The organism is Paenibacillus sp. 79R4, assembly GCF_013393165.1.
Taxonomy (GTDB): domain Bacteria; phylum Bacillota; class Bacilli; order Paenibacillales; family Paenibacillaceae; genus Fontibacillus.
The window spans coordinates 57672-115342 of sequence record NZ_QJOT01000006.1 but is presented as its reverse complement, the minus strand read 5'-3'; the positions used below and the strand labels follow the sequence as shown (position 1 = coordinate 115342).

47 protein-coding genes (2 of these 47 cut by a window edge) are annotated in these 57671 nt (G+C 49.5%); 4 read left to right on the top strand and 43 right to left on the bottom strand.

The annotated features are described in order from the left end of the window. The 5 genes from DMN77_RS10210 to DMN77_RS10190 all read right to left on the bottom strand — a co-directional run. Nucleotides 1-233 carry the beginning of a glycosyltransferase family 2 protein gene (locus DMN77_RS10210; protein ID WP_179014773.1) on the bottom strand. Its footprint begins 1126 nt before the window's first position, so the window shows 233 of its 1359 coding nt (coding positions 1-233); its start codon is at nt 231-233; its stop codon lies off the left edge, out of view. A 384-nt stretch (nt 234-617) separates the two neighbouring features. After that, nucleotides 618-1928, bottom strand: coding sequence for an MBL fold metallo-hydrolase (locus DMN77_RS10205; RefSeq protein ID WP_179014771.1), 1311 nt, complete (start codon nt 1926-1928; stop codon nt 618-620). After that, nucleotides 1928-3607 (bottom strand): ABC transporter permease, encoded by a 1680-nt coding sequence (locus DMN77_RS10200; protein WP_179014769.1) that lies wholly within the window; start codon nt 3605-3607, stop codon nt 1928-1930. Before DMN77_RS10200 ends, DMN77_RS10205 begins: the two co-directional genes overlap by 1 nt. A gap of 1 nt (nt 3608) precedes the next feature. Continuing rightward, nucleotides 3609-4670, bottom strand: a complete 1062-nt coding sequence (locus DMN77_RS10195; RefSeq protein WP_372775722.1) for an ABC transporter substrate-binding protein — start codon at nt 4668-4670, stop codon at nt 3609-3611. A gap of 37 nt (nt 4671-4707) precedes the next feature. Continuing rightward, nucleotides 4708-5679 carry an ABC transporter ATP-binding protein gene (locus DMN77_RS10190; RefSeq protein WP_068781348.1) on the bottom strand — a complete coding sequence of 324 codons (972 nt, stop codon included), beginning with the start codon at nt 5677-5679 and terminating at the stop codon, nt 4708-4710. Between the two features lie 202 nt (nt 5680-5881). Between DMN77_RS10190 and DMN77_RS10185 the strand changes: the two genes are divergently transcribed. Both DMN77_RS10185 and DMN77_RS10180 read left to right on the top strand, forming a co-directional pair. Next, nucleotides 5882-6808, top strand: coding sequence for a LysR family transcriptional regulator (locus DMN77_RS10185; protein ID WP_179014981.1), 927 nt, complete (start codon nt 5882-5884; stop codon nt 6806-6808). A gap of 115 nt (nt 6809-6923) precedes the next feature. Next, on the top strand, nt 6924-7787 hold the full coding sequence (locus tag DMN77_RS10180) for a CYTH domain-containing protein (RefSeq protein WP_179014980.1): 864 nt from the start codon (nt 6924-6926) through the stop codon (nt 7785-7787). 137 nt (nt 7788-7924) lie between these two features. Here DMN77_RS10180 and DMN77_RS10175 read toward each other — a convergent pair whose 3' ends face one another. The 23 genes from DMN77_RS10175 to DMN77_RS10065 form a co-directional block, all read right to left on the bottom strand. Next, on the bottom strand, nt 7925-9901 hold the full coding sequence (locus tag DMN77_RS10175; protein WP_179014768.1) for a methyl-accepting chemotaxis protein: 1977 nt from the start codon (nt 9899-9901) through the stop codon (nt 7925-7927). A gap of 165 nt (nt 9902-10066) precedes the next feature. Continuing rightward, a complete protein-coding gene (locus tag DMN77_RS10170) occupies nt 10067-11011 on the bottom strand; it encodes a VanW family protein (RefSeq protein ID WP_179014766.1) in 945 nt (314 codons plus the stop codon). Nucleotides 11012-11217: 206 nt separating this feature from the next. After that, entirely contained in the window at nt 11218-11946 is a 729-nt protein-coding gene (locus DMN77_RS10165; protein WP_068781351.1) for an amino acid ABC transporter ATP-binding protein, read from the bottom strand. Next, the gene (locus DMN77_RS10160; protein ID WP_068781352.1) at nt 11939-13387 is read right to left on the bottom strand and encodes an amino acid ABC transporter substrate-binding protein/permease; all 1449 of its coding nucleotides are present in this window, start codon (nt 13385-13387) and stop codon (nt 11939-11941) included. Before DMN77_RS10160 ends, DMN77_RS10165 begins: the two co-directional genes overlap by 8 nt. Before the next feature lie 366 nt (nt 13388-13753). Further along, nucleotides 13754-15592: an ABC transporter ATP-binding protein gene (locus tag DMN77_RS10155; RefSeq protein WP_256872339.1), complete on the bottom strand. Its 1839-nt coding sequence runs from the start codon at nt 15590-15592 to the stop codon at nt 13754-13756. Further along, the gene (locus tag DMN77_RS10150) at nt 15573-17321 is read right to left on the bottom strand and encodes an ABC transporter ATP-binding protein (protein ID WP_068781353.1); all 1749 of its coding nucleotides are present in this window, start codon (nt 17319-17321) and stop codon (nt 15573-15575) included. The genes DMN77_RS10155 and DMN77_RS10150 overlap by 20 nt, the downstream gene beginning before the upstream one ends. Then, complete coding sequence (locus tag DMN77_RS10145; RefSeq protein ID WP_179014765.1) at nt 17308-17682, bottom strand: hypothetical protein; 375 nt, start codon at nt 17680-17682, stop codon at nt 17308-17310. Before DMN77_RS10145 ends, DMN77_RS10150 begins: the two co-directional genes overlap by 14 nt. Nucleotides 17683-17855: 173 nt before the next feature. After that, a complete protein-coding gene (locus DMN77_RS10140; protein ID WP_068781355.1) occupies nt 17856-18185 on the bottom strand; it encodes a hypothetical protein in 330 nt (109 codons plus the stop codon). Nucleotides 18186-18370: 185 nt separating this feature from the next. After that, nucleotides 18371-19378, bottom strand: a complete 1008-nt coding sequence (locus DMN77_RS10135) for an ABC transporter substrate-binding protein (protein WP_179014763.1) — start codon at nt 19376-19378, stop codon at nt 18371-18373. A 61-nt stretch (nt 19379-19439) separates the two neighbouring features. Then, nucleotides 19440-21155: an ABC transporter ATP-binding protein gene (locus DMN77_RS10130; RefSeq protein ID WP_068781511.1), complete on the bottom strand. Its 1716-nt coding sequence runs from the start codon at nt 21153-21155 to the stop codon at nt 19440-19442. Nucleotides 21156-21215: 60 nt separating this feature from the next. Beyond that, nucleotides 21216-22274 carry a FecCD family ABC transporter permease gene (locus DMN77_RS10125; RefSeq protein WP_256872338.1) on the bottom strand — a complete coding sequence of 353 codons (1059 nt, stop codon included), beginning with the start codon at nt 22272-22274 and terminating at the stop codon, nt 21216-21218. Then, nucleotides 22274-23338, bottom strand: coding sequence for a FecCD family ABC transporter permease (locus DMN77_RS10120; protein WP_068781357.1), 1065 nt, complete (start codon nt 23336-23338; stop codon nt 22274-22276). Before DMN77_RS10120 ends, DMN77_RS10125 begins: the two co-directional genes overlap by 1 nt. A gap of 92 nt (nt 23339-23430) precedes the next feature. Next, entirely contained in the window at nt 23431-24513 is a 1083-nt protein-coding gene (locus tag DMN77_RS10115) for an ABC transporter substrate-binding protein (protein ID WP_179014761.1), read from the bottom strand. Nucleotides 24514-24615: 102 nt separating this feature from the next. After that, nucleotides 24616-26211, bottom strand: a complete 1596-nt coding sequence (locus tag DMN77_RS10110) for an AraC family transcriptional regulator (RefSeq protein ID WP_179014760.1) — start codon at nt 26209-26211, stop codon at nt 24616-24618. A gap of 1 nt (nt 26212) precedes the next feature. Beyond that, nucleotides 26213-27220: an iron-hydroxamate ABC transporter substrate-binding protein gene (locus DMN77_RS10105; RefSeq protein WP_068781360.1), complete on the bottom strand. Its 1008-nt coding sequence runs from the start codon at nt 27218-27220 to the stop codon at nt 26213-26215. 98 nt (nt 27221-27318) lie between these two features. Continuing rightward, on the bottom strand, nt 27319-28941 hold the full coding sequence (locus DMN77_RS10100; protein ID WP_179014758.1) for a helix-turn-helix domain-containing protein: 1623 nt from the start codon (nt 28939-28941) through the stop codon (nt 27319-27321). Nucleotides 28942-29058: 117 nt separating this feature from the next. Next, nucleotides 29059-30063 carry an ABC transporter substrate-binding protein gene (locus DMN77_RS10095; RefSeq protein ID WP_068781361.1) on the bottom strand — a complete coding sequence of 335 codons (1005 nt, stop codon included), beginning with the start codon at nt 30061-30063 and terminating at the stop codon, nt 29059-29061. A gap of 203 nt (nt 30064-30266) precedes the next feature. Next, nucleotides 30267-30530, bottom strand: a complete 264-nt coding sequence (locus tag DMN77_RS10090; protein ID WP_179014757.1) for an HPr family phosphocarrier protein — start codon at nt 30528-30530, stop codon at nt 30267-30269. A 2-nt stretch (nt 30531-30532) separates the two neighbouring features. Further along, nucleotides 30533-32257, bottom strand: coding sequence for a phosphoenolpyruvate--protein phosphotransferase (gene ptsP / locus DMN77_RS10085; RefSeq protein ID WP_179014756.1), 1725 nt, complete (start codon nt 32255-32257; stop codon nt 30533-30535). 65 nt (nt 32258-32322) lie between these two features. Next, complete coding sequence (locus tag DMN77_RS10080) at nt 32323-33459, bottom strand: mannitol-1-phosphate 5-dehydrogenase (RefSeq protein WP_179014755.1); 1137 nt, start codon at nt 33457-33459, stop codon at nt 32323-32325. Continuing rightward, nucleotides 33456-33893 carry a PTS mannitol transporter subunit IIA gene (locus DMN77_RS10075; RefSeq protein ID WP_068781365.1) on the bottom strand — a complete coding sequence of 146 codons (438 nt, stop codon included), beginning with the start codon at nt 33891-33893 and terminating at the stop codon, nt 33456-33458. The genes DMN77_RS10080 and DMN77_RS10075 overlap by 4 nt, the downstream gene beginning before the upstream one ends. A 6-nt stretch (nt 33894-33899) precedes the next feature. Continuing rightward, nucleotides 33900-36047 carry a BglG family transcription antiterminator gene (locus DMN77_RS10070; protein WP_179014753.1) on the bottom strand — a complete coding sequence of 716 codons (2148 nt, stop codon included), beginning with the start codon at nt 36045-36047 and terminating at the stop codon, nt 33900-33902. Nucleotides 36048-36127: 80 nt separating this feature from the next. After that, nucleotides 36128-37591: a PTS mannitol transporter subunit IIBC gene (locus DMN77_RS10065; RefSeq protein WP_179014752.1), complete on the bottom strand. Its 1464-nt coding sequence runs from the start codon at nt 37589-37591 to the stop codon at nt 36128-36130. A gap of 317 nt (nt 37592-37908) precedes the next feature. Here DMN77_RS10065 and DMN77_RS10060 point away from each other — a divergent pair, with 317 nt between their 5' ends. Then, complete coding sequence (locus DMN77_RS10060) at nt 37909-39051, top strand: family 8 glycosyl hydrolase (RefSeq protein WP_179014750.1); 1143 nt, start codon at nt 37909-37911, stop codon at nt 39049-39051. A 198-nt stretch (nt 39052-39249) separates the two neighbouring features. Next, nucleotides 39250-39645, top strand: coding sequence for a hypothetical protein (locus tag DMN77_RS10055; RefSeq protein WP_068781368.1), 396 nt, complete (start codon nt 39250-39252; stop codon nt 39643-39645). A 202-nt stretch (nt 39646-39847) separates the two neighbouring features. Here DMN77_RS10055 and DMN77_RS10050 read toward each other — a convergent pair whose 3' ends face one another. The 15 genes from DMN77_RS10050 to DMN77_RS09980 form a co-directional block, all read right to left on the bottom strand. Beyond that, complete coding sequence (locus DMN77_RS10050; RefSeq protein WP_179014749.1) at nt 39848-41098, bottom strand: MFS transporter; 1251 nt, start codon at nt 41096-41098, stop codon at nt 39848-39850. 148 nt (nt 41099-41246) lie between these two features. After that, nucleotides 41247-41720: a MarR family transcriptional regulator gene (locus tag DMN77_RS10045; RefSeq protein WP_372775711.1), complete on the bottom strand. Its 474-nt coding sequence runs from the start codon at nt 41718-41720 to the stop codon at nt 41247-41249. A 188-nt stretch (nt 41721-41908) separates the two neighbouring features. Then, nucleotides 41909-43297: a Na+/H+ antiporter NhaC gene (nhaC, locus tag DMN77_RS10040; protein ID WP_068781371.1), complete on the bottom strand. Its 1389-nt coding sequence runs from the start codon at nt 43295-43297 to the stop codon at nt 41909-41911. Between the two features lie 184 nt (nt 43298-43481). After that, on the bottom strand, nt 43482-44342 hold the full coding sequence (locus tag DMN77_RS10035; protein WP_179014747.1) for an alpha/beta hydrolase: 861 nt from the start codon (nt 44340-44342) through the stop codon (nt 43482-43484). A 2-nt stretch (nt 44343-44344) separates the two neighbouring features. Further along, nucleotides 44345-45373: an ABC transporter substrate-binding protein gene (locus DMN77_RS10030; protein ID WP_179014746.1), complete on the bottom strand. Its 1029-nt coding sequence runs from the start codon at nt 45371-45373 to the stop codon at nt 44345-44347. Nucleotides 45374-45422: 49 nt separating this feature from the next. Continuing rightward, nucleotides 45423-46673 carry an AraC family transcriptional regulator gene (locus DMN77_RS10025; RefSeq protein ID WP_372775708.1) on the bottom strand — a complete coding sequence of 417 codons (1251 nt, stop codon included), beginning with the start codon at nt 46671-46673 and terminating at the stop codon, nt 45423-45425. A gap of 394 nt (nt 46674-47067) precedes the next feature. Next, entirely contained in the window at nt 47068-47976 is a 909-nt protein-coding gene (locus DMN77_RS10020) for an alpha/beta fold hydrolase (protein ID WP_179014744.1), read from the bottom strand. A 4-nt stretch (nt 47977-47980) separates the two neighbouring features. Beyond that, nucleotides 47981-48592 (bottom strand): TetR/AcrR family transcriptional regulator, encoded by a 612-nt coding sequence (locus DMN77_RS10015; RefSeq protein ID WP_068781375.1) that lies wholly within the window; start codon nt 48590-48592, stop codon nt 47981-47983. 131 nt (nt 48593-48723) lie between these two features. Then, a complete protein-coding gene (locus tag DMN77_RS10010) occupies nt 48724-50493 on the bottom strand; it encodes an oleate hydratase (protein WP_179014743.1) in 1770 nt (589 codons plus the stop codon). A gap of 179 nt (nt 50494-50672) precedes the next feature. Continuing rightward, complete coding sequence (locus DMN77_RS10005; RefSeq protein WP_068781377.1) at nt 50673-51233, bottom strand: TetR/AcrR family transcriptional regulator; 561 nt, start codon at nt 51231-51233, stop codon at nt 50673-50675. Nucleotides 51234-51382: 149 nt separating this feature from the next. Next, the gene (locus tag DMN77_RS10000; RefSeq protein WP_179014972.1) at nt 51383-53119 is read right to left on the bottom strand and encodes an ABC transporter ATP-binding protein; all 1737 of its coding nucleotides are present in this window, start codon (nt 53117-53119) and stop codon (nt 51383-51385) included. Next, nucleotides 53088-54920 carry an ABC transporter ATP-binding protein gene (locus DMN77_RS09995; RefSeq protein ID WP_179014741.1) on the bottom strand — a complete coding sequence of 611 codons (1833 nt, stop codon included), beginning with the start codon at nt 54918-54920 and terminating at the stop codon, nt 53088-53090. The genes DMN77_RS10000 and DMN77_RS09995 overlap by 32 nt, the downstream gene beginning before the upstream one ends. A gap of 24 nt (nt 54921-54944) precedes the next feature. Continuing rightward, nucleotides 54945-55940: an ABC transporter substrate-binding protein gene (locus tag DMN77_RS09990; protein WP_256872337.1), complete on the bottom strand. Its 996-nt coding sequence runs from the start codon at nt 55938-55940 to the stop codon at nt 54945-54947. Nucleotides 55941-56007: 67 nt separating this feature from the next. Beyond that, nucleotides 56008-57195, bottom strand: coding sequence for an MFS transporter (locus DMN77_RS09985; RefSeq protein WP_179014740.1), 1188 nt, complete (start codon nt 57193-57195; stop codon nt 56008-56010). A 205-nt stretch (nt 57196-57400) separates the two neighbouring features. Beyond that, nucleotides 57401-57671 carry the final stretch of an AraC family transcriptional regulator gene (locus DMN77_RS09980; RefSeq protein WP_068781381.1) on the bottom strand. It continues 707 nt past the right edge of the window, so 271 of the gene's 978 nt are visible here — the last part of the coding sequence; its start codon lies beyond the right edge, outside the window — the gene reads right to left on this strand; its stop codon occupies nt 57401-57403.

Below are 57671 nucleotides of genomic sequence, written 5' to 3'. Positions count from 1 at the left end.
GACCCATCGTTAATGATAATAATCTCATAGTTGCTATATTTCAGGTCGGCCATCGCATCCAGACAATTTTTGATCGTCAGTTCCTCGTTATAGGCCGGGACGAGCACCGCTATCGATTTCTCCGCCAGCTCGGGATCGAGCCTTTTTACCTTACTGCAGACAAGGGGGATGACCGTATACAGAGCTTGAAATATAAGAAATACCGCTGCTATTACATACAATAAAAATGACAAGTTGGGTTCTCCTCTCTTTCTCTTTCTAGTTCTCTCATGCTAAGACTAGCCCAATCCTCCTCCCATAGTAAAACCGCTTAATATCGCAAGAAAACGAATACATCGACGATTTTCATATCTATACAGCATTTTGGATTATATTTCCTATATAAGTTAAATATTATCTTTTTATGTATTATTAGGGATAAATTTGTCTTATTAAGGGGTAAATATCTATCCCTTCTATCTTTATTTAGTGGAACGATTATGTTTCTTTTTATGGCCTCGATCTCCCTGCCGAGTATCTATTTCTTCTTTGCAGGCCGACAAAAGCATCACAGAAGATTCAGCGAGAACGCCAAAAACCCCCGTCAGGCTAACGTCTGACGAAGGATTATTGTATTTCTAAATTGGTAATCTATCTCCCGCCTGCAAGGAGTGCAAACCGGGGTAGCCTTTCCCAGCCAGGCGAGCAACGACCCGGTCGGTCTCCGGCTTAGGAGCATGAACCAACACGGTGTGACGGCTGGGAACCTCCTGCAGCATATAGCGAACATCTTCCAGGCCCTGATGGATTTTGTAACCCATCTGTACTGTCTCGCAGTAGGTCTCCTCCGTCCCGCCCCGGAGCAGCCGCCTAGCAAAGGTGCCGTCACTGGCATGGCCCGTAATGACGATCGCATGAGCGGATGATAAGGAGAGGCGTTCCGCATACCAGCGGGCACGGGGCGATTCCATCATGCCATCCGTCGTGAAGATGATAAGCGGCTCCTCTCTCTCCAGCAGCCGCAGCCTTTCCTCCTGAGTGTCCGGAACATACACATGAGGTGCAAGTATCGCTTCCTCTATCGTATGAAGGCTCCCCGGTTTTAGCCAAGCTTCCCATTCCGCCATCTGTCGCAGCCCTTCATAGATCGCTCGTTCCAGCAGGACCGGCTGATCCGGAAAGGTGCCGAGCGCCCATACCAGCAGCTCCTGTCCTCGTCCAAACGCAGGGACCGGCAGCAGCACATGTCCTCCACGCCCCAATACTTCAAGCGTAAACTGCCGGAGTGCATTCAGTTTCTGCTCCTGGGATTCATCATCCATTCCGTATGCATTATCCATAATGGATAAGAGGGTCTCTGACATGGACGACGCAGAAGCAGTAGGGCTCTCAGGAAGTGGTGCACGTGGCGAATCAGCGGCCAGCAGAGCAGATTCCCAGCTGAAGTCTCCTGAGAAGAACAGCAGCTGCCCTTCCATTTGAATCCGGAACCAGACCGAGCCGAGCATATGACCGCTCCTCCCCCACTGCAACTGCAGCCCGTCATTTAGCTGCAACCATTGTCCTGCCGGGACCTCATCCTCCAAGATACGGAATTTGAGCGCCGCGATATGTGCGGGTTCATAGGGAAGCTCCCCATTACGGCTCGCCACATATTTACCCCAATTTGCAAAATACAGCTCCAACTGAGATACCGTTGGCCCGGTCGTCCAGATCTCTCCTTGATAACCGTGTTTATATAGAAGCGGCAGAGCCATAGAATGATCCTCATGCGCATGCGACAGAAATACGGCCGTCAGCTCAGGAATCAGATGGACATCAAGCAGGGGATATTGCCCCGTTCCCTCCTTCTTGACACCGCAATCGAGCATAATCCGATGCTGTTCTCCTGTTAGCACATAACAAGAACGGCCATGCTCCCCGGCTCCACCCCATATTTTCAGTTCCATTAGGCCGTGTTCCACTTCTTCCGGGAGCCGAGGACTTCCAGCAGCATAAGCAGGATCGTCGTGATTCCCACGGAGATCACAGCCATTGCCATGCCGAGCGATACTTGCCCCTGCTCGAACTGGGCGTAAATATACGTCGCCGAGGTCTGCACGGACGGAGGCAAGATCAGCAAAGAGCCAACAAGCTCACGCGAAGCAATGGTGAAGGTCATCATCCATCCGGCCAGCATCCCCGGAATGATGAGCGGCAGCAGCACTCTGCGGAATATATATCCTGGCTTTCCACCAAACACCTGACCGGCCTGGAATAGCGAAGGGTCAATTTGAGTGAAGGCGCTCTTGACGTACTGCACTGTATAAGGGACAAATAATACAACATAGGTGAGGATAACCATACCGTAGGTGTTATACAGCGGAATCGGCATCCACGGGGCATTCCAAAGCAAAATCAATCCTACGACCAGGACAATTCCCGGCACTGTATTAGGCAGCAGGCTGAACAGATCAATTGACTGCTGCAGACGAAATTTGGAGCGCCCGATTGCTACAGCAAACCAGGTGCCCAGCACCACGGCAATCGTAGAAGCAACCAAAGACAACCATAAGCTATTTAACAAAGCTCTCATGCTGGGTGAATTCCAGCGCAGAAGCTCCTTGTAGAAATCGATCGTAAAGTTGTTCCAGGCGAGCCCTACTCCGCGCAGCTTCATCGTAGAAGCCGCGATGATGGAGAAATACGGGATGCCCACAGATATAAGCAGAAGCAGAACCGCATAGATTCCCCCTGCCCATTGCAGCCAGCGGCCGCTGTTCATCGAGGAGTGGCGAACACCTTTTCCCCCAACCAGACCATAAGTATATTTGCGGTTCAACAAAGATTGCGCATACCAGATCAGCAAACAAGTCGTTAGCAGTACAGATGCCAAAGAGGTCGCCTTGCCGAAATCGATGGGCCAGCTGGAAATATACTTATGAATCTCCGAGGTCATCACTTGGTAGCCTATGCGTTTGCCAAACGTAACCGGCGTACCGAATTCAGCAATCGTCTTCACGAAGACAAGCATGGCTCCCATCCCAAATGCCGACAGCAGCAACGGAGCAATCACGCGGCGGAAGCGATACAGGAAGGACGCACCCATAACCGCTGCCGCTTCCTCCATATTCCCACCGATCCGCTCCAGCGCCCCGCGCAGCAGCAGGTACAAGAAGGGATACAGATGAAGACTCATAATCGCAACCATACCTCCGAAGGAGAAGAAAGACTGGCCTAATCCTGCGAGACCAGGAGCAAGCTGCTCCAGATAGCCGTTCTTCTGCATGAATAGAATCCAGCCCATCGAACCGATGTAAGGCGGTGTCATGAAGGGAACCAAGAATACGATCTCCAGCCAGCGCAGCCGTCCCAGCCTGGTGTTAACCATGACCCAGGCGAGAGGCAAAGCGAGCACGGTCGTTCCTAGAATGACGCATACACCCAGCCAGATCGAGGATAACAGCACGGCCGCCATCTCGGAATTTGCCAGCGTGCGGAATGGGGCTGACCATGTCAGCTGCCCATCCCGGTATACGCTTTGTATGAAGATTTCGGCCAAAGGCACGACGATGAGGAGACCAAGAACCAGAAGCGCAAGCACCATCGACCAGATTTTAAATTGACGCTGCAGTACCGTATTATTCATATTATTTGAACAGCTTCGTGAACTGATCGGTTACTTCCGGACCATGCTCGCCCATCCATGCCCAATCAGTCGTAAGCAGCGGAATTTCATCTAAGTTAGCGCGGTTCTCGGCCTTCACATCTGTGCGTCCTGGCAGAAGTGCTGCATCGGAGACCAGCCTCTGCGCTGAATCGGAGAGCAGATAATCAATAAATGCCTTTGCATTCTCTTCATGCTTGGTGGACTTAAGAATAGCTGCCGGACGCGGACTGATCACCGTTCCTTCTTGCGGATAGACAATATCGATCGGCTCACCCTTGGCCTTCGCTTTATAAGTCATGTAATCCACCGCGCTTACCACAACGCTCTTCGCGCCGGTAATAACCGGATCAAGCGCTTCTTGATTGGCGCCAGCCATCGCTGCGCCATTCGCTTTGTACTGCTCGAACAGAGACCATCCGCCCTCTCTCTTATCGCTAAGATAACCTGTAATGAAATCCAGCGCAGATCCGGACAGCGACGGGTCGGGAATGTTCACCTGGTTCTTGAACTCCGGCTTAGCCAGGTCGCTCCAGGAAGTCGGCGGGGTCGTTACCAGCTTCGTATTATAAGTGATGCCAAGCGCCGATGCGCTTGTGCTGAAGTAATGGCCTTCTGAATCGGACCAATCCTTATTCAGCTTATCGGCATTTTTGGCTTCCGGGTAAGCAAGCGTCAATCCTTCGTTCTTCAGACCTTGCGCTGACGGCAGCGAAGCAAGGATAACGACATCGGCTACCGGATTGGCTTTCTCTGCTTCCATACGGGCCAGGATTTTACCGGTGGTGCCTTGGAACATCTCCACCTTTACCCCCGACTGCGTCTGGAATTCCTCAATCAGCTTATTCGCTAGTCCCTCCGGGCCTGCGGTATATACCGTAAGAACCTTGTCCGCAGCTTGGGCCGGCTTATTCTCTGCGCTTGCCGGAGCTGCTGTATTCTGGCTGGCATCGCCGCTTCCGCAGCCGGCTAATGCGGCGCCAAGCGCTAAGGATAGAACGAGCGCGCTTCCTTTTTTCCAGGCGTTACGTGTTAAATTGAACATGATCATTTCCCCTTTAATCATTTTTAGTAACTTTTGATTAGCCTTCATTCAAGCGGTGAATGCATCGCTGTGGTACATGGATGGTCAGCTCTGTCCCTTCGCTCAGCCGCTCCGGATAGTAGGCCAGCCAGAGCTCGGTCGCGTCATTCGTCTTCAATCGGACCTCATAACGATCCCCAACATAACTTACCTGAGTTACGACAGTTTGATAGGACTGAACCTCCTGTTCGCTGCCTGGTTCAAAGCGGATATGCTCCGGCCTGAACATGGACTGCCCGTCAGCCAGCCAGTTTGACTTCCCAATGAACCGGGCTACAAAAGGGTGCTTGGGCAAATTGTAGATTTCCTCAGGCGAACCCTGCTGTAATACTCGCCCGCCTTGCATGACAATCACTTGATCGGACATGGACATGGCCTCCATCTGGTCATGAGTCACATAGAGAGCGGTAAGCCCCATTTCGCGGACCAAGTACATCATTTCCAGGCGCATCTCATCCCGCAGCACAGCATCAAGCGCACTCAGCGGCTCGTCAAACAGCACCAGCTTCGGCCGGGTTGCCACAGCTCTTGCGAAGGCCACCCGCTGCTGCTGACCGCCTGACAGCTGATGAGGATATCGCTGCTCCATTCCGGCGAGCTTGACCTTGTCCAGCGCCTCCATGACCCTGTCCTGAATCCCGTCCTTGCGCCCGGTCGCCCGGAGCCCAAAGGCTACATTCTCAAACACGGTCATATGGGGCCACAGAGCGAAGTCCTGGAACACCATCCCGAAGCCGCGCCGATGAGGCGGCACTTCCTTGCCGGCGCTGTACAGCACCTCTTCGCCGAAGCGGATACTGCCTGTATCCGGCTGTTCCAGCCCGGCGATCAAGCGCAGCAGTGTAGTCTTGCCGCAGCCCGATGGGCCAAGCAGCGTAGTGAACTTCCCCTGACGGATGCTTAGTTCGGTTGGATGCAGCGCGACAGTGCCGCCAAAGCTCTTGCCAAGACCGCTTATGTTCAAATCCATCTGATGATTTCCCTTCCTTGTTCGCATTTGGTACGTTTTCTTGCTATTTACGTTCCTACATAAGTTAGTCTACCTGCGGGAATCAAAGGGAGTATTAGAGTTATGTAAAATGAAAATTAATTATTTCAATGAACTGCGTTTATATTCATAGATTAAATCTATAGGGAGAGAATCTAAGACTATAAAGGCGGGAATATAGATGATGAACCTTAATTTATTGAAGCTGGAGATTATAGAACTGCTGGAGAAGCACCATAAGATCACCACCGTCGCTGACCTGCTTGGACTTAAACAGCCTACGGTCACCTTTCATATGAAAAATCTGGAGCGCGACTTCGGCGTAAAATTATTCGATACTCGCATGGGGCGAATTATACTAACGGATGCCGGCTATGCCCTGCTTCATTACGCAGCCAAAATCAATGCACTCGCCGCAGAAGCCCAACGGGTCGTCAAAGACTTTGATACCCTGCGGCAAGGAACGCTCTCAATTGGGGCCAGCTATGTACCTGCAACATATATCCTGCCGAAGCTGCTTGATGAATTCGCCAAGTCCTATCCCGGCATCCATCTCTCTCTATCCGTCAAAACGGCTCCGGCCATCACTCAAATGCTGCACTCGCATCAAATCGATATCGGCATCATTTCTACCGGCTCCTTCCATGAAAATCCGTTAAAGGCTTATGCGCTATGCAAGGACGAGCTTGTATTGGCCTGCTCCCCTGCCCACCGCTTCGCCGTCTCAGAGGAATGGACGCCGGAACTGATCGCCGCCTCTTCGTTCGTCCTGCATGGCAGGGCATCAAGTACTCGGCGAATAACGGATCAATGGCTGGAACAGCATGGGATTAGCCCCTTCTCCCGACTGGAACTCGATTCTCTGGAAGCGATCAAACAGGCGGTTATGCTCGGCGAGCACATCTCTTTCATTTCCAGAATGGCTGTTCAATCGGAGGCTGACCGCGGCTTGCTGCAGATATGGCCAATCCCCGGCCTCCCCGCCGAACGCCAGGTATATGCCATCACTAATCAGGACCGCTATATGTCTGCTACAAGCCTCCGGTTCATCGAGCTTCTTCAAGAATGGAGCCGTTCTGTCCAAGAGCCGCTCTTGGGCGACCAAGAATAAATCTTGTAATTTTTGATCGGAATCCGCCGTTCATTTCATCTGAAATTGACACTTCAGCCTTAGGGTAGATATAGAACCATAGATTTCAATATTGCAATTTAAAGGAGCTGAAATGATGAAGTTGAACAAGATCAAGTTGGGCAAAACCTTCATGATTGCCGCATTAAGCGCGGTAATGTTGGCTACAGGCTGGCAATCCCCGGCTAAGGTTGAGGCCGCAGCCAATGCCGTGCCAAGCTATGAAGTCAAATTTCTGCTAAGCAATGATGCTGTGTTGAAGCCGGATTTTACGCTAAAAAATGAGGTCAAAGATGCTTTTCAGATGAATGAGCCTGCCGCGAGAATGCTGGTAGAATATTTCGATACAACGGATCTGTCACTTAATGATTCAGGCTGGAACGTGCGTTTCCGCAAAAAAGAAGATAAAAAGAAATATGAATTGACGTATAAGAAACGCTATGCCGTGGTGAATGGAGATATCAACGCTGCTTTGACCCAGGCTAACCTTGATGGCTTCAGCGCGGCCGACACGAATTACGAAGCTGAGGTCGATTGGGGCTACAGCAAACAGACGCTGAGCTTCTCGAACGATAAAGAAGAATCGACCTCCAAAGGGCTGAATTTGCCTAATGAAGCCGAGGCGCTCAATTTGCTGGTAAGCAAAATCCCTGGCAAGCTTGATAAGACGAATGCGCCAGGCTGGGGAACGGCCCAATTGCTGCAAGCCTATGCGCATGGTCCGATTTTGGCCAGCAGATACAGCGGTACCTTTGAAGGACTGGAGACAGATATTGAAGTGTGGCCGATTATCGGCGCAAACGGCAGCGGAACGGAATATGTGGTGGAAATTTCTTTCAAGACCGACGATTACCAGACGGCAGCCTCCAAGCGTACTAACCTGATGAATCTGCTCAATAACAAAGGATGGCTCGTGCCTGCCGATTCCTTAAAGACAAATCTGGTGCTGGATCGTTATTGACGCGCCTATTCCAACGGTTACTCATCTGCCACGGCTTGCGCCATGATCTCTGGCGTCCACCCCGATTGTGCAAAAAAACAGCGGCAGTTCCAAGCTATCAAGCCTGGGACTGCCGCCGTTTTTCCTATAGATTGATCCTATATCGTAAATCGCTTGACTAATTGCTCTAATTCGCTGCTGGACTGACTTAAGTCTTCCGCGGCTTGCGAGACCGTATCGATCGCCTTCAGCTGATCCTGCGTTGAAGCGCTGACTTCCTCAGCAGCGGCTGCCGATTCCTCTGAAATCGCGGATAGACTTTCGATCGAATGTACTACATCATCCTTTAATGTCACGGTTTTCTTCATTTCATCAGACATCTGATTAATAGACAGAATGACTTGATTCATCAATTCCTGAATCGTCATAAAAGCCGTCTCTGTATCTTTAACCGCTGCATTTTGTTCTAGTGTAATCTCCTTCGTCTTGGTCATCGCTTCTGTTGCATTTTCTGCCTCTTCGACAATGCCAACGATCGTGTTGCGAATATGATCGGCATGTTCGGCTGATTTCTCAGCCAGCTTGCGAATCTCCGATGCTACCACCGAGAAGCCCTTGCCGGCTTCCCCGGCTCTCGCCGCCTCGATAGAAGCGTTCAGGGCCAGCAGATTTGTCTGTCCGGAAATGCCGTTCATCGTTGCCGCTACTTCTTTGATATCATTAATTTTCTCAACAAGGATGCTTAATACCTGCTCAATAGATTGGATCTCACGGAAGGATTCATCGGAACGCGTCTGGAGAACAACCAGTTTATCCCTGCCGTCCACGCTTGCCTCCTGCGTCTTGTTGGAATTATCCTGCATTTCATCCATCGTATCTTGAATTAACGTGAACTGCGAATCGAGGTCCATGGTCACGCGCTGCATATTTTCTATATTGGTCGCGCCTTCCATCGAACCCTTGGCCACATCGTTCATCGCATGAGCAATCTCTTCACTGGTTGCTTTTGTCTCCTCAGATACCGCACTGAGACTAACCGCCGAATCCGATAGCTTCTCCGAGGAATCAATAACCCGAGATATCACCTCGCGCATTTTTTGCGCCATTAAATTGAAGTGAGCGGTTAATTGCCCGATCTCATCTTTGGATTTAACCTCGCCTTGAACCGTCAGATCGCCTTCGGCCATTAATTGCACGCTTTTCGTTAATTGAGTGATGGGCTTCGTAAAGAATCTGGCTACAAAATAAACGATAATGCTGGCTAGGATAATAGCGATCAGCGTAATGATTAAATTCGCCTGCTGGATCTGATTGACTAGCGTCAGCAGTTCTTTTTCCTTATATATAGCACCGATCTTCCAGCCCGCCAGATCTGAGGTTGTATAATATGTAATCTTTTTCGTTCCCTCATCGGTGTACTGAATTTTACCTTTATCCTTTGTATACATTTCTGCAACATAAGGCTTGTCCATTTGATTCTTGCCGTCTGAGTTCGGCAATACCACCGGATCTCCCGCTGAATCCAGAATGAATCCGTAGCCATTGTATCCAACATTGGTCTCATTAATTTGATTCGTAATATGCTCAAGATCCAAATCAAGCGCGATGACGCCGAGAACCTGATTATTCTCTACAATCGCTTTAGAGATCGCAACTTTCATTTTGTTGGTTATCAAATCCACATAAGGCTGACTGATCTGCACATGCTCTTTATTGTCATTAGCCAGCTTGTACCACGGTCTGGACTGTGGATCATAGGTTGACTCATATATATTCCCCTCAGGATCATACATATTCTTTTTGGAGTCCGCCATATAAATCGCAGATACCTCCGGGTTATTCTTCGTATAGGATTTCATTTCATTTGTCATGGATGAAGTAAGCGTGCTTTTATTCAATAGAATATCTCTTATCTCATCCTGTTCACTGAATTGCAAAATATCCTTGGCGAAATTATCAATACGCAAATCCGTTATCTGCTTGAGCGCCACCGCTTCTTCAGTGCCAATTGAATCCAGTTCCTTTTTAAAGCTGCTGCTCATTTTATAGCCGGTCATAAATTGCGAGGCAACCATAGCTACAATAAGCAATAACGCAAAAATAAGAATAAGCTTGGTCTGTAACTTTTTAAACATGATGAATCCCCCCTATGAATGTCAGCGTTACAAAACCATTACTGATTATGTAGAAATATGTCAGCAATGACGTAATAACGTTCCACAAAATATTAGCATAATTTGACTATGTATAACATGTCTTTTTCTTTAAGTTGATCCACAAATTTTTGAGCATTTTGTTGTTTATCTTCCCGAAACTGGTTCAGGTTGTATACGGATATCTTTCATTTCTTCCGGAAGCCGATCGGACATGCTAGGAATCTTTTTGGGGGAATATTCAATGACATCGGATGAGAAAATATTCACAACCATGCTTCCACCCCCGGCGAATGCACGAATCAGAATGGGCTGGTTGTATTCATTGTCAAAGACAAAGTCAGGACCTCCCCAGCTGACCGTAGCATCCCTGCCGGGAGGTACATATGACACATGGCGACTGTGGGAATAGCGCTGAACCACCTTCAATCCGGCCCGGTCAACAGCGTTAAATAACGTCGAGGATACCTGACAGATCCCGCCTCCCACGCCCTCTGACATTTCTCCTCTTACGATAACCCCCGCCCGTTTATACCCTTTGTCGGTCGTACGAATTCCAACTACCTGATTGAAGGAAAAGGTCTCTCCGGGAAATACCACCGTGCCGTCAATTGCTTTGGCTGCCAAGGCGATATTATAAGAACGATCGGCATTACCGGAGTTGTAATAAGTTACATAGTAGCCAATCTGCTTGGAGCGCAGCGAAGCAAGCAGCTCCGTATCCACCCGCGGATAGACCGGATAGGTCGGCAACTCGATCGTAGTAGAACCGCTGCTATACATATATTCATAGTAGGCTTTCAAAAATTCTTTTCTGTTCAGCTTATAGCCATTTTGCCCCGGATCGATTTTTCCTGAACTGTTAATACGCGCATTAGTTGCTTCCCTATAAGTAATCCGATCTAACTCATCCATCCATCGTTCATATCGCCCCATATCGAGCAGGGGAAAAACCGGCAGACGATGCGCCTCCCGGGTCAGGCTTGAGATGGGCTTCCCTTCGTGAGTTATCGTCAATTCATCCTGCTCTGGAGCAGCTTCAGGGCTCTGCAGCAGCAAGAGAAGCAAATAGGATACGGACGTCCATTTCAAAGGAATCACTCTTTCTGATTATTCTTAGGGGAATTCAGATTCTTCCTGATAGTATGATTGGATTTCCAGCGATTCATGCAATAGGGTTGTACGCACCAGCTTTATCGTCAAACCTATCCGACGGTTTATAAAAACTATACAAAAATCCCCTCATGGTGAATAAATGCCTGGCTCAAGCACTTATTCACTATTAGGGGATTCAGTTATTACAGCACCTTCTCCAGGAAGCTGATGGTACGTTCGTTCTTCGTATTACCGAACACTTCGTCCGGCGGACCTTCTTCAACGATATACCCGCCGTCCATGAATACAACCCGATCGGCCACTTCACGGGCAAAGCCCATCTCATGCGTAACGATCACCATCGTCATCCCTTCGCGGGCCAGATCCTTCATAACGCCAAGCACTTCACCAACCATTTCCGGGTCAAGTGCCGAGGTTGGCTCATCAAACAGCATAACATCCGGGTTCATCGCCAACGCGCGAGCGATCGCAACACGCTGCTTTTGCCCGCCCGACAGCTGGTTGGGAAAGACATCGGCTTTATCCGACAGCCCGACTCTTTCCAACAAGCGCAGCGCGGTATCACGTGCTTGCGCCGCATTCAGCTTCCCTAGCTCAATCGGCGCGAACATAATGTTCTTCAGCACGTTGAAATGTGGAAACAGGTTGAAGTGCTGAAATACCATGCCGATATTTTCGCGGGCTTTATTGATATCTGTCTTCGGATCATTAATGTCCTGATCATCCACGATAACCCGTCCTGCCGTAATCTCCTCCAAACGATTAATGCAACGAAGAAAGGTACTCTTCCCCGAACCGGAAGGCCCGATCAAGCAGACGACTTCCCCTTCCCGGACCTGCATATCGATTCCTTTCAGCACCTGATTGGTGCCATAGCTTTTCTTCAAGCCTTCGACACGAATCTTACCCACGGCGCACTCTCCCTTCCAGATTACCAGAAATTTTCGTTAGAATGGTGATAACCACTAAATACATCATTGCGACCACCAACCAAATATCAAACGAAGCAAATGTTCTGGCAATAATAATCTTGCCGGATTGCGTCAGCTCGACAAGACCGATCGCAGACAAGATCGAAGTGTCTTTAAGTGTAATCACTAGCTGGTTAATAAATGCCGGAATCATTACACGAATCGCTTGCGGAATAATGATCTTCATCATTGCCTTGCGATAAGGCAGACCCAGCGAACGAGCCGCTTCCATCTGTCCCCGGTCAACGGATTGGATACCCCCGCGGATAATCTCTGTCACATAAGCGCCTGCATTCAGACTGAGCGTCAGAATTGCCGCCAGGAACAACGGCATTGTGAAGCCAAGCGCTTGCGGAATTCCGAAATAAATGAAGAAAGCGAGCACGATGAGCGGAATACCGCGGAACAAATCGACGAATACAGTAGCTGCGCCGCGCAAGAAGCGATTTCGACTCACCTTCATAAATCCGAAAATAAGTCCCAAAATGAAAGCGAAAAATAACGAGACGATCGTATACAGCAACGTCTTGCCCAGACCTTTAAGCAGCGCCGGCAGGGATTCCTGTACCAGTCCCCAGCGGCTTTGACTTACCGGTGCAGAGCCATCCTCGCCGAGATATTTGCCTAATATCGTCTGATACTCCCCGCTTGTCTTGAGATTTGCGAGACCGGTATTGAACTTATCCATAAGCTCCTGATTCTTGCCCTTGTTCACAGCAAAACCGTAGGAACCGCCCTTTTCCATATCGGTTACGATTTTCAGACCATTTTTCTGCTCCACTCCGTATTTTAAGACCGGATAATCGTCGAAGCAGGCCACGGAATTCCCCGTCTTCACATCGTCATACATCTGTGAGGATTCATCAAATGGCACGATCCTGAAGCCGTATTCCGCCGCGATGGATTCCGCGAACCGATAGCCTTCGGTCCCCGTCTTGACTGCGACCTTCTTTCCTTTTAAATCTTCATAGCTTTTGATGCTTTCATTATTTTCTTTAATCCCCATCACTACGCCGGAATTATAATACGGTTCAGATAGATTGAACTTCTGCTTTCGCTCATCGGTAATACTCATCCCCGCGATGACACCATCAACCTGCCCTGACTCCAGCGCTTGAACCGCTGCATTGAAGCCGAGCGGCTTCACTTCATACTTGAAATTCTGATCCCGGGCAATGGCCTCCAACAGATCCATGTCAATCCCCACAAATTGCCCGCTCACGTCCTGAAATTCAAACGGTGCAAACGTAATATCTGTACCGATCACATAAGTTTTGCCGGAATCCGGCTCTGCCGCGGCAGCTCCTCCCCAACCAGACAAGCCGGTCAGCATGAAGAGCAGCAATGTTATAGTAAACCATGCGAGCTTTTTAGCCTTCATATGTTCTCCCCTTTTCAGTCCCACGCCCGAAATTTCTTCGCTTCATCCTCATGGCAGGTTTCCTACCATCAGATAAGTTATTTTAACAAATAATATGTTAATCCTGAAAATACAATTTCAACCAGCAGGGTAAACCATACGATGTGCCTAAGCTTGGAAGGCCGCGTCACTACGCTGTTATTAGTAATTTTTGCACTTGTAAAAAGGCTGGTGATCAAAGTTTTTTATAACACTTATAACCGCTTCACTCCGTTCACTATTTCACAAATTTGTGCGATCCTCCCAGGGTGAAATTAACAAAAAGACCAGACTCAGGAGCATGAAAATATGCTCTGAACCGGTCTTTTATCAATTCCCTAAAGTTAATTACAACTCCGCCCTTTTAAATTGGCTATTGTACAGTTCGTTATAAACCCCTTGAAGCGCAAGCAGCTGCTCATGATCGCCCTGCTCAACAATACGCCCCTCCTGGATGACCAGTATCCGGTCCGCATCCCGGATCGTTTTAAGCCGATGGGCAATCACGAAGCTGGTGCGTCCTTTCATCAGCAAGCTCATCGCCTTCTGGATATGCATCTCGGTTCGCGTATCAACACTGCTGGTTGCTTCATCGAGAATGAGAATGGCCGGATCGGCGAGAATCGCCCGGGCAATGGTCAGCAATTGTCGCTGCCCATGGCTTAAATTGCTGCCTTCCGCACTTAATTGCGTCTCATACCCGTGCGGCAGTCTTGCAATAAATCCATCCGCATTGGCCAGCTTGGCTGCATCCTCCACCTCCTGATTACTTGCATCAAGGCGCCCAAAGCGGATATTGTCGCGAATCGTTCCCGAGAAAATATGCGCATCCTGCAGGACAATCCCAAGCTGTCTGCGCAGTGCATTTTTATCCAACTCCCGAATGTCCCGGCCATCGAGAAGCAGCGAACCCTCCTGGACCTCATAGAAGCGCGTGAGCAGATTGATGATTGTTGTCTTGCCCGCACCTGTCGGTCCAACTAACGCGATCTTCTCCCCGGGCTTCGCCGTGAAGGTAACTCCCGTCAGGATGGGGCGATCCGAAAGATAGCTGAAGGACACATCCCGGAATGCTACTTCTCCGCCCAGCCTCGGCAGTTCCTCCTTAACCTCATGACTGTATTCAGATATCATATCCATCACTTCAAATACACGTTCCGCCCCGGCAATCGCCGACTGAATCAGGTTGTATTGATTGGCAAGCTCGGAGATCGGCCGTCCAAACTGCTTGGAATAATTCAGAAAGCTGACGATGACTCCGACCGTACCCAGACTGTGATATGCCATCCATCCTCCGACACCGGCAATCAACGCAAAATCAAGATTGTTGATCATATTCATAGCAGGACCGACAAGGCCGGACACGATCTGTGCCCGAATCCCGGCCCGATTCAGTTCCCCGCTGATCTTACGGAACCGTTGCACCTCGGCTTCTTCTCTGCGATACTGCTTGACTACCTTCAGTCCGCTTACCGTCTCCTCGACAAGCCCGTTAAGCTCGCCTAAATGCTGCTGCTGCTTTTTGAAATAGTTTCGGCTTAACCCGGCGATTTTCCGGCTTGATATTAGGGCGAGCGGGATGATTAGCATAGCTACCAGGGTGAGCGGAATGTTGAGTACCATCATAATAACGAGCGAACCGCTGATCATAATAATGCTATTCAATAGCTGAGTTACGCTCTGATTCAACGTATTCGCTACATTATCGATATCATTGGTTGCCCGGCTCATAAGCTCTCCATTGCTGTGTGTATCAAAAAACTGAATCGGGAGCTGATGATATTTGGCGAACAGATCGCACCGCAGCTCGTTTACGGTATTTTGCGAGACAGCGGTCATGACATACGCCTGAATCCAGGCAACTGCACTGCCTAACAAATAAATACCGAGAATAAGCAGACAGAAACGGATAAGCAGGCTGTAGTCACCCGGTATGATCGCGGTATCGATTGCCTTGCCTAGCATATACGGCCCGATTAGGGACACAAGAGCGTTCAGTATCGTGAACACATACACTGTTACGAGCCCTGCACGCTGGCGGTTCAGGTACCCCCAGATACGTCTGATCGTAGCCCCCCGATGTTTGGCGCGAATGATCGGTACAGCGCCGCGCCCTGGGCCACCTCCGCCAAAGCCGCCGGGACGTCCGGGAGTTGGCATAGCTATTCTATGATTGAGGTTGGACATAAGTCTCCTCCTCTCCCTTTAGCTGCGACTGCAGTATATCCTGATATATTTCACTGCTCTGCATAAGCTCAAGATGCGTTCCTTGCGCCACGATTCGACCGTTCTCCAGGATAAGAATGCGATCAGCATCTATCACTGACGAGACCCGCTGGGCAATTATAATGTTGGTACTGCTGCGCATTTGCTCTTTAAGCTGCTGCCTGATTCTTAATTCTGTGGTCGCATCCAAGGCGCTGGTGCTGTCATCCAGAATAAGAATCATTGGCTGTATTAGCAGCGCCCTGGCGATCGACAGCCGCTGCTTCTGCCCCCCGGACAAGTTAATGCCGCGCTGTCCAAGTAAAGTATCATACCCATCCGGGAACCCTCTGATAAAGCTGTCAGCTTCCGCTCTAACTGCGGCTTGCTGTACATCCTCATCCCCCGCCTCAGGACGGCCATAGCGGATATTGTCACGAATCGTACCGCTGAACAGAATCGTCTGCTGCATGACGAATCCGATCCGGGTTCGCAGATGATCCAGGCTAATCCCCCGAACATCCGTGCCATCGATCTTGATCGAACCGGACGTAGCCTCATAGAGCCTTGGTATTAGACTGACAAGCGTAGATTTGCCGGCACCCGTAGCACCAAGAATCGCCACTGTCTCGCCAGGCTTGGCAACGAAACTGATATCCTCAAGAACCAGGTTTTCATCGGCATCATCATAAGCGAACGACACATGATTGAACTCAATCCGTCCAAAATGTATAACATCCTGCCCTGCATCTGGCAAGTCAACAATGTCATCGGCAGTCTCCAGCACTTCGTTCACCCGATCCGCCGACACCTTGGCCCTGGACACAAAGGTCAGTGTATTGCTCAGCATTACCATCGACATTAGCAGCTGTGTGACATAGTTGATAAAAGCAATCAGCTCGCCGACAGCCAGCTCGCCATTCCAGTGCTGGAGGCCTCCGAACCATAACACAGCGACAATACTCGCATTTAAGATCAATGTCATGATCGGCATATTCAGCGCCATTAGGCGAATCGCCTTAATTGCCGTGCGGGTATATTCCCTATTCGCCGCATTGAAGCGGCGCTGCTCTTGCTCCGAACGAACAAATGCCTTGATCACACGGATCCCGGACAAATTCTCCTGGAGCACTGTGTTGACACCGTCAAGCTTTACCTGCATTTTCGCAAACAATGGAAAAGAAAGCTTAATCAGCACATATAAAAGGATAAATAGCAGCGGAACAGATACTAACAGGATAAGAGTAAGCTTGGGACTGATCCGAATCGCCATCACCAGACTGCCAACCAGCAGCAGCGGTGATCGCACAAAAGACCGCAAAATCATCTGTACAAACGTCTGCAGCTGCACAACATCATTCGTTATTCTTGTGATCAACGATCCTGTCTTTATCCGGTCCAGATTGCGATTCGAGAACGACTGAATATGCTCGAACAGGCGGATTCGCAAGTCATTGCCGAAATTCTGTGAAGCGATGCTTGAGAACAAGGTACAGCCTGCGCCCCCAAGCAAGCCGATCAATGCCACTCCAAGCATCGATAGACCGGTTGTAATGATATGCGCCTGATCATTCTTCATTAACCCCTGATCTACAATGCTCGCCATCAGTGTTGGCTGGAGCAGATCCATAAACACTTCGACTACCATTAGCAGAGGGGCCAGTGCACACCATAGTAAATAAGGCTTTAAATAACCTTTAAGCTTCCTCATGCTGTTCACCGGGTGGATTATCGTCATTTGGCAGATCGTTCCCGCCAGTTTCCTGTTCATTTCTGGTAAGAGATTCGCGCAGCTCAAAGGTATGAATAAACTCCTGGATAATCGCATCCGTCGCCTTCAATTCCCCGCTAATGATCGTCTTGATCGATTCAAATTCCGGCTGCTCCATTTGCCGCTGCAAGCTTGCCCGCCGCAAGTTCAGCTTATCCAGGAAAGCGAGTGCTCTTCCTCGGCGGAAGGTCTGTGCTCTTGAAGGCTGCCTCTTGTCGGCCTCTTCATTGCGCTTCCCCCTCCTCTCCCTATGTTCTTTGTAATTGTAATGCTCCCGGCGCTCCTGTCTTCCTTCTCGCATTTCAATTCCCTCCTTCGGTTGTATACAAACGTATACATCGCTTATTTGTATACAAATGTATACGAAATACAGACGGATTGTCAACATTTTTTCTTTTTAGGCACCAAAAAAAGCAAATGATTTCTCATTTGCTCTCTTTCTGTTCTCTTGTAGTAAATGAAGGCGCTGCTTATTTATTCCTTCTTACAAGAATGCTGCTCGTTCTCCAGGTATGCCTCGCGAAGCTCAAATGTATGGATAAACTCCTCAATAATCGCATCCGTCGCTTTCAATTCTCCGCTAATGACCGACTTGATCGATTCGAATTCCGGCTGCTCCAGCTGCTGTACTAATGTCGAACGCTTTATATTTAGCCTTTCCAGAAAAGCGAGCGCTCTTCCTCGGCGAAAAGTCTGCGCATTTTTAGAATGCTTCTTGTTCAAGCCTTCGTGCTCATGGTCCCGGTTATCCCTGTGCTCTTGACGCTCATGAGGCTCACGATATCCAAGATTGTCCTTGCGCATACTGCTCTCCCTCTTCTCTTGTATGTAGTACGGACTATATTCCAAAGTCAAAGAATCCGCCCTGGCGATATATTTTACTACAATTATACACTACATCGCTAATCCACGGCTTTCTGCGTCAAAAAAAGCCCCTCAACCACAGGTTGAAGGGCTTTGCACATCCGAATCTATCGTATTATTCCGGATTATTTGCTGAGCAGTCTGATGGCATCTTCCAATTGGGCCTTCAAAGACATGACGTCATATGAAAACCAGAGACCATCATCAACAACGTATACCTTACCATTCTTCACAGCAGGAAGATTCCTCCAGAGCGAACTGTCGTCCACTTCTTTCACAAAATCAGGATCATTGTCAAACTTGACGACGAACAGGCGATCTGCAGAAGCATATTCCGGCAGCTTCTCCATTGAAATACTAACCCCGGCCTCATGATTCCCCTTCTCCCATTCCTGCTTGACCATATCAGTCATCGGAAATTTCAGGGCGTCGAACAAGGTGTATCCGACATTACCGCTTCCATAGACTCTCAGTTGCCCTTTCTCATATCCACCGATTACAACGACACCAAAGGTTTCTTTATCGTCTACATAAGCTGACAGCTCAGCTCGCACATCTTCTGCCCTTTTATCGAAGTTCTGAATCCATTCGTCCGCTTTATCTGATTGGCCCAGTACATCAGCAACCGCTTTGAAATGCTCGAAGGCATCCTGTCCTTCCCATTGAACCACAACGGTAGGGGCGATCTTATTCAGCTGATCCAGTTGATCCTTATTGTACTCATTAGCAATAATCAGATCAGGCTCAAGCGCCAGTGCCTTCTCAAGATCCAGCGCATTTGCGGCCCCGATATCTTCGATCCCGCCGATCTGGTCCTTAATGGACGCAAAGCCGGTTAGCAAATGCGTAGCCGCGCCTGCCGGCTTCATCCCGATTGCCAGCATCTCCGGCAAATATTGGGTTGTCAGTACCCGTTCAGGGTGAGCTGGAATGGTGACCTCTCGGCCAAGCGCATCTGTATACACTCTGGTCCCCGCCTTCTCACCAACATTTGCTGCCGCAGACTCATTCCCTGTGTCAGCCTCCTGCTGCTGCGCACTCCCCGGTGCCGATTGGCCACAAGCGGACAGCATCACAACAAATAAAATAGCAATACAGGATTGCCATAAATAACGCCTGGTGCGATAAACCATGAAGCGTCCCCCTTTTTTTCAGTCTGAATTCTCTATTAAAACGATCTTGTTCAATAACCCTTTATGACCCAAATTGAGCCTCATGCAGCTTGCTGTACACTCCACCGGCTGCCACCAGGTCCTTATGTCTGCCCTGCTCGGCGATTCCCTGTTCCGTAACTACAATAATCCGGTCCGCATTCTTGATCGTAGCCAGGCGGTGCGCGATAACCAGTGTCGTCCGGCCATCCGACAGCTCGCTAAGGGATTGCTGAATCGCTTTTTCGGTCTCTGTATCCAGGGCTGATGTCGCTTCATCCAGGATGAGGATCGGTGGGTTTTTCAGGAACATGCGAGCAATCGCCAGCCGCTGTTTCTGTCCGCCGGACAGCTTCACGCCGCGTTCCCCGATCACCGTCTCCAGGCCATCAGGCAATGAGGCGATAAATTCATCCAGCCGGGCTCGCTTGACGGCTTCCCAAATTTCCGCATCCGCTGCGGTCAGATCGCCATAGGCTATATTTTCACGAATGGTGCCCGAGAATAAGAAAACGTCCTGCTGAACAATCCCGATCTGCTTCCGTAGAGAAGCTAACTTCATCCGGGTAATGTCGATGCCATCGACGGTAATCATGCCTGATTCCACCTCATAAAAGCGCGGCAGCAAGCTGCACAGCGTCGTCTTGCCGGCACCGGACGGACCAACAAAAGCGATCGTCTCCCCGGCTCTGATCCTTAGATCGACATTTTCCAGCACTTTGGCTTCATTCTCATAGCCGAACGTAACTTGATGATACTCAATATCGCCGCGCAATTGATCAACCTCAATCGCATCCGGGCTGTCGTCGATATCCGGCTCGGTCTCAAGCAGTTCTATGTAGCTCTTGAAGCCAGCCATCCCCTTCGGATAACTCTCGATTACGGCATTGATCTTGTTGATCGGTCCGAGGAACACATTGGATAACAGCAGGAATCCGACGAATTCGCCGCTCGTCATCTCCCCTTTAATGACAAACCAGGTACCACAGACGAGGACGAATAAAATGACGATCCTCATCAGGAAATAGCTAATCGAGAGGTTCTGAGCTTGAATCTTATAAGAGAAAAACTTCGTCTGCCGGTACTGCTCATTATTTTCAGCGAAACGCTCGGCTTCGAATTTCTCATTAGTAAATGCTTGCACCACGCGAATCCCGCCAATGCTGTCCTCCACCCGGGCGTTAAACTCGCCAATGTCTCGGAACATGCGCTGGAACGCGTGAATCATCTTCCGGTTGAAATAGAGCGCCAGATAGACCAGTCCGGGAATGACGACGACGGCAAGCAGCGCCAGCTTCCAGTTGATCGTCAACATCAGTGCAAATGCGCCGATCAGCGTCATGGCCGCGATGAATAAATCCTCCGGACCGTGATGGGCCATCTCTCCGATTTCCATCAGATTGCTGGTCATTCGGGCCATCAGATGTCCGGTCTTGTTATTATCGAAGAAGCGGAAGGATAGCTTCTGCACATGGTTGAACAACTTGCTGCGCATATCGGACTCAATATTGATGCCCAGCCGATGCCCCCAATAGGTGACAATATATTGCAGCAGGCTATTCAGCGCATACACTGCGAGCAGTCCGAGACAAGCCCAGAAGATCAGCATCCAATCTCCGCCTGGCAGCAAATCATCGACGAACTGGTTCACGACAATCGGGAAGAACAATTCGAGTAACCCTGCGACAACGGCACAGCAGAAATCAACCAGGAACAAGGTTTTATACGGTTTATAATAGGAGAAAAACTTACTTAGCACAGAGTATACGCTCCCTTCCTGCAAATTTAGGATAAAACCCCCATCGCAAATTCGGCTCTATTATCGTGAATGAGCTAGCAGGTATAAAAAATATGGCGCCCCGACAATGGCGACGATAATCCCTGCCGGTATCTCGGACGGTTGCAGAATCAAACGGCCCAACATGTCCGCTACGATAACCATGAACGATCCGGTCAAAGCGGAGGCCGGCAATAACGCTTGATGCTTCGGCCCTACGAGCCTTCTCGCCAAATGCGGTCCGATCAAGCCAACAAAACCGATGCCGCCGCTGACGGCTACACAGGAGCCCGCCAGTCCTACAGCAGCTGCAAGCAGAACAATCTGCTCTCTGGACACCTTCGCACCCAGACCGGTTGCGGTCATCTCCCCCAGATTGAGCACGTTCATCGTCCGCGCTTTGGAGAATACAAACGGCAGCAGAATCACGATGAATGGAAGCAGCGCCAGCACAAACTTCCAGTTCGTTCCCCAGATACTTCCGGCCATCCAGGTCGCCACGAACTGATACTTCTCCGGGTTAATTCGTAGTGTAATAACAATCGTCGCCGCGCTGATGCCAGCGGCAACGGCTACACCGGTCAGCAGCAGACGCGTTGGCAGCAAACCTTTATGCCGCTTATAGGATAAGGAGAAAATAATCGCTGCCGTCACCCCCGCGCCAATCCATGCCAGCACAGGCAGCAGAAATATCGAAGCGGTGCCCATATTCGGATAGTAGGCAACGAAGATCAATACAACCAATCCGGCTCCGGCATTAATGCCCAGGATTCCCGGATCAGCAAGCGCATTGCGGGATATGCCCTGCATAATACAGCCAGACACGGCCAATCCGGCGCCAATCAGCACGGAGATTACGATGCGGGGCAAGCGAAAATCAAATAGAATCAGTTGTTCCTTCTCGGTTCCTCCCCCGAACAAGGTACGGATCGTATCCAGTGGCGAGAGGCGGATAAAGCCGGTGTTCATGCTTAGTACAAAGGCAATGATAATAAGCAGCCCAAGCGTTAGCAGAACGATAACGCTTCTTCTATGCTGACGTCTGTCTGCAGATGAAATATTCGATTTTTGATTGTCCATCTCTAATGTTGGCTGCGTCATTACAGCTCCCTCCCTTCCTTACGTGAAATATAGAGGAAGAAGGGTACCCCAATCAGTGCGATCAGAGCACCAAGTGGAGTCTCATACGGCGGGTTGACCATTCTTGCCGCCAGATCCGCAAACACAACGAGCAAAGCCCCAAGAACGGCGGAGCACGGGATAATCAAGCGGTAATCCACTCCAACCAGCTTCCGGGTCAGATGAGGGATTACCAGGCCTACAAAGCCGACAGCGCCTACTACCGAGACCGCAGCTCCGGCCAGAATCAGCACAATAACAGCGCCGAACAACTTCACCGTGCCACTGCGAAGTCCCAGGCCCCTGGCAACATCATCGCCCAGACTAAGCATCGTGATCGAGCGGGACAAAATAATCGCTCCAATGACAGCCACAAGCACCCAAGGGAACATGATTTTAAGCTGCATCCAGCTCGTACCGGCAACACCGCCTGCATACCAAAAAGCGAGGTCCTGCCCGATACGGAAATAAAGAGCAATTCCTTCGCTAAGCGCGGACAGCAATGCGGATACGGCCGCTCCGGCCAGTACAAGACGCAATGGTGTTAGTCCGCCTTTGACCATAGAGCCGATGCCGTAGACAATCCCTGCCCCGACTCCGGCTCCCAGGAAGGAGTACAGAATCAGGTACATAAATGGCAGGCCCGGGAAAAAGGCAAAGCAGAGCGCCAAGGCAAACCCAGCGCCGGCGTTCAAGCCAAGCAGACCTGAGTCGGCCAGCGGATTGCGCGTCATTCCCTGCATGATAGCGCCGGCCACGGCGAAGCAAGTGCCAACCATCGCTCCGCCGAGAACGCGCGGCAGCCGGAGTTCCTGAATTATCTGATGTTGTGTCAGGTCGGAATTGTAGCGAAATATCGCCTCCCAGACGGTTGTAAACTTGATATCCGCCGCCCCAAAGGATACGGACAGACCGATGCTTAGAATCAGCGCCACTACGCCTCCAATCAGAATGATGGCTGCCGCCCACGGGTGTGAACGGAACGTCACTTTCTTAACCTCTTCATTCTGTTGGGTGAGATTTATATCTATCTTGCTAAGACTCATTTTAAGCCACCTTTACCTATCAGAATTGCAGTTCAGCATAAATGACCGCTTAATGAAGCGGCCATTTATACTTGCATTGCTGCGGGCAATCGCTAGAATTTGCCGGTCACTGCATTCACGACATCGTCCGCTTCCATGCTCTCCGCAATCGGCCCTGAAGACATCCAGTGTCTGGATGACACTTTAAAGACCTGATTCTTCTTCACAGCAGGAAGCGACTTCCATATCTGCAGTTGTTCAATCTGCTTTGCAGTTCCTATCGCCTCTTGATGCGCGTCTTCTGTGTCGATCGAACCGCCGTAGCTCGCGAACACGTAATCAGCAGTAATCAAAGGCAATTCTTCTAGTGATAGATTAACTCCCCAATCATCCTCAGACTTCTTTTGAAGCTCTGCGATGCTGGAATCTGGCTTCAATCCGAAGTCGGTATAGACCAGATTGAAACTTGGGAAGAACACTTGCAAATTCTTGTCCGATGGACGGACAAAGGCTACTGTCTTATCTGAACCCACCGCCTGAATAATGGTATCCTGTGCCTGTTTGAGCTTCTCCTCATAGGCCTGAATCACAGCTTGCGCTTTATCCTCCAGCCCTAATGCCTTGCCGATCTCAACGATCGAGGACTTCCAATCATCCGGTGCGAATGCGATCGTTGGTGCAATTTTGCTCAGCTCAGCGTATCCCTTCTCATCGGTGGAATACTGCTGAACAATGATCAGATCGGGATCGGCTTCAAGAATAGCTTCCGGGTTCGGCTTGAAGTCAGCGCTGCCCGACAGGGAAATATTCAGCTTCTGCAATTGATCATCCAGATAGTAGCCTTTGAAATCATAAGCGTACACCATCGGCGCTTCCAGAGACAGCATAATATCCTCCAGCCCGAACACCGCAACTCGCTGTGGATGTACAGGAACCTCTGTTTCTCCAAACCCATGTTTGATCTTAATGGTGTTCCCTTTTTCATTCTCTTTGGACGACTCAGACTGGACCGCAGCTTGTGTATTGGCTTCCGTCTTGGCGGCGCCCGGATTTTCTTCCGGCTTCTCTTTACCGCCACAAGCCGATAACATCGTAATGACTAGAATCACTATCAGCAGTAGTGCAATCCCCCGAAATTTTCTGTATTCAGTGGTCGCAGTCCTTCTTGCAACCGCTTGTCTTTCTATTGATAACATCCTGTCCCCTCCATTACTGATATTGATTATCATTATCGATAGGGACATTATATATCATGTTCGACACGCATAGGAATACGAGATAATGCTATATATTTCTGCTTACAGCGCACTAAATAACTGATCCAGTTCCTGCAATAAAAGCTCTTGGCGATTCGCTGTATATTCGAGAATCGGTTCAGCCATCCATGCAGCATTTGATGTCTGCAGCACCTGACCATGGCACACCGGCTTGAGCCTTCCCCAGTCCTCGGACAACCGGGTCTTCTGCCACAGGCTTTGCGATTGCGCATCCTTAAGCACATGAACCAGCATTACATCCGCATCAAATCGCCCCAGCTGCCCGACCTCCTCAAATGTTGTAAATTCGATCTGTTCAACGCCTTTAGCGCAAGGAAGCTGGAGATCGTCGTACAGAACTGTGCCCGCTCTTCTTCCCCATATTTTTATTCCTCGCGGGCAGAGAGTGAGAATAAGCCAGGCCCCTGCTTGAAAATCTGTCGGAACCTTCATGCGTATGGCTGCTGCCTGCTCATCATAACGGGCCAGCCATTTTTCCGCTTCTGCTTCGCGGTTCAAGAACTTTGCAGTCATCTGCAAATGAACTCTCCAGTCCGCACTATGCCAAGGCACGAATAAGGTCGGCGCAATCTGTTGCAGCCGGGCCTTCTCTTCATCCGGGATCATCTCTTCCAGGGCAATGATCTTGTCGGGACGAGCGCGCCACAGCGCCTGCCGATTGAAATCATAATCATGGCTTAAGGGAACCTTGACGTCAAAGCGATATTTTCTCCGGTATTCATCCGCCCAGGACTGATCGATCGGAGCTGCATAGGGTATGATCTGCAGCGACAGCAGGTGGCCGATATTAGGCCAGCTGTACGCAGCGATCCTCTCCTTGCGGTTGGCAACATAGACGCTTGGCGACATGCCGGAATATTTGCTGAATTGACTGCTGAAATATTGCGGGTCTTTATACCCTACCGCTTCTGTAATTTCACGCAGTACAAAACCTTCCTCCATCAGCTGCTTGGCCTTGTTCATCCTGATTTCCGTCAGATATTCCATGATGCTCTGCCCGTATCTTTCCTTGTAGGACCTCATGAAGTAATACCTGCTCATTCCAGCCATGCCTGCCAAATAGTCAACAGTAATAACCTCTGTATAATGGCGTTCCAAGAAAAGCCGCACCTGCTCCAGAACATCCCCGTACCAGCCTTGTCTCTTCAACAGCAAATGTAGCAGATCCTGAAACCCCGCTTCACTAGCCAGGCGGTCTGCCGCATCATCGGTATGCCAGTGTTCGACGATTTTCTGACAGAGGCCAAGCAGCTGTTCCTGGGAAGACACCGCAGCGACCTGCGGCAGCCGCCGAATTGCATCGGCACCTATATGGCTGCCTTCCCCTGCAGACATCTCATAATAAAACAAATACAAAATCTGCTGCCCTATAAAAGGATAGTCTATCTCAACCCGTTGTCCCGGCTGGATCACAAACACCTTATCCGGGGACAGAGGGTTGAGAATCCCGTCTATCACAATAGAGCCATGCCGATAATGGGAGGCGAGCAGTATCGGAGCCGGACAGGCCTTGAACAACAGCTGATAGCTATCACCGCGGCTTTCGATCATCACCACCTCAGTCAATCTGAACCGGACATAATACAGCCAATCCGCATCATTTGCTGGACTGTTCATCCTATTTTACTGATAACAGACTGTTCGAGATGAACTCTAACTGTGCTTCAAGCGTTACCGGATCATTGTACGTATCGCCGTGCGGATCCAGTTGGAATACGTGGCCTGCTTTTACGCCGGGGAGTCCTTTCCAAATCGCGCTGTCATAGACGATCTTCGGATCGCTTGTATCGCCAGCCCAAGGGCAAGTGAAGATGATATCGCCCGCATACTCCGGCAGCTTCTCAAGCGAGATGGAAGCCCAGCCTGTGCCGCTGTCGATCGCTTCCTTCTGCGCTTCAGGCGGCGCCTTAAGACCAAATTCGTCATAGATAATCTCTCCGCCACGACCATAGTTGTGGCCAAAGACATACAATCCCTTGGCGTATGGATTAAGAATAGATACGGTTTTATCCCCGACTGCCGCTTGTACCTTCGGCTTCAGTTCATCAACTTTTGCCTTCCACCCGGCTACCCAATCCTCAGCCTCTTTTTCTTTACCAGTCAGCTTGCCGAAATCGATGATCTGATCCTTGTAATTCTTCTTGCCGTAGTCGATAGCTACGACGGGGGCAATCTGCTCCAGCTTGTCGATTCCCTCGCTGCCGGTGAAAGTAATGATTAAGTCCGGATTAAGCTCAAGAATCTTCTCCGGCGAAGGATCCACTCCGAGATCCTCCGTCCCGTCCAGCTTCCCTGCAAAATACGGATTCTCCATCGCTCCGGAGAGTACGCCGACAGGTTTCACTCCCATCGCCAGGAAATAGCCAGTATAGAAATTCGTCAAATCGACGATACGCTGCGGATTTTTAGGAACTTCAACGTCTCCGTTCCCAGCCTGGAATATGAACGTCTCCGCTGAATCGGAGGCATTTGATGATGAAGCTGCCGGAACATTACCTGAAGTATTGTTCTTTTCCCCTTGGCCAGAGGAAGATGAATCCCCTGCAGACTGTCCGCATGCTGCCAATAACACAGCTAATCCTAGCAGACAGACTAATAAAACATACAACCTTGAAGATTTATGCAAGATATATCCTCTCCCTTTTATAGTTGATACTGATAATCATTATCAATTTACCATGAGATAGATATACAGACAATCCTTTTTTTCTGTAGAGAATAAATCTAGCCTGAAGTTAGCGCCGCCAGCACGTCATCTATTTTTTGGCGGTGTGATAGAATTCCATAGTTCATCCATGTGTAAAAATCCACTTCATATACGCAGCCGCCCTTCACCGCTCGAAGCGACTGCCAAAGTGGCGAGTTCAGAATCTCCCTCTCTTCCCTCTCTCTCGTAGAATGACGCTTATCGAACGTTATAAACAAATGATCCGCATCTAGCTCCACTAGCTCCTGTGGCTCCAGCAATACTTTTCTCGAATCCCGGGTCAATTTCTTCACAAGCAACGGAGGCGTCAGACCGAGATCACGGTACAGGATCGGGCCTGTATAGCCATGGTCTTCACCCCCGTATAGACTGATCCCCAGCGCTGAGATGCGCAGAAAAGCTACGCTTTGTCGATGCAGCAACGGTTTGAGCAGCTTACGCGCCTTATCGGATCTTCGCTCATAGTCTCCGATAATATCGACAACCTTTGATCTGCAATCTAGTAATTCTGCGACAGTCTCTAAAGTGGAACGCCAATCTTCTCCAGGATGAGAGAGACTGTACATCGGCGCGAGGCTTCCCAGCACATCTGAAGCGATCCAGCGACTGAACCCACCGTCCATGATAATGATGTCAGGCTTATGTGACGACAGCGCCTCCATATCTCCCGCTCCGATATCAAATACAGGCACATTAGCCAGTTTGAGATACTCTTGCTTCCCCCATTCGGCCTGAGTGCACTGTATGAGAGGGGTGACGCCAAGGGCCACCAGGAAATCCTCCAAAAATGGCGCAAATACCCGTTTCTTGCCCCTATAACTGCGTCGATACTGTCCAGGCGACACGCCCACCGACTTCTTGAAGCGGCGGTTGAAATAATATTCATTATTAAACCCGACGTTCTGCGCAATCTCGAATAGGCGGTCTTCCGATATTAGCAGTTGCTGCTTGGCCCGGTCCATTCGGAAATCATTAATATATTCCAGCGGCACCTTACCGGTCATTTCTTTAAAAAGGCGTGTATACTGCCAGCGTGTGATATTCGCCTGCGTGGCCAGGTAATCTACCGTCAACGAATCTTGATAGTTCTGTTTAATATGCTGAATCGATGCCTCCACAGCTTGTCGCATATCCCTCTCCGTGCCCGCAAGCCCATTTTGCCTGAAAATGAATCGCAGCCACTCCTGGAACCTGATCTGCTGCTCAAAGAGCTCAAGTTCATCGCGGCAATCCCTCATTTGATACAATACTTCAAGGCGATCTATGCATTGGGAGAACGGTTGACAGTTCAATTCACCTGGACGCAATATCCGCTCCGGAATGACTTCTTCCCCAGCGGTGCTGCCGTCTTCTCCCAACCTCAGCATCCCGAACAGTACCCGATAATAGCTAACCCCTTCCTTGCCCGGCCTGATGCGATAGGCCGAGCCGGGTGGGATTAAATAGCCTCTACTATGCTTTATATTTAGAGAGGCCTCATCGATAGTGAGGCTTCCTTCTCCGCGAACTGTAATGAGTATAATATGATGCTTCGCTGTCATCGCCGTATCGGCTGATTCAAAGGGCAAATAGCAATAATCCAGACCAAACATAGAAAATAACATGGAGTAGTGTAGGTTTATTAATCCTGCGTGGCTCATCGTATCCCTTTCCTATCAATAGATATATAAAAATAGATATAACAAACGCCAAGAAAGCTCAATCCAAATACGGATTCGCTCTCCTGACGGTATTTTCTTCAATTCTGATATCACGAATTATTTAATGAAGATATTCAGCAAATCATCGATTTTCTTCATATTCGCGTAGATCGCACCGGATTGCCAATGCGTCCGGTCGACCTGATATACATGTCCATTCTTCACGGCAGGCATAGACTTCCATAACGGGCTGTCGAACCATTTCTCGGCTTCTCTATTTTCTGCCGAATCCCAATAGCCGTTCGAAGGGAACACAATGATATGATCCGCATTTAATTCCGGAAGCGCCTCTTCTGAGATAACCGCATGGAAATCCTTCATCTCGCTCACCATGGTTGGAGGCGTCAGGCCGATTTCCTTATAGATATTGCCTGTGTACCGGTTTTCAAGGCCAAATAAGGCAAGTGTCTTATCCCCAATATTCAGACGGATAACGGCCACTGTCTCATCCCCGATTGCGCTCTTCAATTTCTGTTGGGCATCGGCGACTTTCTGGTCATATTGCTTAAGCACTTCTTCGCCCTTCTCTTTCTGATTCACCAGATCCGCGATTGTCCGAAGAATTTCCGGAGGATTTTGCAGTATATTCTCAGGCAAGCGATAGGTGGGAGCGATCTTGGAATATATTTCGTACTTGGCGGCATCGACAACTCCATCTACGATAATCAGATCCGGGGACGCGTCCAGCAAGGCTTCAATGCTGCCCGTAATATCAAATTGGGGAACATTCAGATCGAGATAGTCCTGCTTGCCCCAGGAGGGATGATACCATTGAACGACCGGTGTTATGCCAAGCGCAACCAAATAATCCTCCAAATAGATTCCAGCAATTCGCTGAGGATGGACAGGGATTTCAACCTCTCCGAATTCATCGCTTACGGTTCGGGTGCCGCTTGATGGTTGTTCCCCCACAGGATTGGTCTGCTGCTGAGCAATCCCTTCTTTGCCGGATTGTCCAGCCTGTTGATTTGACTCCCCTTGCTTGCCGCATCCGACAAGGGCCACAGACAGGCTAAGCAGAATAGCCAGGCAGACCGCTGCCCATCGGCGAGATTTTCCCATAACATGATCCTCCCCTATATAAATGATCAACGAAACAATCTATCGATCGATAATGATTCTCAATCTCATTTCGTTCATGGTTATTTTATACTCCTGTTTCGGTATCTGCAATGCACATTTTCGACGTCATTTTTATACATACACAAAAACAACCGTCCCGGCCTTCTGAAATCATAGGCCAGGACGGTTGCTTATCGTTAATTCTATTCCTCGTAAATTTGCGTTAACATACGGCCAAGCTCCTGGAAGGCCTGCACTTCTTGCTCGCCTTTGACCTCAAGTCTAATCTCATCCCCGGCTGAGATTCCAAGCGTCAGCAGCCCAAGCGGACTCTTCCCATTAGCTTGCTTATCACCTTTATATAAAGTCACCTGACAAGGAAATGAATGGGCCTTCTCGGCAAAGGATTTGGATGGTCGCGCATGAAATCCTTGCGGGTGTATGACGGTAAATACTTGCGATATCATCGTTATGCTTCACTCCTCAGCTGGTTATTTACGAAATCAAGCACCTCTTGTTGACTGCTCATGTTCAGCGCTTCTGCGGCAAGCCGTGACCATTCCTGCCTGGACAACCGTGACAGCAGCTCCCGTGCCGGAAGCACCGATGATGCACTCATGCTGAGCTCATGCAGGCCAAGACCAAGCAGCAGTGGAATCGCTGACGCATCCCCCGCCATTTCCCCACACATCCCCGCCCATTTCCCATGGCGATCCGCAGCTTGAACGACGAGCTGCACCATGCGAAGGATCACCGGATGATGCGGCTGGTATAAGTAGGAGACGGATTCGTTCATCCGATCCGCAGCCATCGTATATTGGATCAGATCATTAGTCCCGATGCTGAAGAAATCTACTTCCTCTGCTAATCGATCCGCAGCCAGGACAGCCGCCGGAGTCTCGATCATGATGCCAACCTCAAGCTCGCTTCCGACCATAACTCCTTTTTGCTCCAGACGAATCCGCTCTTCCTGCAAGATCCGCTTCGCTTCACGCAGCTCACTCAATAGGGAGATCATCGGGAACATTATAGCCAGCTTCCCATGCGTGCTTGCCCTGAGTAATGCTCTTAGCTGCGTACGGAACAGTTCCTCCCGATCCAGACAGAGACGGATAGCCCGAAGGCCAAGGAACGGATTCATCTCTTGCGGCAGCTGCATGTAACTCAGCTCCTTGTCTCCCCCGATGTCGAGAGTGCGGATGACGACCCGTTTGCCGCTCATTTTCTCCAGTACATGCTTGTAGACGGAATACTGCTCCTCCTCCGAAGGGAACGTTGAACGCCCCATATACAGAAACTCTGTGCGGAACAATCCAATCCCATCGGCACCATTGGCCAAAACCTTCTCCAGATCCTCGATCCCGCCGATATTCCCCGCTAATTCCACGTGCACTTTATCCGCAGTAAGCGAGGGGCGATCCACATAGCTTTTCATTCGCCATACATTATCTTCATATTTACGCTTGTGCTCGAAGTAATCTTCTATTTGGTTGCGCGAAGGATTTACAATAATCTCGCCTCGCGTTGCATCCAAAATAACGGTGTCGCCTGTTTTGATATATGATGCATCGCTCCCTGCGCCAACTACAGCTGCAAGCTCTAGGGAACGAGCCATGATGGCAGAATGTGAGGTACGGCTGCCGATTTCCGTAACAAAGCCGCGTATATAATCCATATTCAGTTGGGCCGTATCCGATGGAGTTAGGTCCTTGGCAAATAGAATGGCCTCGTCATTCAACTCGGAGAACGCATGATGCGCACGTCCCTCCAGCTTGTCGATGACTCGTCTTGTAATATCCCCGACATCCGCCGCCCGTTCGCGCAGCATTTCATTGTCCATGGAGCGCAGCGCGTCCATTATCGCTGCCGCCACTTCATACAAGGCATATTCCGCGCAGACGCCCTCGCGCTCGATCCGAGCCAATGCCGCATCGCTCAATTCCGGATCATCCAGTAGAAATAGATGCGCTTCGAATATTTCTGCCTTTTGCGGCCCCAACCGTTCCAGGGTCTGCTGCCTGATCCGGTCGATATCAGCCTTTGCTGACTCAATGGCCTCTTTTAGACGCTGCATTTCGGCAGCTCTGTCTTCAATCTCTTGACGCTGTGGTATGGATTCTTCCATTTCCAGCCGGTAAGCCTTCGCGATAGCAATCCCTGGTGAAGCAGGTACGCCAGTCAGTAAATGGCCCATTCCAATCCCTCCTATTGTAGAAGCCCAGCTGGAATACTCAGGAGCTCGGCTTCCTCTTTCTCTATTTATTTCTCATATGCCTCCATAACGGATTGGGTTAATTCATGCGTAAGAGCAAGCCCGCTTATGTCAGAAAAAGCCTGGCGAACGCCCTTTTCAGCAATCCATTCCTGCAGCTTCACGGCTTCATGATCCCCCGCGTAATCAAACTTGAGGGCCAGTGCCATGACCTTGGCCAAATGCTCGGTAACGCCCCCCTGTTCCCAGGCTTTAAGCGCCGGGCGAACCAGGCGATCCTCAGGTGACAGCTTACGAATCGGTGAACGCCCAACTCGAACAATCTCATCGCTTAGATAAGGGTTGCGGAAACGGTTCATAATTTTACGGATATATTCCTCATGCTCCTCTTCCTTGAAGCCGTAAGCTTCCACCAGCATGCTCCCTGTCTCCCGCAGCGCTCCATATACGAGGTTGATGACTTCTTCATCTCTCACCGCTTCCAGGATTGTTGCATACCCTTTGCGATAACCGGCGTAAGCCGTGCTGCAGTGACCCGTATTCACGGTGAAGAGCTTGCGCTCAATGTAAGGGATCAGATCGTCAACATAGCGAACCCCGTTAATCTCCTGAGCCTCGTTGAACATTTGCTGCCGATCAATAACCCACTCATAGAACGGTTCCACCGTGACTTCAAGCGGATCTTCATGGTGTTGCATAGGTACAATACGATCTACAGCCGAATCTGGAAAAGCAATCAGCGAGGCTGCCGTTTCCTGCTCCTGAACGGATAACAGCTCCATAACATGCTCTTTTAATTGCGTACTCGCTCCGATCGCATTTTCGCAAGCAATAATATGCAGCTTAGAGCCGCCGCGCTCCAGGCGTTGTTTAATTCCTGCAGCAATGCCCGGAGCGATATGTTTAAGCGTCGTTACGCCAACAGCTGTCGTAATGAGATCCGCTGAGGCCACCTCTTCGGCAATTACAGCAGGATTTCGCCCATCAATAGCCGATACATTATGCACCGGGATGCGCTGCTCCGATTCATCTGCGATCTTGACCTCATAACTTCCGCGCTCTTGCAAAGCCCGAACAACCGTCTCATTTACATCCGAGAAGACGACATCATAACCTGACTCGGATAATAAGAGCCCGATAAAACCTCTACCGATATTGCCTGCTCCAAAATGAAGGGCCTTCATTCTTCCATCCCGCTTTCAAAGATCTTCAGAATCTCTTCAGCGGATGTGGCGGTACGCAAACTTTCCATGCTGTCATCATCGGAGCAGACCATAGCGAGGTTGGTCAGAATCCCCATATGCTCTCCTCTTTGTGCCGCAACCCCGACAACAAGCACTGCCGGCTCATCCCCGCCAAAATTCACACCGTCCGGAATTTGCAATACAGCAAGTCCTGTCGATTTGATCATGGCTTTGGATTCATTGGTGCCATGAGGGATCGCCAGCCCAGACCCCATATAAGTAGACAAATTGTTTTCGCGTTCAATCATTTTGTCGATATAGTCCTCATCAACATGCCCGGTATCAACCAACATTTGACCAACCAGGCGAATCGCTTCGTATTTATCTGATACCTTTACGTTTAATCGAATCTGTTCTGCGGATAAAATACTCATCGATGATCACTCTCTCTCCAGTTTGTTTAATAGATAAGTGCGAAGATGGGCCGACATCAGCTCTCTGATCTGCTGCTCCTGACCATTCGCAAGCGCTTCCATGATTTCTATATCTAACAGGGTAGCGCTTATTTCACTTAACACTTCAATACTTTCTCTAGATAACTGCTTTGGTGCCAGCATCAGCAGAAACCGTGACAATTCAGCGGCCCCTGGCTCCTCCATACTGAAGCTGTGGTCAAGCTCAAATAACATCAGTAGAGGCCTCTTCACCGTATCCGATCGGGTATGAAAGAGCGCTAATTCCGTTCCGGGAATCATCTGCGTTCCATTCTTCTCCCGATCAAGCAGGAGTCTCGCAACTACATCGGGCTCTTCAACGGCTTCCTGAATCTGAGGATGATGACATGCGGCCTGCAGCCATTTCATGAGACTTGGCGTGCCGCTGATCTGCAGCGGAATCACACGGAATGCTTCCAATATCTCGATGCTCAGCTGAACACTTTTGTTGAGATAACGCAGATCCTCTATTGCCGCCATTCCAACCGGCTGTTCTTGATTCACTGCCGTCTTCTCAGCCGTACGCAAGTCTTCCTTTATCGTGTGATGCAGTAAACTATCTTGCATTTGCTCCTGCAACAGCTGCCTTGAGCCTCGCCCTTTAATATAGTTCCGAAGCTGAACCGTCTCCTCTTCATTCAACAGCGGACTTAACTTCAAATATTGATCTTCGCGCAGAGGAAGTTCCACCGTGCTGATGATCAGATCGTAATCCGATCTTGGAATTCGCACTGCCTCATACCATGAAGCCTGACCAACGATCTTGATCTGTGGGAACTCCCTCCGCAGTCGTACAGCCAACAGCTTGGAGGAACCGATCCCGCTCGTACAGACGATGACCACCCGCATGTTCGGATGAATCTGCCCGATCCGTTCCCGGGAAGCTCCAAAATGCATGACTAGAAAAGCGATCTCTTCATCCGGGATATTGCTGTTGGGAAAAGCCGCATGGGCGGCTTGCCGAACCCGGCCGAACAATTCCCCATATTCCTTGCGAATCGTATCCATTAATGGATTGCGAATGCGCTGTCCGGCAGTGATCCGTTCCAGAGCGGCTCCCAAATGAGTGAATAACCCGTCCCTCAACGAACGGTCCGCCATATAATCCTGATCATCGAATTCTGCCATATAATGAATCAGGGATCGGACCGCTCCCGCCAGCTCCAGGTCATCAGCAGGCAATGATTCGCTCGCGTGCCCTCTCGCCTTCTCCAATAAGCTGGCGGTATATCTCATCTCAAACGTTGAATATTCGAGCTTCAATGCTTCGCCAAGATGGTGACACAAGCTTTCGACCTCCGCGATTTGTTCGTCAGGGGCTCCCTGTCTGTCGCGGAGCATCCGACCCGCCTCCGCCTCGCTGATCTCCCTCTTCGACCCTATACGGTCCGCAGCGATCGACAGGTGAATGAGCAGATCCGTATAAGCCTCTTCACTGAACGACTCCTCCAGAGACTGCTCTTCCCACTTCCACAATATCTCTTCGATCGTCCTAATCGAGTTGACGCCAGCCATCGACGCTATCCGGCGATCCACAGGGTGAAGGAAGTTCTGATCAGCTCCCGAGATAAGTGTCAAGTCATCGAAGCGAATTCCAACAAGATCCCGAATAGCTTCACGGATGGCGGGTTCAGAACCCTTGATCTCAACTCCATAACCTCGCCGCCGTATAAGCCGAAGCTTCTGCTTGTCAATCCAATCGGTCAGATCATCGAGATCTGCGGAAATTGTGGACACCGTTACCTTCATCTCGTGAGCCAACGCATACAATTTGATCGGTTCATGAGATTCAAGCAATCTGTACAGCAGGTAGATCTGGCGTTCATCCGCTGAGTATTCCGCGTTAGCCGGAGTGAGGAGTTCTGACTTAATATGCTCAAGCCGCTCAGGCTCCCCATCCAGACTAAGACCCGAACCCGCTTTCCGGTGAAGCAAGATCCCCCTGCGATGCAAATAGCTCTCTACCGCATCGAGTTCCCTATGCACCGTTCGCGGACTCACGCGAATACTCTGGGCAATCTCGGCAACGGTGGATTCATAGGGACTGCGGAGAAGCAAGTCCAGGATCTGTCTCATGCGCTGTGTAATTTCCATAGATCATGCCTCCAAAAAAGCGGTTGCAATAAGCGTAGGATGCTGACAATTGCCTACCCTGTGGCTTATCGGTGTAACTGTTATTTCAATCGTTCAACAAGCACGTCATATTCCGGACTCTTCAGGAAATTATCGATAGAAATATGCTCGGCCTGCGGTGCAATTCCACGGGCGCGATCCGTTAAGGTCTTATGCGTAACTACGATATCTGCGTCGGACGGAATGTCGCCAATCGCGGTATTACTAACTTCGATCGCTGACCCTACCGCTTTCATTTTCTTGCGTAAAATGGAGGCTCCCATAGCGCTTGATCCCATTCCCGCATCACAAGCAAAAATAATCTTACGAACCTCTTCCTTGCTCTTCAGTCCACCTGAAGCTTCCATCGCGATGGATGCGCTTGCTTCTCTTGCTGCAACCCCACTTGCAGCGAGCGAACCTGCCGCTTTCATATCCTTGACACGCTTGGTTGCTTCCTCCAATTCATCGCGGTCCTCTTCTTGTTTCTTCTCCGTCTTTAGCAATAGCGCTGAAACACCAAAGGAGACAATCGCTGCGGTAATCACACCGCTCAATGCCGGAATAATCTCTCCACGCGGAGCCATAGCCAAATAAGCGATAATACTTCCCGGCGAAGGCGGACCAACAAGTCCGGCGTTCAGCAGCGAGAATGTAAGCGTACCTGTTACACCACCAGCTATAGCGGCGAGAATGAGTCGAGGCTTCATTAAAATGTACGGGAAGTAAATCTCATGAATCCCGCCGAAGAAATGAATAATCGCCGCTCCTGACGCTGACTGTCTGGCGCTGCCTCGACCGAAGAACATGTAAGCCAGCAGGATGCCAATACCGGGACCCGGGTTGGATTCCAGCATATACAGCAGCGATTTACCCGCACTAAGCGCTTGCTCGGCGGCAATTGGACTTAGTACGCCGTGGTTGATCGCATTGTTAAGAAACAGGACCTTGGCTGGTTCGATCAGTATGTTGACCAGTGGAATCAGATGATTGCTGACCAGAAAATCCACACCCGCCGAGAGCGCGCTTGTAACCGCTTCAATAATACGCCCGACGATGGAGTATGAGATCAGAACGAGCCCACCGCCGATAATGCCCAGCGAGAAATTGTTTACCAGCATTTCAAAGCCGGATTTGATTTTGCCTTCTACTGCTTTATCGAATTTCTTAAGCACCCAGGCGGCTCCAGGTCCAACAGCCATGGCGCCGAGGAACATCGGAATATCCGTACCGACGATCACTCCCATCGTAACGAGGGCACCGATTACCCCACCGCGCTGCTTATGAACCATCGTACCCCCGGTATAGCCGATTAAGAGCGGAAGCAGAAACTTGATCATCGGATCAACGAGTTTGGCTAAATATTCATTCGGGATCCAGCCTGTTGGAATGAACAAAGCCGTAATCAAGCCCCATGCGATGAACGCCCCGATATTTGGCATCACCATGCCGCTTAGGAAACGTCCGAATTTTTGGACTCCCACCCGTGCAGATCCAGATGAAGTGGAAGATGTTGTTTGGGCCATATGACAGCCTCCCTATAGTTTTTTGCGAGCGGACTATTGGGATAATTACCGCTCGTTATGTACCTATCGTATTGGACATCGGAGAGATACTCAACAAAATGAAAACGCTATATTGTCAGCATGACTACTGACAAGACTTCACTAATCCGCCACCAAACCTTTAAAGATAAGCTTTCTTTAATATGTGAATTCCATCACAATTATGGTTTTTTCTTACTGATTCCCTTCGGAAATCTATATTATTTAGGGGAAACACTTTAATTTATACATCTTTCAATATGGTATACTTTGGACAAAAAGATATCCTGGAGGAAGCGATGACAACTTTCGAGCAAGCGGCTTATAACACGAAGCAATATAGAAATTTGTTCAGGGAAATCGGCTATTCTGAGGAAGAAATCAACGCAAAGCTTGAAAGCACATGGAATGAACTGTTCTACGGGGATTCGGATGTGCGGATCTACTACCAGTTGGACGAGAATAAAGGATATTTGCTGGATACCGGCAACCTTGATGTAAGAACCGAAGGCCTATCCTACGGAATGATGATGGCTGTTCAGATGAACAAAAAAGAGGAATTTGATCGGCTGTGGACATTCGCTAAGGAATTCATGCAGCATACGGAAGGACGTTATAAAGATTATTTCGCTTGGCATTGCAAACCGGATGGAACGAGGTTGTCTCCGGGACCCGCACCAGATGGTGAAGAATTCTTTGCCATGGCGTTATTCTTCGCCTCAAATCGCTGGGGAGACGGGCCAGAGCCTTACGACTACTCGGCACAGGCGAGAACAATTCTCCGCGCTTGCCTGCATCAAGGCGAAAACGGAGAAGGCGATCCGATGTTTGATCCGGCAACCAAGCTGATCAAATTCGTGCCGGAATCTTCCTTTAGCGATCCTTCCTATCATCTCCCCCATTTCTATGAGTTGTTCGCCCTGTACGCGGATGAGCAGGATCGAGGCTTTTGGAGCGAAGCCGCTGAGGCAAGCCGAAGCTACCTGCATAAAGCCTGTCATCCGGTCACCGGACTGGCAGCAGAATATGCGAATTACGACGGAACACCTGCCGAGCCCCAGCCCCATGGCGACTACCGACATTTCTTCAGCGATGCGTACCGGGTTGCCGCGAATATTGCCCTCGATTGGGAATGGTTCCGGAAGGACCCTTGGCAGGTGGAGCAATCGAACCGGATTCAACGTTTCTTCCGCGATATTGACGTGTCGGACTACCGTCGCTATACGATTGACGGCCAGCCTTTTGAAGAAGCGGCGCTGCATCCTATAGGGCTGCTGGCGACCAATGCGGCGGCATCGCTGGCTGCGGACGGACCTGATGCGGAACGATTTGTACACCTGTTCTGGAATACCCCCCTTCGCAGCGGCAAACGGCGCTATTACGACAATTGTCTGTATTTTTTTGCCCTACTCGCTCTAAGCGGCAATTTCCGAATTTATTGATCAGTCAGGCAAATCCGAGGCAGCTTCCATACTGGAAGCCGCCTCTTTATTTTATTAACCTATTCTGCCCTATTTTTAAATTGGTCTTAAAGAACAATTAAGGTTAGCTTCAGGTTCGTTGTCTACAATAGTATTAGAATTCATTTCTCACTTAACCCAACATCAGGTACTCAAAACTATGAAACGAGGTTCTTCTATATGAACATAAAGCGAGTGATGATCGTCGGAACGATGGTAGCCGTAATTTCCTTCGGAAACACCGCGTTAAGCGGCTCCATCACAAGCGCAAGTCCGGTCGCCAGACTATCAGCAACCGACAATAAGAATCCTGGTAAGGATGATTTGCTAGAAGCTTTGAATCAACCCTCTGACAAGGAACTGTACGAGTCGTTATATGAGGGAAAATCATTGTATGACATTGCGGCGGATCAAGACGGCGATATTGATCAAGTCATTGAGCTACAGACCCACCAATTGCAAAAGCAGCTGGATGAGCGCCTAAAAAGCGGAAGCATTACTGCCAAGCAGTACGAAGCACATTGCCAAGAACTCAAGGAGCTTATTGAACAAAGCGTGCTCACCTCCTTTGGCTAACGAATCATTGAAAAACCTTCTCTAACGAAACTGAGCATCGCTAATCGGCCTAAAAAAGGTGGTTTCAAATTCTAACGAAACTAGGTATCGCTATTAAACGCAATGATTGGCTTAAAGCTGGTTTTTCCTTTAAATAACGATATGGAGATTCGTTAGAATAAATTTACCACCGTTTTCGAGGAAATAACGATCCGTAGTTTCGTTAGGGATGACTTATATTTCTATCCGCCTGCGTCCGCTTATACAAAATGGGGATTGCTGCTGCAATGAGGATCATCCCCATAAAAGCAGGTGCGGCATGACCCATAGTTACATAGATTTGACCTCCAATGATAGGTCCAATCATTCTCGCTAAAGCCTGAATAGATTGGCTCCCCCCTTGAATCCTCCCTTGTTCACTGGAATCTACAGACTTGGACAGCATCCCGTTAAATGAAGGCCCAAAGATCGAATCGCCAAAACCAAATATGAACATGCCAGCGATAAGAAGCGGATAGAAAGAGAGCAAAGCAGACAGCGCAATAAGGCCGTAGCCCATAATTTCTGATCCCATTCCAAGAATTGCGATTTGTTTATCAGTAAGTTTTATCAACAGCTTCGGCATGATGAAACCTTGTGATACGATATCCTGGACACCCAATATTGAGAACATAAGCCCGATGATTGCTGGCTTCCAGCTGAAGGTATCCAGCGTAAATTGCGAGAATACCGCCTGTAAAGATCCGTTTGGCAACCAAAGCAAAAATGCGGAGACAAGCAGCCATTTCAAGTTTTTCATGGAAAGGATATTGGCAAGTTGTGCCAATGGATTCAGCCTCACAAAGGTAATCTCTTTCAGTCTGTTCTTCTTGTCGAGGCTCTCCGGCATAAAGAAAAATCCATAAGCCACATTCAATAACGTTATTACGGCTCCAAAATACATCGGTACAGCATAACCAAACTTGGCCAGTAATCCTCCCAAAGTTGGCCCGATGACGGTGCCCACACCTACAACAGCACTCACCCATCCAAAATATTTGGTTCGTTGTTCCGGAGGAATGATGTCTGCAAAATATGCGAAAATCGTACCTATGCTGCCGCCTGTGATCCCTTCTATGATGCGACCTGCGAATAAAACCCATAGAGCTCCGCCGATACCAAAAACGAAGTACCCGATTGCGGAGCCCAAAAGGCATACCAAGAGTAGCGGACGCCGTCCATATTTGTCGCTCAAAGTTCCAAGTACAGGGGCCGCCAAAAATACGCAGACTGCATAAACGGAGGTAAGCAGCGTAACTACTATAGCTTGTTCTCCCGGATTGCTTATATAAGGCTGCACTAAGAATGGGACAACAGGTGCGATGATGCTGAAGCCTATTCCACAAAGAAACACAGAAATGAGACCGAATATTAAAGCGTGTTTATCTACCGCTTGATCTGTTTTCTGTTTATTATCAGATGGATGTCTAAACATTACATTCTCCTTTCGAAACTCATTGTTTTGTTTCCTCGTCAACAATAATATGGTAGTTTTGTTTCCTTGTCAACAAAAAAGTAGAGAAAAAAACAGCCCGTACTCTGTAGAGTTAGGCTGTCTGTTGGTTTTATCTTCATTATTCAATTTACTCCGTCTTCATGTCCATACCCATTTTTTTTATTTCTCCATCCAGATGCTTACTATACTTTTCCACGAAGCTAAGCATGCTGTCGAATTGTTCCACAGTCACCTGCTCAAATACGGCTTTATCCCGCTCCTGAAACTCTTTGTGCAATTTCTCATGAATTTCATAAATGACTTTCCCCTGCTCAGTAAGCCTATAATAGATTTCTTTCTTATTATCCTGCTTCTGATAGCTTTCAATAAGGCCCTTTTCTATGAGCCTTTTAGTTATTTTGCTCATAGCGCTTCTAGTCATATAAAAGGATTCAGCAAGCTTGGTGACGTTGGAATCCACATTTTTCTCAATGTATTCGATGCAATGTACTTCGGTAGGCTTATATCCCTTAAGACTGTCTTCCATCTTAAACTTATTAAGCCAAGCCATCTTGTTAAATACGTCCCTTAAAGCCATCATGACCTGTTCTTCTTTATTCACGGCCTGTCCTCCCACCCATTGGTGCATTAATCCTATTATATACAAAGTGGGCACCATAAAAAAGCGATCCTCTGACACATACCATAGATTTGGCAGCAAAATAAATAAACAGGATTGAAACGGAATTAACTCGTTCCAAAACCCTGTTTGTTTGTAAGCCGGACCCCTATACCAGGCTCCATATTTTTTTACCCTGAGACTACCTGCTCCTGACCAAGCGACTTCTTCTGCAAGCTCGGGATCAGGGCATAGGCAAATGTGATGAACGGACTCAGCCACAAGAAGGTCGCGTAAGGCAGATATTCGATGACAGGAACCCCAAGGGTCGCGGCAAAGAAAGCACCACTGACTCCCCATGGAATCAACGGATTGACAAGTGTGCCGCAATCCTCCAGCGTACGCGACAGCGTCTTGGCCGGAATGCCTCTGCGATTATATTCGTCCTTGAACATTTGGCCAGGCAGCAGGATCGACAAGTATTGTTCCCCAGTCATCCCGTTTACCGCGATGGACGATGCGCCTGTCATTAGAACGATAGCGCTGCTTCGCTTCAAGGGCTGAATTACTTTGCGGAAAAAAGCATCGATTACACCGCAATGCTGCAACAAGCCACCTAGAGAAAGAGCGATCAGAATTAGCGATACCGACCACATCATCGACTGCAAGCCACCGCGATTCACGATGGAAGCTACAGTCCCGTTAGCGATCGTGCTATGATACCCACTCTGCATAACGCTGAACCAGACATCGATTGCCGTCTGATGCTGAACGAATGCCGTAATCAGAAGTCCGGTGACGATCCCTATGACTAGGGTTGGTATGATAGACACCCGTTTGACCGAACAAGCGATGACAGCGATTGGCGACAGAAGCGTCAACCCGTGGATCCGGAACCCTTCTTCCAGGGCCAGCTTGATCTGCTGGATAGAAGATAGATCCATTGCCTCAGGCCGTGGCGCGAACATAAAAAATATAGTTGTAATAACCAGTGCCGGGATCGTTGTGTACATCATATTGCGAATATGTGTGAATATGGAGACGCCTGCTACAGCGGGGGCAAAATTCGTCGTGTCCGATAGCGGCGACATTTTATCGCCAAAGCAGGCCCCACAGATGATCGCCCCTGCAGCCAAGGTTGGAGATATTCCCGTCGTTAAGGCAATGCCCATGAAGGCAACACCAACCGTACTCACCGTAGTAAATGAACTGCCGGTAAACATCGAGACGATGATCGTAACATATAGCGCACTCACCGCAAAAAATTGCGGTTTAATATAGTCCATCCCATAGTATAAAATCGTTGGAACTGTTCCGCTCATCATCCATACCGCAATAAGAATGCCGATCAGTGACAAAATAAGAATCGGCATAATCGCCGTCTGGATTCCCTGAATAATCGCCGATTCGAGCTTCTTCCAGGGGAAGCCAAACAGGCGCAGCATCGTTGCTGTACCCACGGTTGTTGCCAACAGTGGCAAATGCGGCTCCGATTTCAAGAGAAATATGGAGACAAATAAAAGCGCCAGAATAAAAACAATAAGAAAAATACTTTTTGAGAAACTTAGCTCTCGGTTCATGGTGTAAGGACTCCTTATTCAATGGTTGCTGCCCGGAAATAAATATTCTCAGCTCCGCTGAAGCTGCAGAATGATTTATCGCCTTTGCGCTTCCCTGCTTTCAGGCTTTCTTGCATTGAAGCACAAAGGTACTATAACGATAAAAGCATAAGGAGTCAATGTCTAGGTGATGAACATTCCCCGATTATTCCTCTTCAGAGCATGGATGTAATGCGAACCTCAGCGCGCGGCTGATCAATACCGGCAACACTGACACATGGCCTTCCCCAGCGAATTCCTGGTATTCGGCCCTAACCCCGATGTCCGCCGAAATTGCTGCCAGTCGTTCGCTAAGCGCTTGGGCTCGAGCACAGTTGCCGCATTCATGCGATTTTTCCAGTTCCCCTACACCAAAGAGCACCCTGACCCGGACTGGCAGCTTTCTGCCCAGAGCGATAAATTCCCTTTCCAAGTCCAGCATATATTCCTGGTTCCAGTGCAGCGATGGACTGCCTGCGATGTAATATTGAAAGGCTTCCGGCTTGCTGAACAGCGCATACACGGTGAACAATCCACCAAGAGAATGTCCGAACAGCGCCTGCCGCGTGCGATCGACCGGGAATCTCCCTTCGATTCGCGGCTTCAGCTCCTCTTCAATAAAGTGCAGGAATTCCCTTGCCCCGCCTTGCTCAGGAATCCGTTCATTATCGAAACGCCTGCGATATTCCATCGACGGCAGCGGTGTAAGGTCATAGAAGCGTTCCGGCGCATACGGACCGTTCGTCTCATAACCAATAGCGACGACTATTGCAGGCATCACTCCTGTATGATCCGGTCTGCGACATTGCAGCCTCAGCGCTTCTACCATCGTGCCGAATACGGAATTCCCGTCCAGCAAGTAGATAACCGGATATCCGGCGGGCGGAGGCTCTCCCAAGGGACGAGCTGCAATAATCCGATAGGTTCGCCCCTCGCGTGAAGTCATTCCCCATTGCTCGGCATAGGGGATGTTCACTTGCTGATATGCAGCATCCGAAGGCGCTGCTTCTGATATTATCGGTTCCATCGCTAGCCCTCCTGCGGAATCAGAAACCGCAGCACATCATCGATAATTTTCTCATAAGCAATCAGGCCGCTTCCGAGCCAATAGCCGCTGTCCACCTCATAGACATGTCCCTGCTTGACAGCCGGCATGCTCTTCCAGATCGGGCTATCCATCATCGCCCGGTCTCCCCCTTGATCGATAGCAAATATGTAATCCGCGTCCAGCTCGGGAACGACCTCCAATGAGAGGGCAGCGCTGTTGGCATCCCCGATCAGCTTTGTCTTGCCGAGTCCCAGCTCTTGATGGAGCACATACCCGGCTAAATAGTTGCCTCCCATCATATTGATTCCTTTAGGAGCAAAGCGGATAATTGCAATCTTTTTATTCTCCATAACCTTGCTTAATTTCTCTTTAGCCTCATTGATTTTCTCGCGGTAATCCTGCAATGCCGCCTCAGCCTCAGCCGATTTACCGAGTAGATCCCCTATGACAGCAAGCGACTGCTCCATATTGCCGGAGGCATTTTTAAAAACATAAGTCGGTGCAACCTTCGCATAGCTCTCATAAACCCCATTTGCCGCAAAGGTTTCCGTCTGCAAGATGATAAGGTCTGGACTATACGACATCATAACTTCAGGCGAAGGCAATCCTTCGGAAAAATCCAGGATCGGCACATCGTTTAAGCCTTCTATCCAATCGCGATGTCCATCCTTGGCATTAGAATATCGGGCAACAGGAGTTACCCCCAGCTTCAGCAGAGACTCTTCCAGATAAGGAGCAATGATCTTCGCCGGTGTACCGGTCAGCTTAACCTCGTGCCCAAGCTCGTCCTTTATGATCCGTTCTTGCTTTTCCTCACTGCCATTTCCTTTATTGCCAGCATCAGCGGATGCTTTAACCTCTCCGGCCTGCTGTTCAGGTTCGAGTGCCGCAGCGCCGTTCTTCGCCTGGGAACTGCATCCCGCCAGCAGACTCCCTGCAATCACACAGCTTAATAAAACCAAAAATAGAGTTTTCCTTCCCTTTTCTCTCGTACCCCAAAGTCTTGACATGATATATCCCCCTTAGTTGATAATCGTTCTCAATCGACTTTGAGTATACTTATTTTGCCAAGGATTCACCATAGTCATTATCCGGAAGTATATTTGGACAATTTCCGGTAAATAAGAGCAGTGCTTCATCCAGCATCCGGGCCATGGCCACCGCTGAATATTCAAACCAGGGATCGGCATTAATCATATATACATGATCGTTCCGTACAGCCTGGAGCTGCCTCCACTCGGCCGAATGCTGCAATGCCAACCAGAATTTGCGTGTTGAAGCCTCCGGACATATGGTCAACAAAATCCGCTCAGGATTTATCTCTTGCAGTTCCTGCAGCGCCATAGGCAAGTGGCTGTGCAGTTCTCTGCTGCCAGCAGGCCGAAGTTTTAAATCGTCGTAAAGCAGCTCCTGGAGTCCCCGATTCCGGTATGCGAACATTTGCGTACGGTAAATCCGCAGCACCAGAATACGATCCCTCCCCAGCGAAGCGCTTAACTGCTCCCGCGCAGCCTGGACCTTACGCTCGTAATTGCGTATCCACTGCTGTGCAGCAGGCTCTTTGTCCAAATATGCGGCGATATCAAGCAGTTGATCTCTCCAGTCTTTTTGGTCTGTGATGTAATGTACTGGCGCGATTGAGTTCAACCGGTTATCTTCGCTCATTTGCAGCCGTTCAGAACCGATAATAACATCCGGATGGGCCTGACTCAGCCTACCCAGATTGGTCTCAAATGTTAATTTGTAATAAGGGCTGGTGAGAATAAGATGCGACTTGATCTCGCTGCTGTAAAGGTTGTAGTAATACGGAGTCCATTTGGGATCGAGGGGGGCGATCTGCGGAATGATATTCAGCGCAAGCAAATGTCCGATCGCTGAGGGGGAACATGCCGCCACACGCTTGCGGGTATTTTTAGCGAATTCAGAGGGCGCTACACCCACTTCCTTTTTAAATTTACGACTAAAATAAAATTCATCCTTATACCCTACCTTCCTGGCAATATCCCGCAGCCGCTCTTCGGATTCCGCCAAATACCGCTTGGCATGCCGAATGCGAACATCCGTTAAATATTCCATCGCACTTTGGCCGAACGTTTTTTTAAATAAATCCACAAAATATTTGGGGCTAATGTTTGCCATCTTGGCCAGCTGTGCGATCGACAACGGTTCATCATAGTGACTCTCCATATACGTCTTGATTTCCAGCAGATCCGCCCTATTATATGTGCCCGCTCTTTGCGCTTTAGTCGCATGCACGCCATCTGTTGCAGTAAAGCCGCTTTTTGTATGTGATGTTTCATTGGTATGCACAGAGAACCTCTCCCTTGGAAAGATGTAATAACGAAAACGATAATATGATAATGATAATCATTATCATATTATCGTTAAAATTAGCATACCTTCCCGGTGAGATCAAGTCCTGTGCTAGAATGTATACCTTTGAGACCGCAAAACGGGGTCTGCTCTAGTGCTCAACAACTTGTAACGAAACTGGGTATCGCTATTTGCCTCAAAACGAGAGATTTCAAACTTTTACGAAACTGGGCATCGTTATTTGAGTAAATAAAGGGATAAAGGGCGGATTTTCTCCAAAATAGCGTTACAGTGTTTCGTTAAATTTGAGTAGGTGCTGATTTCCCGAAAATAACGATATGGTGTTTCGTTAGAGCTATGGACGAGCTATGGACTATCTACCCTACACCATCTACACCGTAACATTCCCCGCATGCTTACCCAGAAATTTCATCACCAATTGATTAATCCGCTGCTTCTGTTCAATACTTAGGAGATGCCCGGCCTTGGGCACGGTTGCGAGGGTTATATCGGGAAGCAGGCGCGCCTTCGCCTGTACATCCGAAAGGGAGTGACGGTAGATCACCTCATCTTCCCCGACGATCAATAGAGTTGGAAATGAGCATTGAGCAAGCTCCGCTTCTGTAAAGACCGTAGGAAGCAGACCCAGCCGTGGAAAACAGTTCTTATAGCTTGCTGACATCAGCGCCCGGTAAGAAGCGGGTATTTGATCGAGGCTATTATGCCTCGACATGCACCAGGCAAATGCCCGGTCGATCAACCACTGTGTCTTCAGCATCACCGCCGGAAACATATGCCAATAAAACATCCTGGACAAAGGTACAAAGGAGCCGGCAGGCGCCAGCAAAGTCAGTGAACTCACGCGTTCCGGATGAACCACCGCAAAATTCAAAGATATAAATCCGCCCATCGAATGCCCCAGTAAATGAAACTTCTCCAAGCCAAGCTCCCGGGTCAGCTCCAATAACCACTGTGCGGCCGCCTCTTTACTGGATAACGGCTTCAGCAGCGTGCTCTTGCCAAAATCACCAGGAACATCGACGCAATATACGTAATACCCGCTGCACCACTCAGCGATATTAGCGCTCCACATCAGGGACGTAGCGGTCATGCCATGAATAAGCAGCAAAGGCGGATCGGCTGGATCCCCGCAACGGATAAGATGCGTATCCCCAAATTGGGTGGATACATAGCTTATTTCGTAGGAGACCGGCCACTCGCTTAATGCTTGGTCATAGGCTGCCACGAAGCGGTCTCTCCCCTGCTCGTTTCTATATATGGATAATCCCTTCATTTCCATAAGATCACTCCTCTGCACGTGCATGCACGAAAATTCGCAAGATTTGATCCACCTGCGGGAAGTCCTCCAGTTCGGGATAGGTCAGGCGTGTGAATACAACCCCGTTCAGCATGGAAGAATACATAAGGGCTTGCTTCAAGGGATCGGCATCAATGAACTCCCCTTGCTCCTGACCCTCGCGAAATAATCGCTCAAGCCATCGCATGCTTTGTTGAGCGTATTCCCTCGATATTGCCGTGGCCTCTGCGGGCACCGTCTTCGAAGTGTTGGTTTGCAAAGCGATCAGGAAGAAATAACCGCTTTCTGCAGTATGAGCAAAGATTCCTTCCGTCAGCGCCTTCAGCCGTTCATACGGACTTCCGCCGCTCTCCACAACCTCACGGATCGTCTCATAGGACGTTATAAACGCAGTTCTGGCCAGCTCGATATAAATATCCTCTTTGGAAGCAAAATAATGATAAATCAGACCGTGGCTTAATTTGGCTTCTCCGACAATATCGCTTATTTTTGTTCCCGCATAACCTCGTTCCCCAAACACCTTCGCCCCGGCTTCGAGCAATTGCTGCTTGCGCGCATCACGAATTTGCTGATTCTGTTCATCGATTCTTGGGGACATAACGTACCGCCTCCTTCATGCAAGTTTAGCTTATAAAAGAATTATAATGTTCATTGATTAAATAGTCAATCAAAAAATATATAAAAAGGAAACCGCCCATCCAGGCGATTTCCCGATTAATGCTCCCCAGTTTAAATCAACTTATATTCTTTTAACAGCTGCATGATTCTGGTGTCTGAGATCTTCTTTATCCCCGTCATTGCAGCTAGTTTCACGGTATCAGGAAGCCCCATGTCGGTAAGCTTGTTGCCATCCATCATTTTCGCGGTGGAATCCAAAAGCACACGGACATCATAAGCAGATCCGAATACTTCCGGAACACCGCGGTCAATGTCCAACAAGGTATATACGGCTTCCATCGCGGTACGGACGGAGTATTCCGTAGTAAACACCGTATCGCGCGGTGTCTCGGCGAAGTTGCCGATAAAAGCAGCGTTGACACAGCCATCAGGCACGACGTTCGGACGGTCCCCTGCTGCTCTTGGCATGAAGTATGAGGTAACATACGGCATCATGCAAGGAACACAGTTGGCGGAGTTTACGGCCATATCGTGAATCTCTGCTACAGGTACGCCCATATGATAGAGCCACTCTTCGGTGATTTCAATCCCTGTACAGTCTTTCATCGGTTTTTTGATGTAATCGCCCGGCACGTCGCAATACAAGCTATACACCCATACGACGAGCTGATCCTTCGGCTGGGATTTGAAGTGAGGCTGGCGATTCAACGTAAAGCTCATCAGCCATTTCGAATCCTTCACCGTAACAATACCGCCGGTTACAACTTTGCCGCTGAATGGGTCCCGTTTGCAAATTTTCTCGATGTAAGGAGGGATGCGGTCATCCAGCGTTGTAACGGTAGCGGATTCCCAGTTGCTTTCCGCAATGTTGCCGCAGAATTTATCCGGACTGCCAAAGGCAGGGTCCTGCTCCGCGATTTTCTTCCACAGCTCCCAGCTTCCGCCGAGGGAAGTATTCATTACAGCAGGAGTATTGTTATCTCCTAGCGTAGAGCTTTCGGTATTGCTGCCGTTTGTAATAAAGACCAGATCATTTTCAGTCAGATCAATGTGCTTTTCTTGTCCTCTTTGTACATATACGAGCTTTTTAGCCACTTTCTTTGTTCCCGTAATCTCAAATTCTACATTCGTTACGGTCGTCGCGAATTGGAAGGTTACACCATGTTCTTCCAAGTACTTCATCAGCGGCAGTGCAAGTGACTCATACTGATTATATTTAGTGAATTTCAGGGCCGAGAAGTCAGGCAATCCTCCGATATGGTGAATAAATCTAGTCACATATCTGCGCATCTCCATCGCGCTATGCCATGGTTCAAACGCAAACATTGTCTGCCAGTAAAGCCAGAAATTCGAGTTGAAGAAATCTTCGGAGAAGACATCTGTAATTTTCAAATCTTCAAGCGCTTCTTCCGGAGTAAAGAACAATTTGATAATTTCCATAGAAGCGGTTTGTGTCAGTGTAAATTTGCCATCGGTATGCGCATCCTCGCCCCGATTGAGAATCGCACGCTGTAGGGAATAGTTCGGATCCTCTTTATTGAGCCAATAAAATTCATCCAGTACCGATGCACCTTCTGTTTCCAATGAAGGAATGGAGCGGAACAAATCCCAGAGGCATTCGAAATGGTTTTCCATTTCCCGGCCACCGCGAATAATGAATCCTCTGCCGTCATCATAGATGCCGTCCAATCCGCCTCCGGAAATATCGAGTTCCTCAAGAATATGGATATTTTCACCTTTCATCTGACCATCGCGTATGAGGAAGGCAGCCGCGGACAATGAGGCTAGACCTGAGCCAATTAAATAGGCAGATTTTTGATCCACACCATGTGGTTTTTTAGGACGGGCAAAAGCTTCGTAGTTTCCATTGCTGTAATACATGCTTATAACCTCCATTTAGATTCATATTAGCGCAACCTACACATGATTATTTTCCCTGCAAACTCACTATACTGCGCCTGCCGCGCGTTTACACTAAACAGTAAAAGGGCTATGTATAAAATTTATACATAACCCTTAAAATGTCTAAATATTTAATTTTGTATTCCGGCCGGCCCGCGCTAGCTAATGTGCACATATTTATTGATCGCCTTCTCCACATCGCCTTCAACCAGGATGCTCAGTCGGTCAATAATCAAACCGGGGTCTTCCCCCATGCCATTGCGAATCCACTCCAGCATGATGCCGATGAACGCAAAAGTATAAAAGTTGGCGATAAATTTCTTATCTTCCGATCGCACCTGCTTGCCGGCATTAACCTCTTCAATCACACCCATCAACAGGTCGAACACCGCCTGGTGCAGGAAGAGATCCAAATGCTCCCGCCCCATGGAACGATAGGTACTGAGGCAGAACTTTTTGTTGTCTAAAACGTAATGGAATATTTTCAGGAAGCCATGCTGCCAGGTATCATAGGTGCGGCAGTTGGATATCGCGTCCAGCGCCTCCGTCTTATAAATCCAGCCCAGCAAATCGTATATATCCTGAAAATGATAATAAAATGTCTGTCGGTTTACTCCGCATTCGGCCACCAGATCCTTCACCGTGATTTTCTCCAAGGAGGATTGTTGCATCATCGATTTAAGAGTGGAAGCCAAAGCCTTCTTCGTCATTACGGACATCGTCGCACAGCCCTTTCAATAGATGATCACTCTACTTAACAATTAGCATTGAGAGCTTAATATACTCATAAAAGCTGTAAAAATTAACTTTTATTATTATAACTCCCTTTAGCTAATCGTTAAAAGGGCCTATGTGATCAAGTCGTTGCTCAGGAAGAAATACTCCACTCGCCGGTCTGATGCTGACGCCGCCACAGACGGGCATACAGACCGTTCAAGGACAACAGTTCTTCATGCCGGCCTGTCTCCACAATCTGCCCCTGATCCAATACAGCAATCTGATCGGCATGACGTACCGTCTTGAGGCGATGCGCAATCACGATAACGGTTCTTCCTTGCACAAGCTGGTCAATCGCCTTCTGAATCTCCGCTTCATTCTCAGGGTCCAGCGAAGCTGTCGCCTCATCAAGAAGCACGACGGGGGCGTCTTTCAGAATCGCCCTGGCGATGGAAATCCGCTGCTTCTCTCCGCCCGACAGCGTGCTGCCTCCTTCGCCGACCGGCGTGTCATAGCCTTCGGGAAGCTTCATAATGAACTCATGACAGCAGGCGAGCCGTGCGGCGGATTCGATCTCTTCCCGGGTTGCATCGCCTTTCCCGAAGCGGATGTTGTTAGCAATCGTGTCCTGGAACAGATACACATCCTGAAACACCATGGAAACCTTCTGCAGCAGCGCCTCCGGATCCATCGCATGAATCGCTTCGCCGCCCATGGTCACTATCCCTTGATCCGGATCATAGAAGCGGGCGATAAGGCGGAGCATGGTGCTCTTTCCGCTGCCTGAAGGCCCGACCAAAGCAGTAAAGGAGCCTGTCGGCATCCGGAGACTTACCTTTTGCAGAACAGGCTGCTCCAGATAGCCGAAGGTAACCTCGCTGAACTCGATATCATGTCCTGCTGCGGGCTGTCTGTCGCCTTGCATCACATGTTCCTGCAGCAGCCGGACGATGCGCTCTCCGGCTTGCTCATGATAACGGAACTCCGCATAACCAACCAGCGCAATCGTCAGCGGCTCGAAGATCCGGGTTCCGATGATCAGAAAGGCCACGAAGGTCATCAAATCAAGGCTGCCGCCGAGCAGCAAATGAACGCCTACAATAACCATAAAGGTTAAGCCGGCCCGAATACAGGCAATCGCCATCAATACAATCGGCCCCAACAAGCCTTCAAGCCGGATGCTCTGCCGCATTAATTCTTTGAATGAGCGTTCCAGGCGGGCAAAGCGCTCCCCGCCCAAATTATAGGCCTTAATGACGCGAATGCCGTTCAGGTACTCCTGAAAACGGTTGGCCGCATCGATCTTGGCCCGCATATGCTGGGCCCCCAGCCTGCGTTGCAGGCCGGTGGTCAATAGCAGCAGCAAAATAGCGACCGGAAGCGCAGCGAACAACGACAGGGCCATGCGCCAATCGAGCACCGATAGCCCTGCGAGAGCAAGAAGCGGCATGACAATCGCCCCCAGCATCTGCGGGACCAGATGTGAGATGCCGTGCTCCAGCAGCGTGAAATCGCCCATCATCATATTGGCCAGGTCCCCCGGATCCCGCTTGTTCAGAAAGCCCAGCGACAGCTTGCGCAAATGCTCGGCCAGACGGGCCCGGCCGTCAGCGGCGGCGCTGTAAGCAATGCGATACTGAGCGCGATAGGCAGGAACCTCACTGATATATAAAAGTATCAACGACAAGGCCATCCCCCCGCATACCCACCACAAACGTGTCATATCGAGAGCAGTCCCCGGTGTGATAAATGATTGAAAGATGATCCTGATTGCCTCCACCAGCAGCACAAAAGGAACTATACTAATCAAATTGGCCAGCGTTGTATACAATACCGGTCTGATTAGGGCGCGGGGATTACCCGCGGTAATATTGCGCAGCATGTTCATGTTCATCCACCCCCTCCTTCTGGCCGATGCTCCAATTCTCAGTCTGCCGGTAGGAAGCCCACATTCGGGCATAGGTTCCTCCAGCCGAGATCAATTTTTCATGCCTTCCCCGTTCGGCGATGCGTCCGCTCTCCATCACGAGAATCTGCTCCGCATCCTTAATTGTGGACAGACGATGCGCGATCACGATGACCGTCTTCTTCTGCATCAGCTCCTTCAGGGCCAGCTGCATCTCGTATTCATTCTCGGGATCAGCAAATGCAGTGGCCTCGTCCAGCACAAGCACAGGGGCATTCTTGAGGATCGCCCTGGCAACGGCCAGCCGCTGTTCCTCCCCGCCGGACAGGTATACGCCCCCTTCGCCGATCAGTGTGTCATAGCCCTGCGGAAGCTGTTCTATAAAGGCGTGACACTGCGCCGCCCTCGCAGCTGCGTGCACCTCCTCCGGCGATGCGTCAGGCCGACCGACGGCAATATTGTTATACACCGTATCATAGAACAGAAATGAATCCTGAAATACGAAAGCAACGGTATTCATCAGATCAGCGGTGGCCATATCCCGGACATCCACATGGCCGATGCGAATCGCTCCGCACTTCACATCCCAGAACCGGGGCACCAGGTTTGCCACCGTCGATTTGCCCGCTCCGGACGGGCCCACAAGCGCCGTAACCTCCCCTTGTCTGGCGGTAAACGAAATATCCGATAAGGCCTCCATGCTTCCGGCCCCCGCATCGTAAGCGAAGGAGACGCGATCGAAGCTGATATCATAGGACTCCGGCTGCTGCGGATGTATCGGTTCCGTTACAGGCTGCTCCTCGAGAATCCGGTCAATGCGTTCCACCCCTTCGCGGATATCTCTCAGCGTTGAGGTCAAAGACATGATCTTGAACATCGGAGAAGAGATGCCCGGGGCCATGATCAGGAAGAACAGCAGCACGGAAGCGAAAGCAACGTTTCCCGGATCGCGGCTTAGCAGATACACGCCTACCGGCAGAACGAACGCGGCGAAGGAGCCGAGAATCACCTTGAATACCAGATATCCGGTCTGGAATTGGTCGGTATATTTCAAACAAAAATCACGATATCGAATCATATCTTCATAAAATTGACGGAAGGATTGCACCGTTTGCCCGAATACCTTAATGGCCGGCATTCCTCTTACATACTGAACAGCAGAAGCGTTCATCCGTTCCAGTGAATCGTGATACTTCCGCACATTCTCCTGCGTCTTAGAGCTGGACATCAGCAAACCCTGGACAATCAGCGCAAGAACGATAGGTACAATGCAGGCGATAGCCAGCCATACGTTGAGCAGGAACATGACCACAATCATGAATAGGGTGGTGACCGCGACATGAACAAGATCGGGAAGCTGGTGGGCAATAAAGGTCTCTACCTTCTCTACATTTTGCTCCATCGTCTTCTTTACCGCGCCCGTTGACGTCCCATTCAACCAGCCTAGCGGCAGCCTGCCGATGTGGGCCGACAATCTCACCCTCAATCCATATAAAATTCGAAAAGCGGCCACATGCGAAACCATCCCTCCGGCATATATCATGACCAGGCTTCCCAGCAGACCGCAGAGGGCGATAATTCCCCAACGGACCATCATCGCTCCATCGGCCATGGACGGCTCGGCAGCATGCTCCAGCAGCTCCTTCAGAATGAAATATACAGCAGCATAGGGCACCAGCATACAGACGGCGCTTATCGAAGACAGCAAACCGGAGAGTATTAACAAACCTCGTCTTTCTCCGGCGATTTCAAACAATCGGGACATGCCTTTTTTGTGAGTCAATTAAATCCCTCCTTCACAAAACGCTTATTGTGAGCCTTTCAGGATATCCTCGACAAGCTGGTTCATCAGCGATTTCTTGCCCAGGGCAAAGAAGGCTTCATTGTAATTCTGGCGGCTTGTCATACGATATACCTTGCCTGCCTGAACGGCCTTCAGGCTGTTCCAGATACTGCTCTTCTCCAGAACGTTATCCGAGCTATCGGCCATCAAAATCAGATGATCAGGATTCAGCGTGGACAGCCCCTCAAGGCTAGTCACTTTGCCGCCCCACGCATCAGGCTCAGGCAAGCCCGGCGCCGGGGGAAGCCGGAGATCGTTATAGATCATGTCGGCGATGCCGGTGCGGGAATAAATTCGAATCTCCTTCTGCGTCGCCTCAATGATCGCAAAGTTCTCTGTCCCGGTTTTCGCCTGAATTCTCTCCCTGTCCTTGACGGCTTGAGCTTCGTATTCCGCCATCCATTGCTCCATCACCTCATGCTTATCCAGCACTGCGGAGACAAAAGCAAAACGGTCCCGAAAAGCATTAAAACCATAAGGAACCCGAACGGTTGGAGCGATTCTCGACAGTTGATCATAGATTTTCTCCTGCGTTGGCCCAGCCAGAATCAAGTCGGGCTCGGCTGCCATCACGGCCTCTACATCCACTTCTGTCTGGAACCAGCCGCCGATGAGCGTGTTTGGATCCAGCTTCTCTTTAAGAAGCGGCGTTGCTTCAGCGGGATTTCCCATATCGGTATTCCCGGTTAATATAGGCTGGAAGCCAAGCACCAGCAATTCTTCCGTAGAGCCGGAAATATCAGCGATTCGTCTGGGTTCAGCGGGAATGGTGACCTCTCCCTTGGCGTCCTGAACTGTTCGTGTAGGCGACTGCGATGAATTCCCTCCAGTCACCGCAGCCCTCTCGCTCGGAACTGTACCGGCCTGTCCCTTGTCAGACCTGCCGCAACCGGCGACCAGCAGCAACATAAAAATCAATAAACCAAACGTACTAATACGTGCCATTCTCTGCACTTTCATCTCTGAACTACCCCCTTATTGATCATTTCCCTTCCTATTTTCAGCTTGCCCGCTTCATTTTGAAGACTTATTGCGATAGGTCAGACGGAACACGAACCGTCTTTCTTCTTAATGAGAAGAGACCGGTTACACAAATCAACAGCACACAAAATGAATACGGAGCGGCTATATTTGCCGTATATAATGCGGTTCCTGTCACAGGTCCGAGGAAGGAGCCCCCTCCCTGCAAAGCGGCGATATAAGAAGCGACACTCCGCTGTTCCTCATCCCGTACGGCCAGCGACGCTCCTGCACTATAGCCCAACAATGTAAAGCCAATCCCGATTCCGAGAAGCAGGAAATCAACATAGGCATATTGGATAAAGGTGACAAGCCCCAGTAGACCGAGTACAACAAACAGCAATCCAATCCGCAATACATGATCCGATTTCCACTTCAGCTTGCTGATTACGATCTGCGAGAGTACGACCATGACTCCTGACAGAGCCAATCCCAGCCCGATCAATTGTGTGGCCTGGCGGGCATCATAACCAAGATTGTCCTGAACATAGAAACCGATGGTCACTTGAACAATATTCAAGGCAAAAGAGAGCATCAGACCAACCCATAGATACAGGCGAATTCTTCCATCCAGCGGCGAGAGCGAAGAAGTCTTGGCGCTGCGGATCGCCTTCTGCTGCGGTTCATCTTCGATCAGCAACCCCAGCAGAATCATCATCAGGGCAAGCAGTATAGCTACAGCGTACATCGGGGCGGTCAGTCCAATCGCCGCCATGCCGCCGCTCATCGCCGGGCCTAATACGAACCCGAGTCCGTTCGCGGCTCCAAATAAAGCCATCCCCTTCGTCCGCGTCTCTTGTGTTGTCCAGCCCATCACATAAGCTTGCGCCTTGGCCGGGATACCGCCGAAGAAGAAGCCTGCGACCGCGCGCAGCAGGAAGAAAACCCAGAATAAACCCGCTGAACCCTGCCCATGAGCCGCTGCATAATCCGCAAGGAGAGCAAATACGACCAGCGTGATCAAATAGACAAACATAATGGACGCCAGCATCTTTTTCCGGCTCATGAAGGTTTGTTTCTCCCAGAAGTAGCCTCCGAGCAGCCAGCAAAGACCGGCTACCGACACCAGACAGCCCGACTGAAACTCGCTAAGGCCCAAATTCCGGGATAGCGGGCCGATAATCGGATTGAAGGCAGCGATCGATATCATGCCGCATAATACAATAAGAAACATTACAGTGAATCTGTATTTCATATCTTTCACTCCCATCTATCGCTGTTTCGAACCTCATTTGTCAATGCAAATGATTTTCATTATCACTTGTTCATATTACCTTGGATGAAAGCTCCCTCTCCACCACTGGACGGAATATTTATACGGTTCAAGGGAATGGGCAAGATAACAAAAAAACTGCTCCAAAGAGCAGTTCATTTGTGCAATATTTTTTTACATTTGAGCATTAAGGGCCTGAGATTGAAGAACGTCGCGTCAGACTTCCCGGGGTTACCCCATACTTATCCCGAAATGCTTGCGCAAAATAGCTTGGATTAGAATATCCGACGGCAAGCGTGGTCTCATAAACATTCATATTGCCTTCCTGAAGCAGAAGCAGCGCCTTCTCCAGCCTCTTCTCCCGCAAATATCCGAAGACCGTTGTGCCATACATCTCTTTAAAGCCAACCTTCAATTTATAATCATTTAAGCCGATCATCCGCGATAGTTCCATGAGT

What these genes read in the sequence shown, in the direction of transcription:
- DMN77_RS10205 (WP_179014771.1), bottom strand. Translation starts at nt 1,928, where the DNA reads ATGGAACTGAAAATATGGGGTGGAGCCGGGGAGCATGGCCGTTCTTGT.
- DMN77_RS10200 (WP_179014769.1), bottom strand. Translation starts at nt 3,607, where the DNA reads ATGAATAATACGGTACTGCAGCGTCAATTTAAAATCTGGTCGATGGTG.
- DMN77_RS10195 (WP_372775722.1), bottom strand. Translation starts at nt 4,670, where the DNA reads ATGTTCAATTTAACACGTAACGCCTGGAAAAAAGGAAGCGCGCTCGTT.
- DMN77_RS10190 (WP_068781348.1), bottom strand. Translation starts at nt 5,679, where the DNA reads ATGGATTTGAACATAAGCGGTCTTGGCAAGAGCTTTGGCGGCACTGTC.
- DMN77_RS10185 (WP_179014981.1), top strand. Translation starts at nt 5,882, where the DNA reads ATGAACCTTAATTTATTGAAGCTGGAGATTATAGAACTGCTGGAGAAG.
- DMN77_RS10180 (WP_179014980.1), top strand. Translation starts at nt 6,924, where the DNA reads ATGAAGTTGAACAAGATCAAGTTGGGCAAAACCTTCATGATTGCCGCA.
- DMN77_RS10175 (WP_179014768.1), bottom strand. Translation starts at nt 9,901, where the DNA reads ATGTTTAAAAAGTTACAGACCAAGCTTATTCTTATTTTTGCGTTATTG.
- DMN77_RS10160 (WP_068781352.1), bottom strand. Translation starts at nt 13,387, where the DNA reads ATGAAGGCTAAAAAGCTCGCATGGTTTACTATAACATTGCTGCTCTTC.
- DMN77_RS10155 (WP_256872339.1), bottom strand. Translation starts at nt 15,592, where the DNA reads ATGTCCAACCTCAATCATAGAATAGCTATGCCAACTCCCGGACGTCCC.
- DMN77_RS10150 (WP_068781353.1), bottom strand. Translation starts at nt 17,321, where the DNA reads ATGAGGAAGCTTAAAGGTTATTTAAAGCCTTATTTACTATGGTGTGCA.
- DMN77_RS10145 (WP_179014765.1), bottom strand. Translation starts at nt 17,682, where the DNA reads ATGCGAGAAGGAAGACAGGAGCGCCGGGAGCATTACAATTACAAAGAA.
- DMN77_RS10140 (WP_068781355.1), bottom strand. Translation starts at nt 18,185, where the DNA reads ATGCGCAAGGACAATCTTGGATATCGTGAGCCTCATGAGCGTCAAGAG.
- DMN77_RS10135 (WP_179014763.1), bottom strand. Translation starts at nt 19,378, where the DNA reads ATGGTTTATCGCACCAGGCGTTATTTATGGCAATCCTGTATTGCTATT.
- DMN77_RS10125 (WP_256872338.1), bottom strand. Translation starts at nt 22,274, where the DNA reads ATGACGCAGCCAACATTAGAGATGGACAATCAAAAATCGAATATTTCA.
- DMN77_RS10120 (WP_068781357.1), bottom strand. Translation starts at nt 23,338, where the DNA reads ATGAGTCTTAGCAAGATAGATATAAATCTCACCCAACAGAATGAAGAG.
- DMN77_RS10115 (WP_179014761.1), bottom strand. Translation starts at nt 24,513, where the DNA reads ATGTTATCAATAGAAAGACAAGCGGTTGCAAGAAGGACTGCGACCACT.
- DMN77_RS10110 (WP_179014760.1), bottom strand. Translation starts at nt 26,211, where the DNA reads ATGAACAGTCCAGCAAATGATGCGGATTGGCTGTATTATGTCCGGTTC.
- DMN77_RS10100 (WP_179014758.1), bottom strand. Translation starts at nt 28,941, where the DNA reads ATGAGCCACGCAGGATTAATAAACCTACACTACTCCATGTTATTTTCT.
- DMN77_RS10095 (WP_068781361.1), bottom strand. Translation starts at nt 30,063, where the DNA reads ATGGGAAAATCTCGCCGATGGGCAGCGGTCTGCCTGGCTATTCTGCTT.
- DMN77_RS10090 (WP_179014757.1), bottom strand. Translation starts at nt 30,530, where the DNA reads ATGATATCGCAAGTATTTACCGTCATACACCCGCAAGGATTTCATGCG.
- ptsP (WP_179014756.1), bottom strand. Translation starts at nt 32,257, where the DNA reads ATGGGCCATTTACTGACTGGCGTACCTGCTTCACCAGGGATTGCTATC.
- DMN77_RS10080 (WP_179014755.1), bottom strand. Translation starts at nt 33,459, where the DNA reads ATGAAGGCCCTTCATTTTGGAGCAGGCAATATCGGTAGAGGTTTTATC.
- DMN77_RS10075 (WP_068781365.1), bottom strand. Translation starts at nt 33,893, where the DNA reads ATGAGTATTTTATCCGCAGAACAGATTCGATTAAACGTAAAGGTATCA.
- DMN77_RS10070 (WP_179014753.1), bottom strand. Translation starts at nt 36,047, where the DNA reads ATGGAAATTACACAGCGCATGAGACAGATCCTGGACTTGCTTCTCCGC.
- DMN77_RS10065 (WP_179014752.1), bottom strand. Translation starts at nt 37,591, where the DNA reads ATGGCCCAAACAACATCTTCCACTTCATCTGGATCTGCACGGGTGGGA.
- DMN77_RS10060 (WP_179014750.1), top strand. Translation starts at nt 37,909, where the DNA reads ATGACAACTTTCGAGCAAGCGGCTTATAACACGAAGCAATATAGAAAT.
- DMN77_RS10055 (WP_068781368.1), top strand. Translation starts at nt 39,250, where the DNA reads ATGAACATAAAGCGAGTGATGATCGTCGGAACGATGGTAGCCGTAATT.
- DMN77_RS10050 (WP_179014749.1), bottom strand. Translation starts at nt 41,098, where the DNA reads ATGTTTAGACATCCATCTGATAATAAACAGAAAACAGATCAAGCGGTA.
- nhaC (WP_068781371.1), bottom strand. Translation starts at nt 43,297, where the DNA reads ATGAACCGAGAGCTAAGTTTCTCAAAAAGTATTTTTCTTATTGTTTTT.
- DMN77_RS10035 (WP_179014747.1), bottom strand. Translation starts at nt 44,342, where the DNA reads ATGGAACCGATAATATCAGAAGCAGCGCCTTCGGATGCTGCATATCAG.
- DMN77_RS10030 (WP_179014746.1), bottom strand. Translation starts at nt 45,373, where the DNA reads ATGTCAAGACTTTGGGGTACGAGAGAAAAGGGAAGGAAAACTCTATTT.
- DMN77_RS10020 (WP_179014744.1), bottom strand. Translation starts at nt 47,976, where the DNA reads ATGGAAATGAAGGGATTATCCATATATAGAAACGAGCAGGGGAGAGAC.
- DMN77_RS10015 (WP_068781375.1), bottom strand. Translation starts at nt 48,592, where the DNA reads ATGTCCCCAAGAATCGATGAACAGAATCAGCAAATTCGTGATGCGCGC.
- DMN77_RS10010 (WP_179014743.1), bottom strand. Translation starts at nt 50,493, where the DNA reads ATGTATTACAGCAATGGAAACTACGAAGCTTTTGCCCGTCCTAAAAAA.
- DMN77_RS10005 (WP_068781377.1), bottom strand. Translation starts at nt 51,233, where the DNA reads ATGTCCGTAATGACGAAGAAGGCTTTGGCTTCCACTCTTAAATCGATG.
- DMN77_RS10000 (WP_179014972.1), bottom strand. Translation starts at nt 53,119, where the DNA reads ATGAACATGCTGCGCAATATTACCGCGGGTAATCCCCGCGCCCTAATC.
- DMN77_RS09990 (WP_256872337.1), bottom strand. Translation starts at nt 55,940, where the DNA reads ATGAAAGTGCAGAGAATGGCACGTATTAGTACGTTTGGTTTATTGATT.
- DMN77_RS09985 (WP_179014740.1), bottom strand. Translation starts at nt 57,195, where the DNA reads ATGAAATACAGATTCACTGTAATGTTTCTTATTGTATTATGCGGCATG.